This is a genomic window from Kitasatospora sp. NPDC059722 (genome assembly GCF_042733235.1).
In the GTDB taxonomy this organism is placed as follows: Bacteria; Actinomycetota; Actinomycetes; order Streptomycetales; family Streptomycetaceae; genus Kitasatospora.
The window spans coordinates 68399-123091 of the sequence record NZ_JBHWGD010000007.1 but is presented as its reverse complement, the minus strand read 5'-3'; the positions used below and the strand labels follow the sequence as shown (position 1 = coordinate 123091).

At 74.0% G+C, this 54693-nt stretch carries 56 protein-coding genes (1 of these 56 running past the window's edge); 29 read left to right on the top strand and 27 right to left on the bottom strand.

Annotation, left to right across the window (positions count from 1 at the left end; all coding sequences use genetic code 11):
- Nucleotides 1–652 carry the 3' portion of a hypothetical protein gene (locus tag ACFV4F_RS06605; RefSeq protein WP_380500655.1) on the top strand. The gene continues 191 nt to the left of window position 1, outside the view, so only the last 652 of its 843 coding nucleotides appear in the window; its start codon lies off the left edge, out of view; it ends in the stop codon at nt 650–652.
- On the opposite strand, the gene ACFV4F_RS06600 is transcribed toward ACFV4F_RS06605, so the two are convergent.
- Nucleotides 640–1593, bottom strand: coding sequence for an SDR family NAD(P)-dependent oxidoreductase (locus ACFV4F_RS06600; RefSeq protein ID WP_380500654.1), 954 nt, complete (start codon nt 1591–1593; stop codon nt 640–642). The two genes, ACFV4F_RS06605 and ACFV4F_RS06600, sit on opposite strands and share 13 nt — an antisense overlap.
- A gap of 32 nt (nt 1594–1625) precedes the next feature.
- Nucleotides 1626–2534: an SDR family NAD(P)-dependent oxidoreductase gene (locus tag ACFV4F_RS06595; RefSeq protein ID WP_380500653.1), complete on the bottom strand. Its 909-nt coding sequence runs from the start codon at nt 2532–2534 to the stop codon at nt 1626–1628.
- 71 nt (nt 2535–2605) lie between these two features.
- Between ACFV4F_RS06595 and ACFV4F_RS06590 the strand changes: the two genes are divergently transcribed.
- Complete coding sequence (locus tag ACFV4F_RS06590) at nt 2606–3535, top strand: LysR family transcriptional regulator (RefSeq protein WP_380437046.1); 930 nt, start codon at nt 2606–2608, stop codon at nt 3533–3535.
- A gap of 52 nt (nt 3536–3587) precedes the next feature.
- Here ACFV4F_RS06590 and ACFV4F_RS06585 read toward each other — a convergent pair whose 3' ends face one another.
- The 5 genes from ACFV4F_RS06585 to ACFV4F_RS06565 form a co-directional block, all read right to left on the bottom strand.
- Nucleotides 3588–4604, bottom strand: coding sequence for a bile acid:sodium symporter family protein (locus ACFV4F_RS06585; RefSeq protein WP_380500652.1), 1017 nt, complete (start codon nt 4602–4604; stop codon nt 3588–3590).
- The gene (locus tag ACFV4F_RS06580) at nt 4601–4942 is read right to left on the bottom strand and encodes a hypothetical protein (protein ID WP_380500651.1); all 342 of its coding nucleotides are present in this window, start codon (nt 4940–4942) and stop codon (nt 4601–4603) included. The genes ACFV4F_RS06585 and ACFV4F_RS06580 overlap by 4 nt, the downstream gene beginning before the upstream one ends.
- A complete protein-coding gene (locus ACFV4F_RS06575) occupies nt 4939–5823 on the bottom strand; it encodes an oxaloacetate decarboxylase (protein ID WP_380500650.1) in 885 nt (294 codons plus the stop codon). Before ACFV4F_RS06575 ends, ACFV4F_RS06580 begins: the two co-directional genes overlap by 4 nt.
- 253 nt (nt 5824–6076) lie before the next feature.
- Nucleotides 6077–6946: a class I SAM-dependent methyltransferase gene (locus ACFV4F_RS06570; RefSeq protein ID WP_380500649.1), complete on the bottom strand. Its 870-nt coding sequence runs from the start codon at nt 6944–6946 to the stop codon at nt 6077–6079.
- 224 nt (nt 6947–7170) lie between these two features.
- The gene (locus tag ACFV4F_RS06565; RefSeq protein ID WP_380500648.1) at nt 7171–7827 is read right to left on the bottom strand and encodes a PadR family transcriptional regulator; all 657 of its coding nucleotides are present in this window, start codon (nt 7825–7827) and stop codon (nt 7171–7173) included.
- A 99-nt stretch (nt 7828–7926) separates the two neighbouring features.
- Between ACFV4F_RS06565 and ACFV4F_RS06560 the strand changes: the two genes are divergently transcribed.
- Nucleotides 7927–9282, top strand: coding sequence for an MATE family efflux transporter (locus ACFV4F_RS06560; RefSeq protein ID WP_380500647.1), 1356 nt, complete (start codon nt 7927–7929; stop codon nt 9280–9282).
- A 33-nt stretch (nt 9283–9315) separates the two neighbouring features.
- Here ACFV4F_RS06560 and ACFV4F_RS06555 read toward each other — a convergent pair whose 3' ends face one another.
- Genes ACFV4F_RS06555 through ACFV4F_RS06530 form a run of 6 tightly spaced genes read right to left on the bottom strand, consistent with a single transcriptional unit; the run spans nt 9316 to nt 15252 of the window.
- Nucleotides 9316–9624, bottom strand: coding sequence for a phosphopantetheine-binding protein (locus ACFV4F_RS06555; RefSeq protein WP_380500646.1), 309 nt, complete (start codon nt 9622–9624; stop codon nt 9316–9318).
- A gap of 3 nt (nt 9625–9627) precedes the next feature.
- Nucleotides 9628–10548: an NAD(P)/FAD-dependent oxidoreductase gene (locus tag ACFV4F_RS06550; RefSeq protein WP_380437030.1), complete on the bottom strand. Its 921-nt coding sequence runs from the start codon at nt 10546–10548 to the stop codon at nt 9628–9630.
- A gap of 52 nt (nt 10549–10600) precedes the next feature.
- Nucleotides 10601–12241 (bottom strand): amino acid adenylation domain-containing protein, encoded by a 1641-nt coding sequence (locus tag ACFV4F_RS06545; protein ID WP_380500645.1) that lies wholly within the window; start codon nt 12239–12241, stop codon nt 10601–10603.
- Nucleotides 12238–12780, bottom strand: coding sequence for a GNAT family N-acetyltransferase (locus ACFV4F_RS06540; protein ID WP_380437026.1), 543 nt, complete (start codon nt 12778–12780; stop codon nt 12238–12240). Before ACFV4F_RS06540 ends, ACFV4F_RS06545 begins: the two co-directional genes overlap by 4 nt.
- Before the next feature lie 16 nt (nt 12781–12796).
- Nucleotides 12797–14428, bottom strand: a complete 1632-nt coding sequence (locus ACFV4F_RS06535) for an ABC-F family ATP-binding cassette domain-containing protein (protein ID WP_380500644.1) — start codon at nt 14426–14428, stop codon at nt 12797–12799.
- Nucleotides 14416–15252: a thioesterase domain-containing protein gene (locus ACFV4F_RS06530; protein WP_380437022.1), complete on the bottom strand. Its 837-nt coding sequence runs from the start codon at nt 15250–15252 to the stop codon at nt 14416–14418. The genes ACFV4F_RS06535 and ACFV4F_RS06530 overlap by 13 nt, the downstream gene beginning before the upstream one ends.
- A 358-nt stretch (nt 15253–15610) precedes the next feature.
- Between ACFV4F_RS06530 and ACFV4F_RS06525 the strand changes: the two genes are divergently transcribed.
- From ACFV4F_RS06525 to ACFV4F_RS06475, 11 genes are all read left to right on the top strand, one after another.
- Nucleotides 15611–16168 (top strand): nucleoside 2-deoxyribosyltransferase, encoded by a 558-nt coding sequence (locus ACFV4F_RS06525; protein ID WP_380437020.1) that lies wholly within the window; start codon nt 15611–15613, stop codon nt 16166–16168.
- Nucleotides 16155–17333, top strand: coding sequence for a hydroxymethylcytosylglucuronate/cytosylglucuronate synthase (locus ACFV4F_RS06520; protein WP_380500643.1), 1179 nt, complete (start codon nt 16155–16157; stop codon nt 17331–17333). Before ACFV4F_RS06525 ends, ACFV4F_RS06520 begins: the two co-directional genes overlap by 14 nt.
- A gap of 43 nt (nt 17334–17376) precedes the next feature.
- Complete coding sequence (locus ACFV4F_RS06515) at nt 17377–18564, top strand: DegT/DnrJ/EryC1/StrS family aminotransferase (RefSeq protein WP_380437016.1); 1188 nt, start codon at nt 17377–17379, stop codon at nt 18562–18564.
- Entirely contained in the window at nt 18561–19451 is an 891-nt protein-coding gene (locus ACFV4F_RS06510; protein ID WP_380500642.1) for a phosphotransferase family protein, read from the top strand. The genes ACFV4F_RS06515 and ACFV4F_RS06510 overlap by 4 nt, the downstream gene beginning before the upstream one ends.
- On the top strand, nt 19448–20482 hold the full coding sequence (blsE, locus tag ACFV4F_RS06505) for a cytosylglucuronate decarboxylase (protein ID WP_380500641.1): 1035 nt from the start codon (nt 19448–19450) through the stop codon (nt 20480–20482). Before ACFV4F_RS06510 ends, blsE begins: the two co-directional genes overlap by 4 nt.
- 5 nt (nt 20483–20487) lie before the next feature.
- Nucleotides 20488–21462: a hypothetical protein gene (locus ACFV4F_RS06500; protein WP_380500640.1), complete on the top strand. Its 975-nt coding sequence runs from the start codon at nt 20488–20490 to the stop codon at nt 21460–21462.
- On the top strand, nt 21459–22349 hold the full coding sequence (locus tag ACFV4F_RS06495) for a hypothetical protein (RefSeq protein ID WP_380437008.1): 891 nt from the start codon (nt 21459–21461) through the stop codon (nt 22347–22349). The genes ACFV4F_RS06500 and ACFV4F_RS06495 overlap by 4 nt, the downstream gene beginning before the upstream one ends.
- Entirely contained in the window at nt 22346–23560 is a 1215-nt protein-coding gene (locus ACFV4F_RS06490; RefSeq protein ID WP_380437006.1) for an MFS transporter, read from the top strand. The genes ACFV4F_RS06495 and ACFV4F_RS06490 overlap by 4 nt, the downstream gene beginning before the upstream one ends.
- Nucleotides 23557–24351, top strand: coding sequence for a hypothetical protein (locus ACFV4F_RS06485; protein ID WP_380500639.1), 795 nt, complete (start codon nt 23557–23559; stop codon nt 24349–24351). The genes ACFV4F_RS06490 and ACFV4F_RS06485 overlap by 4 nt, the downstream gene beginning before the upstream one ends.
- A gap of 88 nt (nt 24352–24439) precedes the next feature.
- Complete coding sequence (locus tag ACFV4F_RS06480) at nt 24440–25630, top strand: aminotransferase class I/II-fold pyridoxal phosphate-dependent enzyme (protein WP_380437002.1); 1191 nt, start codon at nt 24440–24442, stop codon at nt 25628–25630.
- Nucleotides 25627–26442, top strand: coding sequence for a dihydrodipicolinate synthase family protein (locus ACFV4F_RS06475; RefSeq protein WP_380500638.1), 816 nt, complete (start codon nt 25627–25629; stop codon nt 26440–26442). The genes ACFV4F_RS06480 and ACFV4F_RS06475 overlap by 4 nt, the downstream gene beginning before the upstream one ends.
- Here the strand turns inward: ACFV4F_RS06475 and ACFV4F_RS06470 are convergent.
- The 4 genes from ACFV4F_RS06470 to ACFV4F_RS06455 all read right to left on the bottom strand — a co-directional run bounded on the left by ACFV4F_RS06470 (nt 26417) and on the right by ACFV4F_RS06455 (nt 28183).
- Nucleotides 26417–27202 (bottom strand): aminoglycoside phosphotransferase family protein, encoded by a 786-nt coding sequence (locus tag ACFV4F_RS06470; protein ID WP_380500637.1) that lies wholly within the window; start codon nt 27200–27202, stop codon nt 26417–26419. The genes ACFV4F_RS06475 and ACFV4F_RS06470 overlap by 26 nt on opposite strands.
- 4 nt (nt 27203–27206) lie before the next feature.
- Nucleotides 27207–27527, bottom strand: coding sequence for a helix-turn-helix domain-containing protein (locus ACFV4F_RS06465; protein WP_380500636.1), 321 nt, complete (start codon nt 27525–27527; stop codon nt 27207–27209).
- Between the two features lie 159 nt (nt 27528–27686).
- Entirely contained in the window at nt 27687–27941 is a 255-nt protein-coding gene (locus ACFV4F_RS06460) for a hypothetical protein (RefSeq protein ID WP_380436994.1), read from the bottom strand.
- 35 nt (nt 27942–27976) lie between these two features.
- Nucleotides 27977–28183: a hypothetical protein gene (locus tag ACFV4F_RS06455; protein WP_380436992.1), complete on the bottom strand. Its 207-nt coding sequence runs from the start codon at nt 28181–28183 to the stop codon at nt 27977–27979.
- A gap of 513 nt (nt 28184–28696) precedes the next feature.
- Here ACFV4F_RS06455 and ACFV4F_RS06450 point away from each other — a divergent pair.
- Nucleotides 28697–29698: a helix-turn-helix transcriptional regulator gene (locus ACFV4F_RS06450; RefSeq protein ID WP_380436990.1), complete on the top strand. Its 1002-nt coding sequence runs from the start codon at nt 28697–28699 to the stop codon at nt 29696–29698.
- Nucleotides 29699–29725: 27 nt separating this feature from the next.
- On the opposite strand, the gene ACFV4F_RS06445 is transcribed toward ACFV4F_RS06450, so the two are convergent.
- The 4 genes from ACFV4F_RS06445 to ACFV4F_RS06430 form a co-directional block, all read right to left on the bottom strand.
- Nucleotides 29726–30685 (bottom strand): MASE1 domain-containing protein, encoded by a 960-nt coding sequence (locus ACFV4F_RS06445; RefSeq protein WP_380436988.1) that lies wholly within the window; start codon nt 30683–30685, stop codon nt 29726–29728.
- 125 nt (nt 30686–30810) lie between these two features.
- Nucleotides 30811–31626, bottom strand: coding sequence for a PP2C family protein-serine/threonine phosphatase (locus ACFV4F_RS06440; protein WP_380436986.1), 816 nt, complete (start codon nt 31624–31626; stop codon nt 30811–30813).
- 148 nt (nt 31627–31774) lie between these two features.
- Nucleotides 31775–33136: an MFS transporter gene (locus tag ACFV4F_RS06435; protein ID WP_380436984.1), complete on the bottom strand. Its 1362-nt coding sequence runs from the start codon at nt 33134–33136 to the stop codon at nt 31775–31777.
- Nucleotides 33133–33723 (bottom strand): TetR/AcrR family transcriptional regulator, encoded by a 591-nt coding sequence (locus tag ACFV4F_RS06430; RefSeq protein WP_380436982.1) that lies wholly within the window; start codon nt 33721–33723, stop codon nt 33133–33135. The genes ACFV4F_RS06435 and ACFV4F_RS06430 overlap by 4 nt, the downstream gene beginning before the upstream one ends.
- A gap of 74 nt (nt 33724–33797) precedes the next feature.
- Here ACFV4F_RS06430 and ACFV4F_RS06425 point away from each other — a divergent pair, with 74 nt between their 5' ends.
- Nucleotides 33798–33938 (top strand): hypothetical protein, encoded by a 141-nt coding sequence (locus ACFV4F_RS06425; RefSeq protein WP_380436980.1) that lies wholly within the window; start codon nt 33798–33800, stop codon nt 33936–33938.
- A gap of 58 nt (nt 33939–33996) precedes the next feature.
- Here ACFV4F_RS06425 and ACFV4F_RS06420 read toward each other — a convergent pair whose 3' ends face one another.
- A complete protein-coding gene (locus ACFV4F_RS06420; protein ID WP_380436978.1) occupies nt 33997–34173 on the bottom strand; it encodes an antitoxin in 177 nt (58 codons plus the stop codon).
- A gap of 256 nt (nt 34174–34429) precedes the next feature.
- Between ACFV4F_RS06420 and ACFV4F_RS06415 the strand changes: the two genes are divergently transcribed.
- From ACFV4F_RS06415 to ACFV4F_RS06395, 5 genes are all read left to right on the top strand, one after another.
- The gene (locus ACFV4F_RS06415) at nt 34430–35929 is read left to right on the top strand and encodes a M28 family peptidase (protein ID WP_380437155.1); all 1500 of its coding nucleotides are present in this window, start codon (nt 34430–34432) and stop codon (nt 35927–35929) included.
- A 112-nt stretch (nt 35930–36041) separates the two neighbouring features.
- On the top strand, nt 36042–37220 hold the full coding sequence (locus tag ACFV4F_RS06410; protein ID WP_380500635.1) for an alkene reductase: 1179 nt from the start codon (nt 36042–36044) through the stop codon (nt 37218–37220).
- A 228-nt stretch (nt 37221–37448) separates the two neighbouring features.
- Entirely contained in the window at nt 37449–38855 is a 1407-nt protein-coding gene (gene lpdA / locus ACFV4F_RS06405; protein WP_380436974.1) for a dihydrolipoyl dehydrogenase, read from the top strand.
- Nucleotides 38856–39181: 326 nt separating this feature from the next.
- The gene (locus ACFV4F_RS06400) at nt 39182–40348 is read left to right on the top strand and encodes an alanine--tRNA ligase-related protein (RefSeq protein ID WP_380436972.1); all 1167 of its coding nucleotides are present in this window, start codon (nt 39182–39184) and stop codon (nt 40346–40348) included.
- 162 nt (nt 40349–40510) lie between these two features.
- Complete coding sequence (locus ACFV4F_RS06395; protein ID WP_380436970.1) at nt 40511–42016, top strand: flavin-containing monooxygenase; 1506 nt, start codon at nt 40511–40513, stop codon at nt 42014–42016.
- A 34-nt stretch (nt 42017–42050) separates the two neighbouring features.
- On the opposite strand, the gene ACFV4F_RS06390 is transcribed toward ACFV4F_RS06395, so the two are convergent.
- A complete protein-coding gene (locus ACFV4F_RS06390; protein ID WP_380436968.1) occupies nt 42051–42902 on the bottom strand; it encodes a hypothetical protein in 852 nt (283 codons plus the stop codon).
- A gap of 73 nt (nt 42903–42975) precedes the next feature.
- Between ACFV4F_RS06390 and ACFV4F_RS06385 the strand changes: the two genes are divergently transcribed.
- Complete coding sequence (locus ACFV4F_RS06385) at nt 42976–43506, top strand: hypothetical protein (protein WP_380436966.1); 531 nt, start codon at nt 42976–42978, stop codon at nt 43504–43506.
- Between the two features lie 240 nt (nt 43507–43746).
- Nucleotides 43747–44646, top strand: a complete 900-nt coding sequence (locus ACFV4F_RS06380; RefSeq protein WP_380436964.1) for a LysR family transcriptional regulator — start codon at nt 43747–43749, stop codon at nt 44644–44646.
- Nucleotides 44647–44731: 85 nt separating this feature from the next.
- Here the strand turns inward: ACFV4F_RS06380 and ACFV4F_RS06375 are convergent, their stop codons facing one another.
- Nucleotides 44732–45526, bottom strand: a complete 795-nt coding sequence (locus tag ACFV4F_RS06375; RefSeq protein WP_380436962.1) for an alpha/beta fold hydrolase — start codon at nt 45524–45526, stop codon at nt 44732–44734.
- A gap of 143 nt (nt 45527–45669) precedes the next feature.
- Between ACFV4F_RS06375 and ACFV4F_RS06370 the strand changes: the two genes are divergently transcribed.
- Together ACFV4F_RS06370 and ACFV4F_RS06365 are read left to right on the top strand one after the other, a co-directional pair.
- The gene (locus ACFV4F_RS06370) at nt 45670–46125 is read left to right on the top strand and encodes a MarR family winged helix-turn-helix transcriptional regulator (protein ID WP_380436960.1); all 456 of its coding nucleotides are present in this window, start codon (nt 45670–45672) and stop codon (nt 46123–46125) included.
- Between the two features lie 117 nt (nt 46126–46242).
- Complete coding sequence (locus ACFV4F_RS06365) at nt 46243–46863, top strand: hypothetical protein (protein WP_380436958.1); 621 nt, start codon at nt 46243–46245, stop codon at nt 46861–46863.
- 45 nt (nt 46864–46908) lie between these two features.
- Here the strand turns inward: ACFV4F_RS06365 and ACFV4F_RS06360 are convergent, their stop codons facing one another.
- The 3 genes from ACFV4F_RS06360 to ACFV4F_RS06350 all read right to left on the bottom strand — a co-directional run bounded on the left by ACFV4F_RS06360 (nt 46909) and on the right by ACFV4F_RS06350 (nt 48555).
- Nucleotides 46909–47334 (bottom strand): NUDIX domain-containing protein, encoded by a 426-nt coding sequence (locus tag ACFV4F_RS06360; RefSeq protein WP_380436956.1) that lies wholly within the window; start codon nt 47332–47334, stop codon nt 46909–46911.
- Nucleotides 47335–47390: 56 nt separating this feature from the next.
- Nucleotides 47391–47861, bottom strand: a complete 471-nt coding sequence (cynS, locus tag ACFV4F_RS06355) for a cyanase (protein WP_380436955.1) — start codon at nt 47859–47861, stop codon at nt 47391–47393.
- A 109-nt stretch (nt 47862–47970) separates the two neighbouring features.
- Complete coding sequence (locus ACFV4F_RS06350) at nt 47971–48555, bottom strand: carbonic anhydrase (protein ID WP_380436954.1); 585 nt, start codon at nt 48553–48555, stop codon at nt 47971–47973.
- Nucleotides 48556–48749: 194 nt separating this feature from the next.
- Here ACFV4F_RS06350 and cynR point away from each other — a divergent pair, with 194 nt between their 5' ends.
- The 4 genes from cynR (at nt 48750) to ACFV4F_RS06330 (ending at nt 54577) form a co-directional block, all read left to right on the top strand.
- A complete protein-coding gene (gene cynR / locus ACFV4F_RS06345) occupies nt 48750–49661 on the top strand; it encodes a transcriptional regulator CynR (protein ID WP_380500634.1) in 912 nt (303 codons plus the stop codon).
- 98 nt (nt 49662–49759) lie between these two features.
- The gene (locus tag ACFV4F_RS06340) at nt 49760–51433 is read left to right on the top strand and encodes a multicopper oxidase family protein (protein ID WP_380500633.1); all 1674 of its coding nucleotides are present in this window, start codon (nt 49760–49762) and stop codon (nt 51431–51433) included.
- A 158-nt stretch (nt 51434–51591) separates the two neighbouring features.
- On the top strand, nt 51592–53256 hold the full coding sequence (locus ACFV4F_RS06335) for a serine hydrolase (protein ID WP_380500632.1): 1665 nt from the start codon (nt 51592–51594) through the stop codon (nt 53254–53256).
- Nucleotides 53257–53410: 154 nt separating this feature from the next.
- Nucleotides 53411–54577: a damage-control phosphatase ARMT1 family protein gene (locus tag ACFV4F_RS06330; RefSeq protein WP_380500631.1), complete on the top strand. Its 1167-nt coding sequence runs from the start codon at nt 53411–53413 to the stop codon at nt 54575–54577.
- Nucleotides 54578–54693 lie beyond the last annotated feature (116 nt).

Below are 54693 nucleotides of genomic sequence, written 5' to 3'. Positions count from 1 at the left end.
GTACTTCGCGCAGTACCCGGGCGGCGGCGGGATCACCCAGGAGGTGGAGATCAACCTCGTCGCCCACCCGGAGTTCGCCGAGGAACGCCTGCCCGAGCTGAACTACGGGCAGTACGCCCGGGGTTACGACCAGACCAAGCTGCTCGGCACCGCCCGGCTGCACGTGCTGTGCGACAACCCGCTGGCCATCGACGCCGGGCGTCTCCTCTACGCCGAGCCCAAGCGGGCGGGCTGGTTCGAGACGCTGATGCCCTCCCTCAACGCGCCCTCCGTGAACGAGCGTTGGTCCGTCTCCTGCCGCCGGGCCACCGTCGACGACGGCGGGCTCCAGCGCCACGAGGAGGAACTGCTGTCGCTGGAGGCGGACTTGGCCGGCCTCGCGTCCGAGCCGGTCAACAATACGCCGATCACCGGCTACGGCACCGACGACGAGGGGCGGCTGCTCGCCGGGCCGCTCAACGTCTACCAGCCGTACCGCTTCTTCGCCCTGGACGACCGCTCGGCCGACCGCGTCCGCCTCGACGTGGGCAACCCGGCCGAGGAGCCCGCCCGCGACCTCGCCCACCTCATCGCCGACGCGCCGGCGGCGGGCGTGTGGACCTACCAGTCCGCACCGGTCGCCGCCCACAACCGGCCGTACTACATCCGCTGACCCGCCCCTGCGGCGTCGTCGGCGAGCAGCTGCTCCGAAAGGTCCCACAGCCGCCGGGCGTTGTCCGCGTCGAGGGCGTAGCGGGCGACGCCCTGCAGCGGGGCGCCGCGGCGGTCCAGGACCTCGGCCTCGTTGCAGTCGGCGAAGTAGCGCCCGCCGACGCCCTCCAGGAGGGGTGAGACGGCGAGCAGGACGGAGGTGGCGGCGCCCTGCTCGACCGTCTTCAGGAGCTCGGGCGGGACGGAGCCGCTGCCGCGGCCCTCGGTGTGGCGCTGGAGGTTGGTGAAGATCGCGCCGGGCATGACGGCGTTGGCCGTGATGTTGTCGCCTGCCCAGCGGCGGTCGGCCTCCACGGAGAAGAGGACGTTCGCGGTCTTCGACTGGCCGTAGGCGAGCCAGGGGTCGTACGGACGGAAGGCGAAGTGGACGTCGTCCCACACCACCGGGGAGAGCTGGTGCCCGCTGGAGCTGACGGTGACGACGCGCGCGGCGCCGTCGGCGGCGAGTGCGCCGTGCAGGCCGGTGGTGAGGGCGTAGTGGCCGAGGTGGTTGGTGGCGAACTGCCACTCCCAGCCCTGCTCGGTGTACCGCTCGGGGCAGGCCATGACGCCCGCGTTGTTGACGAGGACGTGCAGCGGGCCCTGCCAGGCGGCGGTGAAGTCGCGGACGGAAGCGAGGTCGGCGAGGTCCAGGCGGGCGGCGTGCACTTCGCGGTTGCCGGTCGCGTCGGTGATGTCCTTGGCGACGCGCTCGCCCGCCGCGACGTCGCGGACGGCGAGGGTGACGGCGGCTCCCGTCCCAGCCAGCGCGCGGGCCGTCTCCGCGCCGAGGCCGGAGGAGGCGCCGGTGACGACGGCCCGGCGGCCGGTGAGGTCGACGCCCCGGGCGATCTCGCTGGTGGTGCTCGCGAAGCCGTACGGGGTGGTGATGGGGGTGCTCATGCGCTGAACTCCTCTGTCGAGGTGGTGGATTGTCACGAGGTCAGAAGGCGGTCCTGCTCGGTCGGCGGCGTGCCGCCGTGCCAGTCCAGGGCCCGGCCGAAGCGGATCAGCTCGCCGTACAGGGACGGGTCGACGGGCTCGGCGAGGGTGAGGTCGAGCACGGCCCGGGCCGCCTCGGCGGGGGACTGCGCCTGGCCGTAGTCGCTGAACCACGGCCGGGACGTGGCGGTGTCGACCATGCCGGGGCAGACGGCCGCGATCAGGATCCCGGCGGCGAGATCGTGTGCGTGTCGTTCGGCGGCGACCGCCCGGACCGCGGCGACCTGGGCCACCTTCGACGGCACGTTCAGCCAGCGGGGCCAGCCCTTCTCCTCGGCGGTGCCGTGGTGGACCGCGGCGCGCCACGACTCGACGGCGTACTCGACCTGGTCGAGGTTCGCGCCGTCGAACAGGTGCCGCAGCCGCGGGGCGAGGTGACCGAGGGTGCCCAGGCTGCTGGCCACCACGAGCAGCCGGCCGCCCGGGCGCAGGACCGGGCCGAAGGAGCGCAGGACGGCGTGGGTGGCGGAGTTGGAGACGTCGATGAACTCGTCGGCGCGCTCGGCCTGGGACTCGCCGGGCAGCAGGCGGGCGACGGCGTTGGAGATCACGATGTCGACGCCGCCGTGGCGGCCGTGCAGGTCGTCGGCGAGCCGGCCGATCGCCGCGGTGTCGGTCACATCCAGGACGCGGCCGTGCACCCGGGCGCGGCTGTCCGGGCGCCGGGCCACCTCGCGGGCGGCCTCGGTGACGCGGCCCTCGTCGCGCCCGGTGAGCAGCACCAGGTCGTCGGCGGTGAGGCGGGCCGCGAGGCCCTCGACGAGGGCGCGGCCCAGGCCCTGGTTGGCGCCGGTGACTAGGGCGACGCGGGGAGCGGTGGTGTTCACGCGTGCGGCGTTCATGCCTGCCACGGTAGGAAGGCTGTGACCATGACGCCAGCGAAAGAATTGCACACGTGATATGCGTGAACGTCATGGACTTCACGGACGTGTCGCTGACCGCGCTGCGGGTGTTCCGCACGGTGGCCGAGCAGGGCACCTTCACGGCGGCCGCGGCGTCGCTGGGCTACACCCAGTCGGCGGTGTCCCGGCAGATGGCCTCGATCGAACGGGCGGCGGGCGCCGAACTGCTGGAGCGGCGGCGGGACGGCGTCCGGCTGACGGCGGCCGGGCGGCTCGTCCTGCGCCGGGCGACGGTGGTGCTCGACGAGATCGACGCGGCCGCCCGGGAGCTGTCGGGCCTGCCGGAGGAGGGCGGCACCGTGCGGCTCGGGTGGGTCGCCACCGCCGGGACGACGCTGGTGCCGCAGGCGCTGGCCGCCCTGCGGCGCGGCGACCCGGGGGTGCACGTCGTCAGCCGTGAGGGCGGCACCCCGGCACTGGTCCGGGCGCTGCGGGCGGGCAGCATCGACCTCGCGCTGCTGTCGTCGGCGCCGCCGTTCCGCGCGCCGGACGCGGAGTCGCCGGCGCTGGTGGTGCAGACGCTCACGGAACGCCCGCTCTGCCTGGCCGTGCCGGCGAACCACCCGCTGGCGCGCGGTGCGTACGTCGACGCGGCCGACCTGCGCGGGCAGCGGTGGATCGCCGGATCGGCCTCCGGTGCGGACCGGCTCATGGGGGTGTGGCCGGGCCTGGACGAACGACCGGAGATCGTGCACACCGCCCGCGACTGGCTGGCGAAGCTGCACCTCGTGGCCGCGGGCTGCGGCCTGACCACCGTGTCCCCCGCGATGGCCGCCGCCGCGCCGCCGGGGGTACGCGTCCTGCCCGTTCGCGGCGGGCCGCAGGAACTGCGGCGCCTCCTGCTGGCCCGCCTCCCCGGCTGCCCGAGCGAGCCCCTCGTCCGCCTGGCCGCCGCCCTGCGGTCGGCCGCACTGGGCACCGGCGCCGTCCCGGAGCCGTGAGCGCGGGCAGGCCCGGCCACCGGAGCGGTACCACGCGGTGCCGCCCCGGCGCTCAGCCCCGCGCCGCCGACGTGGTCGGCTCCGGGGCACGGGGTGTCGGTGCCCGCTCCGGGGCGCGGGACCACCGGCCCGCCAGGATCGTGCCGACCACCAACTGGAGCTGGTGGTAGAGCATCAGCGGCAGCACCATCAGCCCGGCCTCGGAGCCGAACAGCACCGTGGCCATCGGGAGGCCGTTGGCCAGGCTCTTCTGCGAGCCGCACAGCACGGCCGCGACGACGGCCGGGCGGCCGAGCCCCAGGACGCGGGCGCCGAGCCGGGCGGCGGCCAGCGAGGCGGCGAGCAGGGCGAGCAGCACCGCGGTCAGGCCGAGCAGGGCGCCGGGCGTGGCGAGGTGCCAGATGCCCTGGGCCGTCGCCGCGCTGAAGGCCGTGTAGACGACGAGCAGGATCGAGCCGCGGTCGACCGGCGCCAGCACCCGTTTGTGCCGCCCGAGGAACCCGCCGATCCACGGCCGCAGCACCTGCCCGAGCACGAAGGGCGCGAGCAACTGGGCCGCGATGCGCAGCAGTCCGTCGGCCGAGAGCTCGGCGTGCGAGCCCAGCAGCCAGGCGGCGAGCAGCGGTGTCAGCACCAGCCCGGCCAGGCTGGAGTACGTGCCCGCGCAGATCGCCGCCGGGACGTCGCCCCGCGCCGCGCCGGTCAGCGCGACCGAGGACTGGACCGTCGACGGCACCAGGCACAGGAACAGCACGCCGGTGCGCAGTTGGTCGGTGAGCGGGACGGGCGTCAGTACGGCCGTGGCCAGCCCGAGCAGCGGGAACAGGACGAAGGTGCAGGCGAGCACCAGCCCGTGCAGCCGCGCGTGGCGCAGCCCGGCCAGGGTCTCGCGGGTGGACAGCCGCGCGCCGTACAGGAAGAAGAGCAGCGCCACCGCGACGTCACAGGCCACCGCGGCCGAGCGGGCCGCGGTGCCCGTCGCCGGGAACAGGGCGGCGAGCCCGACGGTGCCGGCCAGCGCCGCCATGTAGGGATCCACGCCACGCCGCCGCAGCCACTGCAGGCTCATCCATCACCTTCCTTCATTCCGGGCCCCACCAGCGCGCCCACTCCGTCGACCACCGCCCCGCCTCCCAGTGCCCCGCCGATCACCGACCCGCCGACCACCGCCCCGGCGCCGTCGTGGTCGCTGCCGGCCGAGCCGCCGCCCTGCTGGACGTTGGCCGTGCGGTCGACCTCCACCCAGGAGTCGGCGTGCGAGTTGTCGATGACCGTGATCAGCCCGCCCGCCGCCGCGGGCGGCGCACCGCCCGCGAGCAGCGCGCACGCCCCGGCGAGTCCGGCGGCGCCGGCCCGCCACCGGGCGGATGCCCGATGGCGGACCGGACCGGGTGACTCCGACGTCACGCCGTGACCTCCACGAGCCCCCGGGCGCGGGCGATGTTCCGCTCCAGCAGCTCGGTGGACTCCTGCACGCCCACCGGCCGGCTGTTCGCCGGGGCGGCCGGAAGCCGGCCGTCGTTGACCTTCAGCCCCGCGAGCGCCTCGTCCATCGCCCGGTGCGCGGCGAAGAGGCACGGCGTGCTGTAGATCGCGACGTCCACCCCGAGGTCGCCGAGCTCCGACAGCGACAGCCGGGGCGACTTGCCGCCCGCGATCTGGTTGAACAGCAGCGGCTTGTCGCCGACGACGCGGCGGATCCGCCGGATCCACTCCTCGCTGCGCACCCCGTCGACGAGGACGACGTCGGCGTCCGTCTCGGCCAGGGCGCGGGCGCGGCGCAGGATGTCCTGCTCCTCCGTGGCGTCGGTGCGGGCGACGACCACGAGGTCGGTGCGGTTCTCCAGGACGAGGTTCAGCTTCTCCAGGTACTCGTCGAGCGGCAGGACGAGCTTGCCGTCCGCGTGGCCGCAGCGGCGCGGGCGCTTCTGGTCCTCCAGGATCACGCCGGAGGCGCCGGTGCGTTCGAGCCGGCGCACGACGTGGCAGGCGACCTCGGGATCGACGTAGCCGTCGTCGATGTCGACCAGGAGGTGGTGCTGCGGGAAGGCGCCGCGCAGCCGTTCGACGAAGGAGAGCATGTCCGGCCAGGCGATGAAGCCGATGTCGGGCAGGCCGTAATAGGAGGCGGCGAACCCGAATCCGGAGACGAACATTCCGTCGTAGTGTTCGGCCGCGATCGACGCCGAGTACATGTCGTACACCCCGATGAGCGGCGTGGTGCCCGTCCGCGCGATGTCCTCGCGCAGGCGCTGACCGTATCCAGCCGCCGTGATTCCGTGGAACAAGGCCTTCTCCTCACTCACGATTCACTCACGATTCACCCGAGATTTTGCCTGGGCTTGGCTATCCCTAGACCAAATCGAGGCGCTCTCACTATGTGCTCTTTAACGTTCCTTGGGCAAACCTTTTAAGGTGATTCACTCGTGTGGGTGATGCAGAATCAGCCAATACGAAAATATGACCACGTAAGGTGGCGCACGCGAACGGGGCCGGACGCCGCTGCGTCCGGCCCCGTGGGGGCGCTTCCCCGTCCGGCCGTCAGACGGCGCGCACCGGCTGGACGGCGCGGCGCTCGCGCAGCGTCCGGAGCACGCGCCGGGTCGCGCGGGTGGCGACCGGGGGCAGGAGGTCCAGGGCGAGCCGGCGCGGCGTGGAGCGCTGGACCGGCGCCTTGACCTGGTAGTTGAGCCGCAGGACGCACGACCCGGCGATGGTGTCCTCGTCCACCGTGTAGCCCTCGGCCCGCCAGTCGCGGCCGAGCAGGACCTCGCGCGCGGCCGCCGCGTCGCCCCACGTCCCGTAGAACTTCATCGGGGTCAGCAGCACCGGCCGGAGCCCGCCCGTGAACACCGCCTCCCAGACCGCCGCGGAGACGCCGGGGGTGTGCTCGGAGCGGTAGTCGTCGAGGGCGACGAGGCCGTCGGCGGCGAGCGCCGCGCGGGCGACGGCGATGTCCCCGGCGACGTGCTCGTACAGGTGCGAGGCGTCGACGTGGACGAACCGGCAGCTGTCCGCCCGGATCCGGCCGTCGGCCAGCGCGGACGTGGGGGCCTGGACGATCTCCGGCAGGGCGTCGTGGAAGGCGAGGTAGTTGGCCTCGAACGCGCTGCGGGTGAGGGTCCTGCGGTAGGACATCGCCATCTCGGCGGCGTTGTCGGCGTCGCCCGCGTCGGAGTCGAACAGGTCGCAGACGGTGAGTCGTTCGCCGGGCCGGAGGTGGTCGCCGAGCAGGACCGCGCTGCGGCCGAGGTAGCTGCCGAGTTCGAGGATGTCGCCGGTGACCCCGGCCGCGCTCTGGGTGGCGAGCAGGTGCCCGAAGGCCGCCCGGTCGAGACTGAAGAACCAGCCGGGGATGTCGTCGCGCCGCAGCGGGGCGGATTGGACGGCAGCGGTCTCGCACGTGGTCACGGCGGCCTCCAGGGGAGCGGGCGGGGCCCGGTGGCGGGTTCACGCCGCACCGGTGCCCCGCGGGCCCGTCGGACGTGAGGCGGATCATCATAGCGACGGGTGGGCCCGGTGGGACCAGGTGTCGATCGGGGTAATTCCGCTTCCCCACCCTGCCGTTCGGTCCCGTTCGGTCCGGTTTCGGTGCTGTTTCTGTGCTGTTCGGCAGGGGGGCGGGACAGCGCGGCCTACGCCCCCGAAGCTCCGGGGTCCCCCGAAGCCCCTGTGCCTCCCGAAGTCCCCGAGCCCCCCGCGTCCCCGGCTCCGGCGGCTCCCGCCCCCGTCAGCTGCGCGATCGTCTCCGCGAGCCACGCCCGCTCCGCCGCCCCGGAGGCCCGGGCGACCAGCAGCATGCCCCGGCGGAACGGGTTCGGCTCGCGCTCGGCGGTGACCGGCCGGCCCTGCCCGTCGTAGAAGAAGCTGCTCGGCGCCTCCAGGAAGTCGAGCCTGCGGCGCAGCACGGCGGCCTGGCGGGCCGGGTCGGCCAGGTGGTGGAGGAAGGCGGCCAGGGCGAAGAAACGGATCTGGTCGGTGATCTCCGCCTGCTCCGGGTCGCCGAGCCGGCGCCGGAGTTCGGCCCGGCCGGCGGCGGTCAGCTCCAGCGTCTGGCGGGGGACGGCGCCGCTGCCCGGCTCGGTCCTGCGGTGCAGCAGGCCGGCCTTCTCCAGCCGGGTGATGGCGGGGTAGAGCGCGCCGTCGCTGACCGGCCGGACGTGTCCGGTGAGGCCGGTGATCCGGGACTTGAGCTCGTAGCCGTGCAGCGGCTGGTCGTAGAGGAACCCCAGGATCGCGAGCGTCAGCACGATGAAGCCCTTTCGTCGGAGTGCGCCCGGTGCGCGCGCCACTTTACCTCTTGTCGATGTGCCTCGGTCCGATGTATCTCTATTCGAGGCAGACGGGGGGTGGCTCAAGGGAGCGGCCGTGGCGCTGCCGGGAGAGGGAACATGCGCACACACCTGGCACGACTGGCCGCACTGGCCGGACCGGTCTACGCCGAACTCCTGTCCGGCGTCGTGGCCTCCGTCATCGGCGCCTACTGGGTGGCCGGGCTCGGCGGCGCGGCCGTCGCCGCCGTCACCCTCGCGGGCACCGTCGAGAACCTGCTGCTCGGTCTCGTCCTCGTGGTCGTCTCCGGTACGAGCCTGCGGCTCTCGCGCGCCCTCGGGGCCGGGGACGCCGCCGGGGCCGCCCGCACCACGCGCGCGGCGTGGCGGCTCTGCGCGCTGGTGACCGTCGCACTCGCCGTACCCGGCTTCCTGCTGCGCGAGCACCTCGCGGCAGGGTTCCTCGACGGCCCCGCGGCCGGGCTCGCCGCGGGCTACTTCGCCGTCGTGTTCCCGGCGTTCGGGCTGTTCTCCGGCCAGCGCGTCGCCGACGAACTGTTCAAGGGCGCCGGCGACACCCGCACCCCGATGCGGATCGCGCTGCTCTCCAACGCGCTGCTCCTCGCGCTCGACCCGCTGCTCGTCCTCGGCGCCGGACCCGTCCCGGGCCTCGGCGTGACGGGCGCCGCGCTCGCGCTCACCGCCTCCCGGGCGGTCGCGTTCGCCCTCACACTGCGGCTGCTGGCCAAGCGCCGGACGGGCGGGCCCGCCGGAGGAGCCGGCCCGGAGCTCGGCCCGGAGCTGCGGCGGATCGTCCGCGCCGGGGCACCGTTCGGCCTCGACTTCACCGCCCGGATGGCCGTCGGGACGGCCCAACTCGCGCTCGTCGCGGGCTTCGGCGTCGCCGCCGTGGCCGGGTACGGCGTCGGCTACCGCGTGCTGCTCGTCGTCACCATGGCGTTCTACGCGCTGCGCCAGGCCGCCGCGATCGGGGCCGCCCGTCTCGCCGGGGCCGGGGAGGAGGCCGAGCTCCGTCGATTCGCCCGCGCCACCGGCTGGTTCGCCGCCCTCCTGGGAGCGGTCGCAGCGGTGCTGTGCGCGGCGCTCGGCGGACCGGTGACCGGGCTGTTCACCGACGACCCGGCGGTGGCCGGGCAGTCCGCCGGCTTCCTGCACCTGGCGGCGCCCTACCTGCTGCCGTACGCCTTCGTCGTCGCGGTCGGCGGCGTGCACCAGGCCGTGGGCGCGGGGCGGGCGCTGGTCGTCTCCGTCGCGGCCGGTCTCGGCGCCCAACTCGGTTCCGCCACCGTGCTGTCGGGCCCGCTCGGCGTGAACGGCGTGTGGGCCGGGCTGACGGTGGGGGCGGTCGTGCAGCTCGCGCTCCTGGTGGCGCTCACCCGGCCCAAGCCGACCGGGCCGCCCGTCGGGTCGCCCGTCGAGCAGCCGGACGATGCTCGCGTCGCCACCGGCCGCTGAACGGACCCGCCGGGCGCCCACCGTGCCGCGGGCTCAGCTCCGCCGCATGTCGTGCGCCGAGGCCTCCCGCACCTCGTCGAGCAGCGCGTCCCGGACCGCGCCGTCGTCCTCGGCCAGGAGGCCGTGTACGGCGCGCGCGTAGTCGGACAGCCGCCGCTGCTCGAAGATCAGCATCATCCGTACCTTCTTGGTGAGGGCGCGTTTCACCTGGCCCGTGAGCTTCGCGGCCCGCATCGAGTCCCCGCCCAGGTCGAAGAAGTTGCTGGTGGGGTCCGGCCGCCTCCCCAGCACCTGCTCCCACAGCCCGGCCAGGATCTCCTCGACCGCCAGGACATCGGTCATCGGTCAGCCTCCACGCTTCGTCAGGTCGGTGGTGAACGCAAGGTCCTCGCAGATCATCCGTGCGGCGTTGATCCCGCTGCCGGCGGCACCCGTCCACATGAAGTACGGCGAGCCCTCGACGTTGCCCGCGCTGTACACCAGTGGGTCGGAGGTGAGGCCGTACAGCGTGGTCTCGGGGAACCCTTGGTCGGTCAGGTCGAGCCCGAGTGCCTCGGGCAGACGGCGCCGCGCCCGCGCCACGTCGGCGAGCAGCAGCGTGTCGGCGGTCAGCGCGGTGCCGGACGCCGTCTTGAGTTCGAGCGCGTCGGACGGCAGCACCCGCGCGTGGGCGACCGTGTCGACGAGGACGGTCACGCCGCGTTCGGCGAGCAGGCCGGCGAGGGCGGTCCGGGCCAGGGCGGGGTCCGAGACCACCACGGTCAGCTCGCGCGCGTACTGGACGGTGAGCGCGGCCAGTTTGAGCGCCTCCGCGTTGTGCCCCACACAGACGTAGGCACCGTCGTCCCGTTCGTGGGTGTGGCAGTAGGGGCAGTCGAAGGCCGACCGGCCCCAGACCCCGTCGGGCAGCCAGGACGGCAACTCGTCCGCGCGGCCGGTGGCCAGCAGCAGCCGCCTTCCCCTGACCGGCCCGCTGAGGGCGCCCTCGACGATGACGTGGTCGTCCCGGGTGCTTGCCGTGACGACCTCTTCCCACCGGATCCCGACGCCGTACTCCTGCGCGTCGCCCTCCATCCGCGCGTAGACCTCGGCAGGTGTCGCCCCGTCGGCGAACGGCACGTTGTGCACGGTCGTCGCGGAGGAGTTGCGCCGGTCGGGCAGGGACAGCACCAGGACGCTGCGCTTCGCGCGGCCCAGCATGATCGCGGCCGAGAGACCGGCCGGGCCGGCGCCCACGATCACCACGTCGTACAACCTGTCGTCCATCGGTCCTCCAAGCTTGACGTTTCGTTCGCCCTCCGGGGCGGAGGGCCGTGGCTCAGCCCTCGAAAGCAGCGCCGGCACCGTCCGTGAAGGCCTGCCGCAGCGCGGCGCGGTCGACCTTCCCGGTGCTGCCGAGCGGCAGCGAACCGGTGACCAGGACCCGGGCGGGGCACATGTACGGGGGCAGCCGCTGCGCGAGGTGGGCGCGGACGGTCGCCGTGTCCAGCGTTTCGGCGCTCCGCAGCGCGAGCGCGATGAACGGGTCGCGCGGGTCTCCCGCGGCGACGGCCAGCGCCTCCTCGACACCGGGAACGTGACGGGCCGCCTGCTCGACCTCGCCGAGCTCGATGCGGTAACCCCGGACCTTCACCTGGGAATCGAGCCGACCGAGGAACTCGATCCAGCCCTGGGACGTCCAGCGCGCGCGGTCGCCGGTCCGATACATCCGCCACCCCCGGTCGTCCTCGTCCCACGGGTCGGGGAGGAACCGCCGCGCGCTGAGCTCGGGGTCGTTGATGTAGCCCTGCGCGACGCAGGCGCCGGAGATGAACAACTCGCCCGGCTCGCCGATGTCGCACGGGCTCAGGTCCTCGCGCAGGACGTAGTAGCGGGAGTTCTGCATCGGCCTGCCGTAGGGGATGCTGTCCCAGCCCTGATCCACCTCGTGGACGACGAAGTCGTTGGACCACACACAGGCTTCGGTGGCTCCGCCGAGGGCCACCAGGGTCGCGCCCGGGAACTCGGCCCGGACGACCGCGGGCGTGGTGAGCGGGATCCAGTCGCCGCTGAGGAAGACGCGGCGCAGCGCCCGGCGCCGGCCGTACGAGGACTCGTCGAGGAAGTACGACACCGTGGTGAACAGTGCGGGTGCCGAGTTCCACAGCGTCACGCCGTGCGCCACCAGGGCCGCGGCGATCCGCTCGGGATCGGCCAGTTCCTCCGCGGTCAGCAGCAGGATGCTGGCCCCGGCCGCCGGTGCGCCGAAGACGTCGTAGACGGACAGGTCGAAGCCGAACGAGGCGACCTGGAGCAGGATGTCGTCGGGCCCCACCCCATTGCGGCGGTTGAACCACTCGATCAGGTTGACGACGCTGGAGTGGCGGACCGCGACCGCCTTCGGCAGCCCCGTCGACCCGGAGGTGAAGATCGTGTACGCGAGGTCTGCGGGCTCCGCCCCGGCCGGAGCCGCCGGGGCCGGGCGGTCCGTCGGCACCGGTCCCGGCTGCTCCTGCGTCACGGTGATCGTCAGGTCGCGCCCGACGGCGCGGCGCAGCCGTTCGGCGTCCGCCAGGTGCCCGGCGGTCGCGACGAGGTGCCGCGCACCGATCGACTCGATGACGTCCGCCGTGCGGCGCACCGGCCACCTGGGGTCGAGCGGGACGTAGAACGCGCCGGCCCGGACGGTCGCGTGCATGGCGACGACGGCCTCCGGCACGTGGTCGGCGAGCAGCGCGACGGGGGTCCGCGGTCGGACGCCCGCCCCGGCGAGTGCCAGGGCCATGCGCCGGCTCGCCTCCGCGAGCCGGCGGTGGGTGAGGGCGACACCGGCGGTCGTGCGGACGGCGGGCGCGTCGGGGTGCGCGGCGGCGGCCGCGTCCAGCAGGTCGGGCAGGACCGCGTCGGCCGCGAACTCCCGGTCCGTGGCGTTCCAGCGGCGGATCAGCGGATGGTGGTGGGGCCGGGCCGTGGTGCTCATCCGGCCTCGCCCCGCCCGGCTGCGGGCGCGGGCGAGCGCCGGGTCTCCGGTATGAGGTAGCAGGAGCCCCGGAGCCGGACCCGCGGGTCACGGGGATGCCGGCGCTGGAGGCCGGTGGCCCGGAACCCGAAGCGCTCCAGCACCGCCAGGGCCCGGTCGTTCGTCGCGACCGTCCAGGCGCCGACCGACTCGCACCCCTGCTCCGCAGCCCATGCCACCGTCTCCGCGATGAGCAGGCGCGCGACACCGTGTGCGCGCGCCGTGGGCCGCACCCACAGACTGTGGCCCTCGGCGGCCGCCGGTTCCCCGTCGAGCAGTTGGACGCCGGCGAGTCCCACCGGTTCCGAGCCGGCGAAGGCGACGGCCTTCATGCCGAGACCGGCGTCCAGCAGGTCTCGCCACTCCTCCTCTCCCAGCTCCTGCAGTCCCTCCGGGGAGGGGCCGAAGACGTCCGTGTCGGAGGTCAGCGCGGCGGTCCGCACGGCGCGCCAGACTTCCCAGTCGTCCGGCACCACGCGGCGTACGGTGATCAGGTCCATGTGATACTCCCTCAGGTCAGCGCTGCCGCACGACGCGGCGCTCGTCCCACACGGGTGTGTCCGTCTCGGCCACGCGGCCGTCGGCACGGAAGACCAGGAACCGGTCGAAGGACTTCGCGAACCACCGGTCGTGGGTGACCGCGACGACCGTTCCCTCGAACCCGGCCAGCGCCTCCTGGAGCGCCTCGGCCGACGCGAGGTCGAGGTTGTCCGTCGGCTCGTCGAGCAGCAGCAGCGTCGCGCCCGAGAGTTCGAGCAGGAGCACCTGGAACCGCGCCTGCTGGCCGCCGGACAGCGTTTCGAAGCTCCGCTCGCCCGCCGCCGCGAGGCCGTAGCGGCCCAGCGCCGCCATCGCCGTGCGGAGATCGACGCCGGCGCGCCCGTCCTCGCCGCGTGCCAGGACGTCCACGAGGGTGCGCCCGGACCACGCCGGGTGCCGGTGGGTCTGTGCGAAGAGCCCGGGTACCACCCGCGCGCCGAGCCGGCAGTCGCCGGAGTGCTCCACCGATGTGGGCGCGTCCTGGACGGACTCGGCGAGCAGCCGCAGGAAGTGGCTCTTCCCCGAGCCGTTCGAGCCGAGCACGCAGACCCGCTCGCCGAAGGACACCTCCAGGTCGAACGGCTTCATCAGGCCGGTGAGTTCGAGCCGTTCGCAGTGGATCGCCCGCACCCCGGTGCGGGCGCCCCGCAGCCGCAGCGCCAGCTTCTGCCGCCGGGGCAGTTCGGCGGGCGGGCCGGCCTTCTCGAACTTCTCCAGCCTGGTCTGCGCCGCGTGGTAGCGCGAGGTCATGGCGTCGCTGACCGCCGACTGCTGCTGAAGCCTGCGGACGAGGCCCTTCAGCTTCTGGTGCTCCTCGCCCCACCGCCGGTGCAGCTCGGCGATCCGCTCCCACCGGGCCTCGCGCGCGGTGTGCCACGTGGCGAACGTGCCGCCGTGCGTCCAGGCCGTCCCGGCCTCCATCGTCACGATGTGCGTGGCGGCCTCGGTGAGCAGTTCCCGGTCGTGGCTCACCAGCAGCACGGCCTTGTCGGTCTGCGCCAGCTGCTCTTCGAGCCAGAGCTTGCCCGGAACGTCGAGGTAGTTGTCGGGTTCGTCCAGCACGAGGACCTGCTCGGGGCCCCGGAGCAGGGCCTCCAGGACGAGCCGCTTCTGCTCGCCGCCGGACAGTGTGGTGACGGCGCGGGCCGCGGCCCGGTCGATGGGGAGGCCGAGCGCCGTCGTCGTGGCCTTGTCCCACCGGACTTCGAGGTCGTAGCCGCCGGCGTCGCCCCACGCCGTCAGCGCCTCGGCGTAGGCGAGCTGCGCCCGTTCGTCCCCGCTGTCCGCCGGCTCGGCCCGGTCCAGCCGCGCCGCGGCCCGCCGCAGCGCGGCCGGCGCGGCGGCCAGCAGGAGGTCCCGTACCGTGCTGTCGTCCCGCACCGACCCGATGAACTGGGGCATCACGCCGAGTCCGCCCTGCACCTGGATGCCGCCCTTGGTGGCGGCGAGATCCCCGGCCAGGATGCGCAGCACCGTCGTTTTCCCGGCTCCGTTGGCACCGATCAGCGCGACGACGTCGCCGCCGGAGACCCGGAACGACACGTCGGAGAACAGCGTCCTGCCGTCCGGCAGGGTGTAGGAGAGCCCGTGCGCGGCTAGATGGCCCATGACCGGCCGTCCATCGCCTCGTGTAGCAGGGACGCCAGGTGCCGGGACTCGAAGAGGAAGTCGTGGTCGCCCGAGAAGTTGTGGACCCGGGCCGGCGCGGCGAACCTGTCCTCGGACTCGAGGGCCACGTGCAGCAGGTCCGCGTCGCTCACGAAGACGTCGATGGTGACGTCGAGCCCCGGCTTGGTGTAGGCGAGCATGGCGCGCATGTTGGCCACCCAGACCTCCACCCGCCAGTCGAGCTCGCGCACGCCGTCACCGGGGCGCATCCGTCCGAGCTCGCGCAGGATGCGGACGAGCTCCTCCTTCCCGGCGTCGGTGGAAACGTCGAGCCCGCCCGGGTCGCGCCCGGACTCCCGGCAGACGTCCAGCAGGTCGTCCAGGCGGTACCGCCGCAGCGCGTCGTCGTCGTGGTCGCGCGCCGAGTGGTCGCGCACGGCCGGATCGAGGATGCCCACGAACGCGACGTCCTCGCCCCGCGCCCGCAGTTGGGCGGCCATCTCGTAGGCGATGTCGCCGCCGAGGCAGTACCCGGCCAGGTAGTACGGCCCTTCGGGCTGCACCGACCGCGCCGCGCGCAGGTAGTGGGCGGCCAGTCCGGAGAAGGTGCGCAGCGGCGCGCACTCGCCGTCCATGCCGGGTGCGCGCAGCCCGTACACCGGCCGGTCGAGGTCGGCCATGTCGAAGAGGTCGAGCATGAAGCCGACCTCGCCGTTGATGGGGTGCACGCAGAACACCGGCTCGCGGCCGCCTTCTCCGATGAGCGGGACGAGCGGCGCCCCCCGGTCGCCGGACGGGTGTGCTGCGGGATTCTGACTCGCCATCTGTTCATTCCCATCCACTGGAACCGGCCGCGTCGGACACCGGCCCGTCGTCACGGGAGACTCCAGCACGGCCGTTGCCCCCGGGCCGAGCGCGGGCGCGGCCTTGGTTGACGCAGGCCCGCTCCCACCTGGCTCCGCGCCCCGCAAGCCGAACCATCGGCGACCGTTGACCCGCCGCGACCGGGCCCGGGGGCGGGGCCGGCGCGGGTCAACGATCCGCCATGGTTCGGTCGGAGGGCGGAGGGGCGAGGTGGGGCGGGGTCCGGGTCCACCAACGGGAGGTCCCCGGTTGTCCGGGCGCGGCCGCGGATGGCGTCATCGATTCCGCGCTGTCCATTCCGAACGACGGAGATCCTCGGTGCCCAACATCTTCCTGGCCGGCCCCTACACGCAGTGGATGGACTGGTCCACGGGGCGGCTCCAACCCGACAAGGCCGAACTGCTGGAGCGATTGCGCACCCACTTCATGGAGCACGGGCACGCGGTCTTCAACGCCCATCACAACGAGTCGTGGGGTGCGGGCTGGCTGCTTCCGGAGGTCTGCACGCCGGCCGACCTCGTCGCGATGCGGCACGCCGACCTGGTGTGCGCGATCCTCGGCGACCCGCCGTCGCCGGGGGTCCTGGTCGAACTCGGCTGGGCGTCGGCCCTGCGGGTGCCGGTCCTGCTGCTGTCGAACCAGGAGCGCCTACCCGCCCTGATCGCCGGGCTGGGGTCGGTGACGCCCACGAGCATCCGGCCCCTGCCCGAGCGCTGGAGCGGCGATGAACTGGGGGCCCTGCTCAAGGAGTCGGACCGGCTGCTGGCGAGTGCTCCGGCCGTGGCGTGGACCGGCGAGGTGAGCGGCTACCCGAAGACGTCGGGCCCGTACGGCTACGAGCGGCCCTCGGGAAGCGGCAGCGGTGTCCGCCGCTGACCGGCGGCCGCGGCTCCTCGTCGTCGGCGTGGACTTCGGGTGGGGCAGCGCGGGGAAGCTCTCCAGCATCCTCGGAGCGCTGGCGGCCGTCATGCCCGCCGATGTCGTCGGGATCGGGACCCGCCTCGGCCGGCCGGTGCTGGGCGACGGCCTGATCGGGTCCTGGGCGGAGTGCGACATCGACGACGCCGCCGACGTCCGCCGCGTGGTCGCCGAGGTCGCTCCGGACGCGGCGCTCGTCGTGCTGCACCCGCAGGCGGCGAGCGCGCTGGAGGCGGCGGGGTGCCCGGTCGTCTACGTGGACAGCCTCCCTTTCCTGTGGACGCCGCACGACGCCGTCCCGGTCGGGGCGAGCCTCTACTGCGCGCAGCGGACGCTGCCGCTGCCGGGGCCGGCCGCGGAGGTGATGGCCTCGGTGGCCAACCTCCGGTGGGTGGAGCCCATCGTCGGCTCGGCGGCCCGCCGGGACGGGCGGCTCCACGGCCGGGGCGAGGGCCGGCGCGGGGCCGCGGTGATCAACGTCGGAGGCCTGCACTCGCCCTTCTCCCGCCCGGGGGACACCAGTTACCTCGATCTCGTGCTGCCGGCCGCACTCGCGGCGCTGGATGCGGAGGGCCTGACGGACGTCGTCGTCACCGGGAACGTCCGGGCCCTGCCGGCGTCGCTCCCGGACGGACTGCCGAGGCCGGCCGTCGGGCCGCTGCCGCACGACGGGTTCCGCGCGCTGCTCGGGTCGGCGCAGACCGTCCTGACCTCGCCGGGCCTCACCACGATCCTGGAGCTCGCGTCGCTCGATCGGACGGCCGTGCTCCTGCCGCCGCAGAACCTCAGCCAGGTGCTGAACTCCGAACTGGTCGCCACCCGGTGCGATCCGGCGTTCGTGGCCGGCTGGCCGGAGTGGGTGCTCGCGCGCGACTCGGTCGGCCGGTGGCACGAACACGGCGAGGAGCACGCGGTCGAGCGCATCCACGCGCGCATCGCCGAGGTCGCCGCCTCGCCCTCGGAGCGGGCGAGGGCGCACGAGGAGATCACCGAGGGGTTGATCAAGGCGATCGCCGCGAACTCCGCGCCGGACAAGGACTTCTCCGCGCTCACCCCCGTCCGCGACGGGGCCGACCAGGTGGCCGAGGCGATCGTGGCGATCGCCGGCCGTTCGCCGAGGTGACCCCCCACCAGTACCGCCGGACCACGAAAGGAACACCGTCACCATGCGCACGCCCGATGAACTCCGCGCCGATCGCCGTCTCGCCGTCAACGGCGGCACACCCTGCTTCGACCAGCTTCCGTACGAGGACACCGGGATCACGCCGGCCGCCGCGGAAACCGTGGCCGACATCGTGCGCAGCCGGCGCACGGTCTTCTGGGGCGGCGGCCCGCACAGCAAGCGCCTGGAGCGGGAGTTCGCGGCGCACACCGGCCGCCGCAAGGCGTTCTTCCACAACTCGGGCACCGCGGCCCTGCAGACCGCGTTGTTCGCGCTGGGCGTGGGGCCGGGCGACGCCGTGGCGCTCAGCGACTCGGGCTTCGTGGCGAGCCTCAACGTGATCCACCACCTTGGGGCGAGGCCGGTGTTCCTGCCGACGGACCCGGACACCCTGCTGTGCGTGGACGACGTCGCCCGATGGGTGGAGGGGCATGACATCCACACGTCGCTGATCACACACTTCCTCGGCAACGTCGCGGACGTGGAGGCGATCCACCGCACCGCGGGAAGCCGGTTTCTCGTGGAGGACGGCGGACAGGCGCATGGCGCGACGCTGCGCGGCCGGCCGGTCGGCTCGCTCGGCGACATCGGGTCCTTCGCAGGCAGCCACAAGAAGCTCGTGACCGCGGGGCAGGGCGGACTGAACGTCTACGACGACGAACAGATCGACTGGCGCATGCGCACCTACGCGCACCACGGGAAGAGCGGCAACTTCGAGGGGGTCTTCCCCGGGTACAACTTCCGCGGCGGCGAGATCGAGGCGGCCCTCGGCCTGGCCGCGCTGCACGAGCTGGACGAGCGGGTCGCCGCGCGCAACCGCACCGCCGAGGTCCTCACGGGCGTCCTCGCCGAGGCCGGCATCCGGACCGCCCGGCTCGCCGCCGGACTCGACGCCACCCCCTCGTGGTTCGACGTCGCGGTCGTCCTGGACGAGGAGTGGGACGGTCACCGCGACTGGCTGGTGGACGCCCTCACCGCCGAGGGCATCCCCGGCTGGGGGTACCCGGCGCTCATCGCGATGCCGTGGGTGGAGCCGTGGATGCGCGGACGCGGTTGGTGGGGCGAGCGCGAGCAGCACCTCGCGGAGGTGGAAATCGCGCTGTGGAACCGGGTGCTGGTCCTCGGCACGCAGATGTCGCCCGAGGACGCCAAGCGCGTCGCCTCGGCGACGGCGGACCTCCTCACCCGATGAGCGCGCCCGGTCCGGGCCGGCCGCCGGCCGGTCCCGCCGCGCAGGCGGCCGCCGTGCTCGCGGCGCTGGAACCGGGCGGCTCGTTCGACACCCGCGGCGGCGGCAACTGCCTCGTCCTCCTCGGCGCCGAGCACGTGGTCCGGGTCGGGCTCAGCTTCGCGCTGCGCATCTGCGCGGAGCAGCGCGTGTGGACGGAGGCCCGCAGAGTGGGGGCTCCCGCCCCGCAGGCGCGCGCCTCGGGGGTGCTGGAGGGCGGTCTCCCGTACCAGGTCTATCGCCGCGTCGACGGGCGGGCGCCGCGCTCGGAGGCCGAGTGGGCGCGAGTGGGCGAGGTCGCCGCCCGGCTGCACACACGTGCGGATCCGGGGCCGTTCGACACCGGCGATCACCCGTTGCCGCGCAGACGGGACCGCTACGGCACCGCGCTGGAGCACGTCCGGTCCGCCATGGTTCCGGCCGCGGCCGCGGAGCTCGTCCGGGCCGCGGAACGGGACGCGCGGCGTTCCGAAGGCGCCCGGGTGGCGCTGCACGGCGACCTGCGGGAGGACAACCTCCTCGTCTCCGGCCGAGAGCTGGTGGCCGTGCTCGACTGGTCCGACGCCGCCCTGGGGTCACCGGAGGCCGAGTGGGCGGCCGTCCCGCCGGCGCGGTGGGCGGCCTTCGGCCGCGGCTACCGCAGCGCCGGCGGCCGCGCCCCCGACCTCCGGCTGGCCGCCGGCCACGCGCTGGCCCGAGCCGCGGCCCTGGAGCACACGGGCGTGCTCGGGCGCGGGGCGACGGCCGGCCTCTGGGAGCAGCTCCGCCCCCACTGCGCACGGGCCGGAGCCGTGACGGTTCCCCACCCACCCACCCAAGCACCCGTACCGAGGGAAGGCACGCCGACATGAACGAGGCACCCCGCACGCCGGCTCCCGCCGCGCCGTCCGCACCCGGCGGCCGGCCCCGATACCTGTTCATCCGGGTCCTGGAGGCGTGCAACGCGGACTGCTTCATGTGCGAGTTCGCGCGCTCGCGCGACGGCTACCGCTTCTCCGCCGCCGACATGCGCGACACCGTGGCACAGGCCTGGCCGTTGGGCGTCCGCGTCGTCCGCTTCACCGGCGGCGAGCCGCTGCTGCACCAGGACGTCACGGAGCTGGTGCGGATCGGCGCCCACGCCGGGATGGCGATGTCGATCATTACCAACGGGCACCGGCTGCCCCGCCTGGCAGGGCCGCTGGCCGAGGCGGGACTGGCGCAGATCATCGTGAGCCTGGACGGTGCGGGACCGCGGACGCACGACGTCTACCGCGGCACACCGGGACTGTTCGAGTCCGCGGTGGAGGGCCTGCGCCGGTGCAGGGAACTGGGCGTCCTGCCACGGGTGAACACCGTGGTCGGCCCCCACAACTACGCCCAGATGCCGCAGCTGCAACGCCTCCTCGAAGACATCGGGGTCGAGCAGTGGGAGCTGTCCGCGATCAAGCTGGACCGCACCGTTCGCTACCCCGACCCCGACGACGTGACGGCCCGCTGCGAACCGCTGTACGACGGGTCGAGGCCGGGCGCGCTGCGCCCGCTCGGCCGGCGCTTCTACGGCGACACGGACGCCGAGCGCTCGGCGTACTTCGACGGGGGCGTCACGCCCAGGGCCGAGGGACCGGCCTGCCACGTCACCGACGACGTCGTCTACCTCGACCCCAAGCAGGGCCGGCAGTTCGCCTGCAGCTGCCTGCCGCACCGCGACCCCGACGAGCGGGGCTCGGGCCGTGCAACCGACGCGTCCGGGCGGATCTGGTTGGACCAGCCGAGCTTCCGCACCCACCGCGCGCACTTCCGGGCCGCGGGACCGCTCTCCTGCACGGGGTGCTCGACCACGGCCGCGGGCTACAGCGACGACATCGCCCGCCTCGGAACCGCAGCGAACTGGAGCTACTGAGACCGATGGACACGACCGAAGTGGTCCGCTGGATCACGCAATGGCTCGCGGCGGCGGAGATCGACGCGGGTCCGCACTCCCCGATCCTGGGCGAGGTCGACTCGCTCCGCATCGCCGGCCTGCTGGCCGCCGCCGAAGCCCGGTGGGACGTCGACGTCTCGGCCGGTTTCGCGCCCGGGGCACTGGCTGACGTGACGACGCTGGCCACGCACCTGTGCGCCCCGCGGCCGGGCTCGCCGCGCCGCTGGTTCGCCTCCGGCGCGCCGGGGGAGCAGCGCCCCGCGCTGCCGCGGGACGGCCTGCTCACGACCTCGGTGTCCGGCGAGCACCTCGTCGGACTGCCCGTCGCCCCCACGGACTTCGCGGGCCCGCTGGGCTCCGCGCTCGCCGTCGGCGACGAGGCCGTCGCGGTGCAGCGCTTCGCCGACGGCCTCCATGCGGCGCTGGCCGGCCTCGGCGTCGTACCGGTCTGGTACCCGATCCTCACCGACTCGGCCGTCGGCGCGGACCACCCGCAGAACGTCGACAGCGCGTTCCCGTCCGGCCGCCTCCCGCACGCCGCGTGCCTCCAGTTCGTCGACGGCATCGGTGAGCGGCCCGACGGGCTCTACGCCGGTGTGGGCTATGCGTTCCGCCGCGAACCGGCGCGGCGCTGGGAGCCGGCCGGCCGGCTGGAGGCGTACCGGGTGTTCGAGATCGTCGGCTGCGCCGGGGTCGACCGCGTCGAGGAGCTCGCGCGGGCCGTCGTCGACCGGGTCGCAGGCCTGCTCGCCGCGACGGTGCCGGGGCAGTGGTGCGCGGCGTCCGACGGGTTCACCGACGGTATGCGGCGCAAGCTCGAATGGATGACGGGTGACCGGCCGGTGGCCGTCGCCTCGTTCAACGACCACGGCACGTCGTTCACGGGCGAGGCCGGCCGCGCCACCTTCTGCGTGGGCGTGGGGCTGGACCGGCTGTTGTCCCTGGGGGTGTGGCGATGACGGCGCTCGGGGCGGAGCACTGGGGACAGGGCGCCGTGCGCGCGGCCGGGGCCGGTGAGGGCGAGCCGCGCGGATGGGCGTCGGCGGGACTGCGCCCGGTCGCCGGCCCGGTGCCGGCACCGGTCGCCGGCCTCGTGGTCGCGCTCGCGGCCGACTCCTGGCCGCAGAACGTCGGTTCGGTGGTCTGCCACCCGTGCCTCGGCCGGTCGGCGGGCGACCCGGCGGCGCTGCCCGTCTCGGTCGTGTGGGAGGCCGCACTCGGTTGGATCGCGGCGAAGGCGTTCGGCGTGCCCGCCCGCATCGGCCTCTGCGTCGCCGAGGAGGCGCTGCAACATCCGGCGCGCGCGGAGGAGTTCCACGCGCTGGGCGACCGGCTGGCGCCCGTGCTCGACGACACCGCCGCGGCCCTGGGGGTGCGCTGCGTCACCTCCGTCCACCACGAACGGCCCGACGAGGTCCTGCCATTGCCCGATTCCGAGCTCTACGGCCTCTTCACCCCGTTCCACGAAGGCATGTACCCGCTCGGCTTCCCCAACTCCGACGACGTGCTGGACGCGTTCCGCATGTACTGCTCGCGCTACGCCGATGCCCAGCGGAAGGAGCCCGGCGCGCTCGTGTTCGAAGGGGTGCACCTGAGCCGCTCGGTCCTGCTCGGCTCGGGCGCGGCACGGCGCTACGTAGCGGCGGCACCGCTGCCCGATCCCTCCGGGTGGCCGCGGCTGGCCCAGGACGCTCCCGCGGACGAGCGGATCACGATCCGCGGCTGGGAGCGGCTACCGGTCGACTGGTGGCCGGAGCAGGCCTGCCGGGACGCGCTGGGGACCGGGTTCCGCGAGCTGGCGGGCGCGGTGGCCGGCCGGCTGTTCGGCGACCGGGGTGCGCGGTGACGGCGATCTCACCGGCCGGGCGGCGCGCCCTCTGGGCGTACCGGTTCTTCATGGGCACCTCGAACGCGCAGTTCACCCGGGGCGTCTTCATCGTCTACCTGGTGGCGCACGGCCGTTCGCTGTTCGAGATGGGACTGCTGGAAGCGTGCTTCCACGCCTCCCGGCTGATCGCGGACGTGCCGCTCGGCTCCCTCGCCGACCGGCTGGGCCGCCGCGCCGTCATCACCGCGGGGCTCCTGGCCGGCGCGGCCGGCGCCGCGCTGATGCTCGCGACACCGCTGTGGCTGCTGGTCGTCTCCTTCGCCTTGCAAGGGCTCGGCTGGGCGGGCCAGCGGGGTGCGGACAGCGCGCTGCTGTACGAACTCCTGGACGACCTGGGCCGCAGCGAGCTCTTCGCACGGGAGACCGGACGCGCCATGGGGCTCGGCTTCGCCGTCCTCGCACTGACCACCTTCGTCGGCGGCGCGATGTACGAACACCTGTACTGGCTCCCGTTCGTCGCGCACGCGCTCGCCGTGGCCGGGGCGAGCTGGTTCGTGTGGAGGGTGCCCGAGTCGCCCCAGCCCGTGGACCGGCGGGCGACCATGGCGGGGACCATCGTCGCCGGATGGCGCGTGCTGCGCCGGCGGCGCCACCTCCTCAACGCCCTGCTGTTCGGCGCCCTCGTCAACGCGGGCGTCACGGCGGTGAGCATCTTCAGCCAGGACTTCTTCGCCGGGCTGGGGCTGAAACCCACCGCGGTGAGCCTCGTCATCGGCTTCATCACCCTGGTGGCCGCCGGAGTGTCCGCCGTCGCCCACCGGCTGACCGCGCTCGGCATGACCCGGGCGATGCTCATCGCCGCGGTGCTGTTCGCCTCCGGGCTGCTGGGGATGTACTCCGCGCGGCCGTGGTTCGCGATCGTCGGCTACTACTGCGTCTTCCTCACCATCGATCTGATCTACCCGCTGCTGAGCCAGGTAGTGAACGACGCCACCGACAACGCGGTGCGCTCCACGGTGCTCTCGTTCGGCGGCCTCATCGGCGGCCTCGCGACCACCGTGTCCTTCGTCGTCACCGGCAGCGTCGTCGCCTCCTTCGGCTACACCTGGGTCTTCGCGGGCCTCCTCGTGCTCAGCCTGCCGTTGTTCGGGATCCTCCTGCGGAGCCGGCCCGGCGCCGGACCCGCGGTCGGGGCCCGCACGCCCGTCACATCGGGGGACCAGCTGTGATCTCGTTGTTCCTGGAACCCGGGCGCGACCTGGGGGACCTCCTCGTCGCAGCCGCGGTCCTCGCCCACCTCGACGTCCCGGTCGCGCCCCCGCCGGGCGAGGCCCCGCTGCCGGGTTGGCTCGGCGCGGCGGGCCCGGCCGGGGACGACCGGCCCCGGGCCGCGCTCGCCGTGGGCGGTCCGGGCGCCGCCGCTACCGCGCTGGCATCCGGGCTGCCGCTGGTCGCGGTCCTCGCCGACCCCGACCTGGGCGCCGCGCTCGCGGCCGAGTGCGGCGGGCGCGTCGTGGTCTGCACGCCGGCCGCCCCCCGGATCACCTCAAGTGCCGCATCCGGCCGGGGCGTCAAGACGGTCGGCCCCTTCCTGCCGTACCGGCGCACCGCCGCCAGGGGGAGCGGCGTGGTCCTGATCGCCGACGCCCTCGGCCCGGCGCAGGAGACGCTGCTCGCACACGCACAGGAGACCGGCGTCGCCGTCGGGACCGTGCACCCCTGGCGCGACGACGTCCTGCGGGCCATCGCCGGAGCCGCGGTCGTCTGCGGGCCGGACGGCACCGAGCTGCGCGATGCGGCCTCGCTCTGGGGCCGGTTCGCCGTCCTGGCGCCGGGCACCGGCCCCTCCGACGCGGACCCCGCGGGGCTCCCGCCCGCCGAACGGCGGTTCCTCACCCGTCTCGCGGCCGAACCCGCGGTCGCGGTGGCGGCCCCCGGCGGGGAGCAGGCCCGGCACTGGCCCGGTGGCGGTCCCCGGGTGGCCCGGCAGCTGCGCCAGGCGCTTCTGGCCCCGTTCTGACCGCCGGCCCCGCCCCGCCCGTGCGGCCCGCCCGCCCAGGCCCGCCACCTTCCGCCTGTCCGTCCGACCGACCCGAGAAACGAGAGTCGTGATCACCTACAGCCGCCCACTCGACGCCCTGGCCAGCGGGCCCGCGGACCTGACGCAGCACGAGATCGAAGCGCTGGCGACCCGGCACAACCTGGCCGACGCGCACACCCACCAGCACCAGTCGGCGAGCCAGCGCGAGATCGTCGGTAGGCTGCCCGACCTCTGGTACGAGGCCGAGCGCGGCACGCAGGCGGAGTTCGAGCGGCGGTTCACCGAGGCGTTCTTCCGGCTGCACGGGCAGGCGTCCGCGCTGCACGGCAAGCCGCCCCTGCTCTCCTACGCCGCCTCGGTCTCCACCCTCGTCGTCGCGATGTACCTGCGGGAGCGGCAGGCGACGGTCACACTGGTCGAGCCCTGCTTCGACAACCTCCACGACGTGCTGAGGAACTCGGGGGTCACGGCCCGTCCGATCGCCGAGCGCACCCTGCACGACGTCCAGCACATCTACGACAACCTCAAGGAGTCCGTGCGCGGCGACGCGCTGTTCCTCGTCGACCCGAACAACCCGACCGGCTTCAGCCTGCTCAAGCACGGCCGCTCGGGGTTCGCCGAGGTGGCGCGGTTCTGCCGGGACCACGGCAAGCTGCTGGTCATCGACCTGTGCTTCGCCGCGTTCGCCTTCTGCGGCGACACCCCGTACGGCCGCTTCGACCTCTACGAGCTCCTGCGGGACTCCGGCGTCAGCTATGTCACCATCGAGGACACCGGCAAGACCTGGCCGGTCCAGGACGCCAAGTGCGCCATGCTGGTGACCAGCGACGACGTCTACGAGGACGTCAGGAAGCTGCACACCAGCGTGCTGCTCAACGTGTCGCCCTTCATCCTCAACCTGCTCACCGCCTACGCCGAGGATTCGGCCCGCGACGGCTTCGCGTCGGTCGCCACCGTCTTGGAGACCAACCGCCGGCTGGCGCGCGACGTCCTGGCGGGAACGGTCCTGGAACTCCAGGAACCGGTGGTGCCGGTGAGCGTCGCCTGGTTCAGGATCGCCTCCGACCGGCTCACCGCCACGGAACTGCAGCACCTGCTGCGCGAGGAGGACGTCTACGTACTGCCTGGCACGTACTTCCACTGGCACGCGCCCAGGGCGGGCGACGGGTTCATCCGCATAGCGCTCGCCCGGGACCCGGGCATGTTCGCCGACTCGGTGAAGCGGCTGGCCACGGCGCTGGAGAGGATCGGCCGATGACCCGCCCCGTGACCGGCCCGCCGGCCCGACCGGTGGTCAGCGGCGGGCTGGTCCTGCCGCTCGTCACTCCGGTGGGCCCGGACGGCGCCGTCTCCGAGCCGTGCGTGCGGGCCCTGATCGGCGCCGCGCGCTCCGGCGTGGCAGCACTCATGCCGGCCATCAGCTGCGGGGAGGGCTGGCGGCTGTCCGCGGAGCAGTGGCGCGCCATGGTGGAATTCACCGTGCGCCACGCGGACGGACTTCCGTGCCTCGTCGGAGCGCAGGTCGCCACTGCGGCCGAGGCCGTCGAACGGGCCGCGGTGGCGGCGGACTTGGGCGCGGACGCCGTGGTGGTCGCGCCGCCGATGGGCGGGCCCGCCTCGCCGGAGGCGGTCTACGGCCACTTCGCGACCGTCGCCGCCGCGTCCGAGCTGCCGGTGTTCGTCTACAACGAGTCCGCGGTGTCCGGCAACCGGATCGACCGGGAGACTCTCATCAGGATCCTCCGGCTCGACCGCGTCGTCGGGATGAAGGAGTCGAGTCGCTCCCCGGAGACGACCCGCGCACTGGTGCGGGAGGCCGCGGACACGCCCGTGTTCCAGGGCTGGGAGGACCTCATGCTGGACACCCCGGGGGCCGCGGGTCTGGTGGCACCGCTGGCCCACCTGGACGCCGGGCTGTGCGGGGCACTGCTGCGCGACCGCTCCCCGGCCCGCCAGGCAGCCGTCACGGCGGCCTGTCACCGCTACGGGCTCTTCGGGGACGACTACGTCCTCCGGGTGAAGGCCGAACTGTTCCGAAGAGGGGTCATCGCGCATCCGGGGCCGGTGTGAGGGAACTCAGGTTCTCGCGCAGCCAGGCCCGTTCGGCGGCCATCGACGCGACGTCCCCGCGGTCCAGGAAGGTGCGCCAGGGCTCGACGCCGCGCCCGCCCCAGTGCTCGATCCGGCCCGACTCCCGCTCCTGCAACGCGGCCACCCCGGCGAGCACCTGCGCCGGATCGGCGCCGTAGCCGGCGCACAGGAGCTCCAGCCGGCGGCGCAGCGGGGCGCCGCCGCCGAAGCCGGCCGCGTGCTCCTGCTGCGCACCTCGCAACGGCACCGAGTGCCAAGCCAGTTGGGCGAGGTCGTCGATCGCCGAACCCGGCTCGGCGAAGTCCCAGTCGATGAACCCGACCAGCTCCGCGCCGCGCCAGACCGAGTTCCACGGACCGAGGTCTCCGTGCCGCACGACCTGGCCGGGCCGCCACCGGACGTCCGGGGCGAACCATTCGGCGTCCCGGGGCGGCCTGAACTCGGCCACGGCGGAGTGGAATTCGCGCAGCCACCGGGCCAGCGCCGTGACGCCCTCGTCGCCGCGCAGGACCGCGGGCCAGGGCCGCATCGCGACCTCTCCGTCGAGCAGGGAGAGCACTTCGCACCCGGATTCGTCGATGCCCAGCACCCGCGGGGCCCGGGTGAAGCCGACGTCGTGCAGGTGGCCCAGCAGTGCGTGGACCAGCGGCGTCCACCTGCCGCAGGGGCGCCGGATGGTGTCGCCCACCCGGCGCACGGTGGTAACGCTGCCGCTGGCCTGCGCGCCGTCCTCGATCATGTGGTCAGCCTACGGTGAACTTGCCCGCCAGGCGCTGGTGGTGACGCATCGACGTCAGTTCCCGCAGTTGCAGGTAGGAGTCGCCCAGCGCGCTCTTGAGCATGCTGATCTCCTTCAGGAGCTGTAGCTCGCGGGTGTTCTGCTGGCCGTGGCCGGCGTCGAGGCCCTCGCGGCCGGCCTCGATGAAGCGGCGCTTCCAGCTGCTGATCGCCTGGTCGGAGACCCCGGCCTGCCGGGCCGCTTCGGCGGCGGTGACCTGACCGGAGAGGATCGACAGAACGATCGAGGCCTTCTCCTCGGACGGCAGTGCGGGTGGACGTGGCACTGGCGTGCTCCCATTCTTCGACTGGATCTCGTGGGGGAATTCCATGACCGGGAAGGGGCTTCGGGGCGGGCTGTCGCGCCATGTCCGTCAGGGTTCGATGCGGATCGATGTGCTGACCATCCGTCAGGATTCATCGTGGATCGACCTGCTGAATGTCCATCAGGGTTCGGTGCGGATCCATCCGCACAGCTCTGGTCGGGACAGGGCCCGGTCGACCGCCTCCTCGGCGGTGCCGGCGGCCGGAGCCTCGGGTGCGGAGAGCGTCAGCGTGGCGGCGGTCGGCGTCACCCCGGTCAGGGTGGCGGTCCAGGGGGCCGGCAAGAGGGAGATCAGGCGTACCGCAGCGGTCTCCGGCGCTGCTGCCGGCAGGGCCTGGGCGGTCGCCACGATCCGTACGTGCTGTTCGTAGGGCACGGGGGCCTCCAGGTCGAGTCGGATGGCGGCCCGGCTCAGCCCCAGTCGTGGACGTCGGGGGTGGCGGCGCCGGCCGGGGCGCCGCCGGTCACCGCAGCGGCGGGCTGCACCTGCTGCCCGGCCTGCGCGGCGCCCACGCCCACGAGTGCGATCAGTGCCGCGCCGAGCGCCGAACAGGCGTACAGGGGAAAGGACTTGCGGAGCCGGACGGAGGTGGCCGGGCTGGATTCGGTGCGGATCATGGACTGCATCTCCCTTTGATCCCTTGAGAAGGGCGAGGACTCCTGGTGCCTCGCACGAACAACTCTGACGACCGAGTGGAGACAGATCGAGCCTCGGGATGCGCAAGTTACTGCAAGCCGGTGTGCCGCATCCTGCAGGGGGCGGCCGCGGGCACCCGTACTGGATGACTGACTCCTGGGGCACCATCGCCGACTGGTATGCGGAACTCCTGCGGGCCGGTTCCGCTCTGAATGACTTCACACCGACCAGTCGACCATGCGCGCCGACCGCCTACGACTGCTAACTCCTTGGAATCGATCATCTAGTCTGTCGGGGTGCTCCTTCTCGTCAGGCGTCGCCACGTGGACCTGCTCCGCGTCACGAGCATGTCCTGTCGGCGCTTCGGCTGACCTTCGTTCCCGGCATCCGTTCCGCCGCCGGACAGGGCAGCTTTCCGGTTCGAACGATCTCGACGACTATTGGACTGGACCTTTGCGGTCCGTGGCGCGGTAAGCACCGACACGGGGGTGGGCATGCGACAGCGGCACCTGACGTTCCTGGGGGTCGCCCCGGACGACGAGGAGGCGTACCGGCTCCTCCTGCGCCGTGGCGAGACCACCCACGAGGAGCTCGCGGGTCACTTCGACACGGCCGACGGGGACCTCGGCGGGCGGCTGACCGGCCTCGGCCTGGCCCGGGAGACCGGGGACGGCGTGCTGCACCCGGTGTCGCCGGCGAAGGCCGTGGAGCACCTGGTGGAGTACGCGGTGGGCCTGCTGCGGTCCCGGCTGGAGGAGGAGGTCACCACCAGCCGCACGGTCGACGTGTTGATCGCCGAGCGGGGGGTGCAGGCGGCGGAGCGGCGCTCGGCCGGCCCCGATGCCTCGATCCGGCGTCTGGAGGGCATGGCGGAGGTGCGGGAGGTCATCGACGAACTCACCTTCTTCACCTGGACGGAGAGCCTCACGACGCACCCCGGCGGTGTGCTGAGCGCGGACACCATCGCGCACGCGCGCCCGCTGGACGAGCGGATCCTGCGCCGGGGCGTCCACATGCGAACGCTCCTGGGCGCGGCGGCCCTGGACGACCGGCCCACGATGGCCTACGCCCGCGAGCTGACCGCCCAGGGGGCGCAGATCCGTATCTCGCGCCAGCCGCTGGAGCGGCTCATCGTCTGCGACCGGGTCGCCGCCCTCACCCCCATCGACCCCGCCCACACGGCCAAGGGCGCCATCCTCGTCCGTGAGACGGGACTCGTCGCCGCGCTCGCCTCGCTCTTCGAACGCATGTGGGGCGCGGCGGAGGAACTCCCGCCCGAGGGGCCCGGCACCGGGCCGTCCGTCGGAGGCGTCAGCGAGCTGGAGCGGAGGATCCTCCAGACGCTGTACACGGCGGACAAGGACGAGAGCGGGGCGCGTGACCTCGGGATCGCGGTTCGGACCTACCGCAAGTACGTGGCCTCGCTGATGCGCCGGCTGGAGGCCGCCAACCGGTTCCAGGCGGCCCTCCTCGCCCGCGAGCGAGGCTGGATATGAGCCCCGGTGTCCCCGCCACACGGGTGTCTACCGGCCGCCGTCGTCGGGGGGCAGCCACTGGCTGGTGTCCGCCTCGCCCGGGGCCAGCCGGTTCACCACCTCGGCGAGTTCGACGCAGGCCTGCTCGATGCGGCGGTAGGTGTTGCGCTGCTCGGCGATGATCGCGGACAGCAGCAGGCCCGTCAGCGCCGCGCACGCGTTGAGGGCCTGGAGCACCACCATGTCGGCGACGAGTCCGTGGCGGGCGAACGGTCCGCTGCGGTCGGTGGCCGCGACGATCGCGAGCACCGAGATCAGGAGCACGCAGGGCGCCGCGCCGATCAGCCGGAAGCGCAGGGCCGCCCAGATCAGGAAGGGGAAGACCAGGAAGAGCAGGTTCACCGTGGTCGAGGTGGCGATCAGGGTGGCGGCGGCGGTTCCGGCCAGCAGCAGGACCGGCTCCACCCAGTCGAACGGGCCTGGATCGGCGGGCGGCCGGGCGGTGCGCAGCGCCAGCAGCAGCGGGGTGACCACCAGGACGCCCATCGCGTCGCCGGTCCACCAGGCCGACCAGGTGGACCAGAAACCGTCCGCCGGCAGCGAGCCGTTCAGGACCAGCACGGTGGTGCCGATGGTGGAGCTGACCAGCATGCCGGCGAACGCGCCGAGGAAGACGAGGGCCACCCCGTCGCGGAGCCGGTCCAGCTCGATCCGGAAGCCGACCCGGCGCAGCATGAGGTACGCGGCGACCGGCGCGAGCGTGTTGCCGGCGACGATGCCGAGCGAGCTCCAGTGCGCCGGCCCGATGGTGACGACCACCAGGTAGGCGCCCAGCGCGACGGCCGGCCAGATGCCGAGCCCGAGGAGCAGCAGGCAGGTGAGCGCGATCCCGGTCGGCGGCCACAGCGGGGTGACCTTGGCCCCGGCGATCACCACCTGGCGCAGCAGGCCGAGCCGGCCGGCGGCGAGGTAGACGGTGGTGACCGCGAGCAGTCGTATGGCGGTCACCGCCAGGTCACGGGGGGAACGGGGGCGGAACGGCGTAGTCAGCGGCACGGCAGCATCTCACTACGCCCGGTCGGCGATGCGGCGTGTGACACGCGTGGCCTGCCCCGGGGCCCGGCCGGGAGCCGCTAGCGGTCGTGGCGCAGGACCAGGACGGCGGCGTCGTCGGCGTGTCCGGTGAGGTCGGCCACCCGGAGCACGGCGGCTGCCAGTTCGTCCGGGTCGGCCCCGACCCGCTCCCGCAGGACGGCCGCGACCTCGTCCAGCCCGGCCTCGATGGGGAACGCGGGGCCCTCGACCACGCCGTCGGTGACCAGCGCCATGACCCCGCTCCCGGTGAGCCTGTGGTGCGTCACGGGGTACGTCGCGCCGGGCAGGACGCCCAGCGGGGGCCCGCCCTCGTCGGCGCAGTGGCCCCAGCGGCCGTCGCGGTTGGCCCACACGGGCGGGACGTGGCCGGCGCGGGCGTGCGACAGGTCCCCGGTGACCGGGTCGTAGCGCAGGAAGCTGCAGGTGGCGAAGCGGCGGCTGTCCAGGGATATCAGCAGGTCGTTGGCCCGGGCGAGGACCTCGCCGGGGTCGGCGGCGGTGGCCGCCACCGCGCGCAGGCCGACCCGGACCTGGCCCATGAGCGCCGCCGCCTCCACGTCGTGGCCCTGGACGTCGCCGAGCGAGAAGGCCAGGGAGCCGTCGGGCAGGGGGAAGCCGTCGTACCAGTCCCCGCCGACGCTCAGGCCGTGCCGGGCCGGCGCGTACCGGGCCGCGGCCCGCAGCTCCGGCCGCTGCGGCAGGGCGGCCGGCAGCAGCTCCCGCTGGAGCGCCTCGGCCAGCTCCACCTGGGCCCGCTGGAGCTCGGCGTGCGCCAGGGCGCGCGCCGTGAGTCCTTCGAGCTGGGTCAGCAGGGCGTCGGCGCTCGGATGGCTGGCGGGGCGGCGTCGGCTCATCGGCCCTCCGGCCGTCGGGGCGGTGGTGGTCAGGGCCAGCCTATGTCGGCCGAACGGGTGAGGGCCGGTCGAGCGCGGTGCCCCGGGCGAGCGCTCGGCGCGGCCCGGGCAGGCGCACGGGCGGTTCGACGGGGCTCGTCGAGGCCGCTCAGCGCCCCTCCGGCACGACCGCGCCCCGTTCTGCGCCGGGGATGCGGGTGGCCAGCAGCGCGCCGCCCGTGGCGACGGCGGCCAGGGCGAGGCCCGCGGGGCCGAGCGCCGTGCCGACGGCGGCGGGTCCGGCGACGGTGGCCGCCAGCGCCACCCCGAGGGCGGGGCCGACGTTCATGGCGGTCTGCTGGAGGCCGCCCGCGACCCCGGCCCGGGAGGCGGCCGTGCCGCGCACGACGATGGCCGTGGCGGTGGCCATCACCGCGCCGAACCCGGCGCCGAGCAGGAGGAAGCCGGCCCCCGTCCCGACCGGCCCGGAGGACCGGTCGAGCCGGGAGATCAGCAATACGCCCAGGGCGACCAGCAGCATGCCCGACACGACGGTCTCCCTGGCACCGTGACGGTTCGCCAGCCAGGTGGAGGCGGGCGCCGCGAGCACTATCGTCACGGCGAGCGGCAGCGCCCGCAGTGCACTCTGCAACGGGTCGAGGGCGAGGACGTCCTGCAGGAAGTAGGTGGCGAGGAAGAGCGTCCCGGAGAGCGCCGCCGACGCCGCGAGCAGGGCGCCCAGCACGGGCGTCACCCCGGCGGAGCGCAGTACGGCCGGGGGCAGCAGCGGACGGGCGGTGCGCCGCTCGTGCCGGGCGAACGCGAGGCCGAGGACGGTGGCGGCGGCCAGGCCGAGCGTGCTGCCCCGGGAGGGCAGGCCGACCAGGGACTGGACGAGGCAGCCGAGGGTGAGCGCGAGCAGTGCCGCGCCCGGCAGGTCGAGCCCGCCGGTGTCCCCGCCGCGCACGGGCCCCGGCATCGGGACGGCGAGGGCGAGCAGTCCGGCGGCAGCGGCGGGCAGGAGGGTGAGGAAGAAGACCGCCCGCCAGCCGAGGTGTGCGGTGAGCGCGCCGCCGAGGAGCGGTCCGACGGCGGCCGCGAGCCCGATCGCGCTGGTGCGCAGGGCGATCGGCCCGGCGAGCCGCTCGCCGGGGAAGACCGCGCGCAGCATGCCGAGGGTCGCGGGTTGCAGCAGGGCCCCCGCGACGCCCTGCGCGACCCTGAGGGCGATCACCCAGCCGATGCCCGGCGCCAGGCCGATCCCGGCCGAGGCGGCGGCGAAGCCCGCCACTCCGGCGCCGAACACGCGCCGGTGCCCGTACCGGTCGCCCAGGCGGCCCGCGAAGACCAGCAGGGCGGCGACGGCGACGAGGTAGCCGGTGCTGGTCCACTGGACGGCCGCGGCGGTGGTGTGGAGGTCGCGCTGGAGGCTGGGCTGGACGACGGACAGCACGGTGCCGTCCAGGGCCACGACGACGGCGCCGGTGATGCTCGCGGCGAGCGTCAGCCGCTCGCGCCGGGCGGCGCTCACCGCTGTGCCGGGGCGCCGAGGTGGGCGTCGACGATCGCCGTCAGGACCGGCTCCACGTCGTCGTCGCCGGTGAGCAGCCGCAGGCTGCCCCAGGCGCGCAGCTGGGCGAGGCCGTGCAGGTTCGCGAGCAGGGCGACGGCCGTGGTGCCGCTGTCGCGCTCGGGGCGGGCCTCGCCGACCAGGCGGGCGAAGGTGCGGAAGAGCGGCAGCGAGGTCGAGCGGAGGTCGGCCCCGCTGCCCTCCAGCAGGTCGTGGCGGAACATCAGCTCGAACATGCCGGGGTTGGCGGCGGCGAAGCGCAGGTGGGCGCGGGCGAGCCCGGTGAGCCGGTCGCGGGGCGGGAGGCCGTCGGTGGCGGCGAGGGTGTCGGCCGCGGCGAGGGTGTCGGTGAGCTTGCCGAAGCCGTGCCGGGCGATGGCGGCGAGCAGTTCGCGGTGGGTGGGGAAGTAGCGGCGCGGCGCGCCGTGCGAGACGCCGGCCCGGCGGGCGATCTCGCGCAGGCCGAGCGCCTGGACGCCGTCCCGGGCCAGCAGTTCGACTCCGGCGGCCACCAGGCGGGTGCGGAGGTCCTTCTCCTCTTCGGTCATGGACACTGTCTACCAGGGCCGAGTAGACAGTGTCTACTCGCCATGGCGCAGCGCCGGGCGGCACAATCGGCGGCATGGACGAAGGCGGAGAGGCGGCCTGCTGGCTGGACCGGGTCTGCCCGGAGTGCGGACGGCTGCGCGAGCGGGCCGGGGCCGAACCGTGCGAGAACTGCGGCGCGGTGCCGGAGCCCGAGGGGGTCGCCGGACACGACTGAGCCCCGGCGCGGCACGGCGGCCGGACCGGGGCGTCAGCTTCAGGGGACAGCGGCGGGCCTACTGCGGCGGCTGGTCGCGGAACTGTTCCTTGAGCTTGTCCTGGGCGGTGTCCACCTGGCTGCCGTACTTGCCCTCGGTGCGTTCGTCGAAGGCGTCGCCCGCCTTGTCGACGCCCTTCTCGGCCTGGTCCTCGTGGCCCTTGAGCAGGCTCTTGAGCTTATCCATCATGGACATGGTCACACTCCTGGAAGAGAGTCCCCCACCTCTCCAGCATCACCGAGCGGTGACCGGTCCGCATCCCGTCGCGCCGCGGCGCCCTCCCCCCGGACGGACGCGGCGGTCTTGGCAGGCCTGGTGACGGTCATGTCAAATCGGAGTCCACGGACCGTCGGAAGGACCCGCCTTGACGCTGCGCACCCGCCGCCCGCGCACCCGCCGCCCGCGCACCCGCCGTACGAGAACCCCGCTCGCCCACCCCGCCGGAGCCGCGGTGACGGCGACCGCCCTGGCCGTGCCGCTGCTGCTCGCCGGGGCCGGCACCGCGGGCGCCGACCCGGACCCGGCCCGCCGGGGTGCGCAGCTCGCGGCCCGGCTGGTCGACCGGAGCACCGCCGACGACGCCCTCGACACGCTCCGGGCCCTCCAGCGGATCGCCGACCGCAACGGCGGCACCAGGGCAGCCGGCTCGCCGGGCCACGAGGAGTCCGCCCGCTACGTCTACGAGCAGGCCCGCCGGGCCGGGCTCAAGGTCTCGCGGCAGGAGTTCTCCTACACGTTCTTCGAGGCGCGGACCCAGCGCCTCGACGTCGTGTCACCACAGGCCGAGCAGGTGCCGGTGATCGCCATGACGTACTCGCCGAGCGGCCCGGAGGCGGGCGTGAAGGGCGAGTTGGCGGTCGTGCCGGTCGGCCCGGCCACCGGCTGCGCGGCCGCCGACTACCCGGAGGGGGAGTTCACCGGCCGGATCGCGCTGATCCGGCGCGGGGGCTGCGGCTTCGCCGTCAAGCAGGCCGCGGCGGCAGCGGCGGGCGCGGCCGGCGCGATCGTCTACAACAGCGCGGACGGCGACCTGAACGGGACGCTCGGCGAGCCGAACGCGGTGCGGATCCCCGTCGGCGGCGTCTCGAAGGCGGCGGGGGAGGCGCTGGCGGCGAAGGCGGCGGCCGGACCGGTCGAAGTGAGCCTGGACATCCGCACGTTCACGGAGCCGCGCACCACGTGGAACGTCCTCGCCGAGACCCGCGGCGGCGACGAGAACAACACCGTCTTCGTCGGCGCCCACCTCGACTCCGTCCCGGCCGGCCCGGGTGTCAACGACAACGGCTCCGGCTCGGCGGGCATCCTGGAGGTCGCCCGCAACCTCGGTGTCCGGCCGGTGCGGAACAAGGTCAAGTTCGCCTGGTGGTCCGCCGAGGAGTTCGGGCTCAAGGGGTCGGAGGCGTACGTCAAGTCGCTGGCGGAGGCGGACCGGAAGAAGATCCGGCTCTACCTCAACTTCGACATGATCGCCTCCCCGAACCACGCCCAGTTCGTCTACGACGGCTCCGGCAGCACCGGCGGCGGCGCCGGTCCCGCGGGCTCGGCGCAGATCCAGCGGCACATCTCCGACTTCCTCGACCGCCGCGGCGTGCCGCACGAGCCGGTGGCCTTCAACGGGCGTTCCGACTACGGCCCGTTCATCGACGCGGGCATCCCGGCGGGCGGCACCGACACCGGCGCCGAGGTCGTCAAGTCGGCAGCGCAGCAGGCCCGTTACGGCGGCACGGCGGGCGTCGCCTTCGATCCCTGCTACCACAAAGCCTGCGACGGCCTGGACAACCTCGACCGGGACGCGTTCGACACGAACATCGCCGTGATCGCCCACGCCGTCGGCACGTTCGCGTGGGACCTCGGCGAACTCGACCGGCCCGCGACCGTGTCGCCCCAGGCGAGCGGCGGCGGCGCCGGGGGCGGCCTCGGCGAGGACCACGCCCACGAGGTGGCGGCCTGACGACCGGGTGGGCCCGCTGCCGTCCTCGGGCGGCGGGCCCACCCGGCCGTCAGCCCGGCCCCCGGCCACCGCACTTGAAGCTGACACCGGTGTGAGCTTCTACGGTTCCGGCATGACGACGAAGACGGCGAAGACGACGAAGACGGCGCACAAGAACGCTACGAACACGGCGAACACGACGGCGACGAACGCGAACACGGCGAACACCCGCACCCCCGGCCTCTTCCAGCCCGCCGACCTCGGCCCGCTGCACCTCCCCAACCGCCTCGTGATGGCCCCGATGACCCGCACCCGGGCCGGCGCCGACGGCGTCCCACAGCCGATCATGGCCACCTACTACGCCCAGCGCGCCACCGCCGGACTGATCATCGCCGAGGCCGCCACCCCGAACCGGGTCGGCCGCACCTACGCCGACATCCCGGCCATCCACGCCGACGAGCACGTCACCGGCTGGCGCACGGTGACCGACGCCGTGGCCGCGGCGGGCGGACGGATGTTCCTCCAGCTCCAGCACGGCGGCCGGATCGGCCACCCCGAGAACAGCGGACTGCACCCCGTCGCCCCCTCGCCGGTCGCGCTGCCCGAGACGATCCACACCCCGGGCGGCCACCGCGAGTCCGTCGTCCCGCGCGAGCTGACCGCCGACGAGATCGGCCGGACGGTCGCCGACTTCGCCGCCGCCGCCCGCAGGGCCGTCGAGGCCGGGTTCGCCGGCGTCGAGGTGCACGGCGCCAACGGCTACCTGCTGCACCAGTTCCTCGCCCGGAACACCAATCGCCGCACCGACGGCTACGGCGGCCCGGTGGCGAACCGGATCCGCTTCGTCGTCGAGGTGGTCCGCGCCGTAGCCGCCGAGATCGGCCCGGAGCGCGTCGGCCTGCGGGTGTCGCCCGGCTTCACCGGCCAGGGCATGGCGGAGGGCGACACCGCAGCGATCTACCGCGCCCTGACCGGCGAACTCGCCGGTGACGGCCTCGCCTACCTGCACGTCGTCTTCGCCGACCCCGAGGACGCCGTCTTCCAGGAGCTCCGCAAGGCCTGGCCCGGCACCCTCATCGCCAACCCCGTGCTCGGCTGGGGGCAGCCGCTGCCCGAGGACGGCGGCCTGGCCGCCGCCGGGCGCCTGCTCGCGGCCGGTGCCGACCTGATCTCCTTCGGCCGCGGCTTCCTCGCCAACCCCGACCTGGTCGAGCGCCTGCGCACCGGAGCGCCGCTCAACCCCCTGCGCGACGGCCTGATGTACACGGGCGGCGCCGAGGGGTACACCGACTACCCGGCGCTCGCCGGGTGACCCGCCGGCGGCGGGCCCGGCGTCGAACGCGCGAACCCGTCCGCCGGCCCACCCCGGTGACCTGCGACATCGATCACGGAGGCGGACACCACTGACAATTGCGCCCCCGGACGGGTACGGTGCCGCGCGGAGCGTGCCCGCCGAGACCCGGTGGGTGCGCCGGGCCCGGTCCTGCCACCATGGGACCGAGATCAGGACCACCGTGACACCCTCGGAGGAGTCAGCACCATGAGCACGCACTACGACGTCGTCGTCCTCGGCGCGGGCCCCGGCGGTTACACCGCCGCCGTCCGCTCCGCCCAGCTGGGCCTGAAGACCGCGATCATCGAGGCCAAGTACTGGGGCGGCGTCTGCCTCAACGTCGGCTGCATCCCCTCCAAGGCCCTGCTGCGCAACGCCGAGCTGGCGCACATCTTCACCAAGGAGGCCAAGACCTTCGGCATCAAGGTCGAGGGCCAGGTCAGCTTCGACTTCGGCGAGGCCTTCCGCCGCAGCCGCGCCGTCGCCGACGGCCGGGTCAAGGGCGTCCACTACCTGATGAAGAAGAACGGCATCACCGAGTACGACGGCTGGGGCACGTTCGTCGACGACCACACCCTCCAGGTCGCGCTCAGCGGCGGCGGCTTCGACGTCGTCACGTTCGACCACTGCATCATCGCGGCCGGCGCCACCACCCGCCTCCTGCCCGGCACCAGCCTGAGCGAGCGCGTGGTCACCTACGAGGAGCAGATCCTCACCGAGCAGCTGCCCGAGAGCATCATCATCGCGGGCGCCGGCGCGATCGGCGTCGAGTTCGCCTACGTGCTGCACAACTACGGCGTGAAGGTCACCATCGTCGAGTTCCTGGACCGCGTGGTGCCGCTGGAGGACGTCGAGGTCTCCACCGAACTCGCCAAGCAGTACCGCAAGCTGGGCATCGAGGTGCTGACCTCGACCCGCGTCGAGTCGATCGACGACAGCGACCCGAACGCCAAGGTGCGCGTCACCGTCACCAAGGACGGGCAGCAGCAGGTGCTGGAGGCCGACAAGGTGCTCCAGGCGATCGGCTTCGCGCCGCGCGTCAACGGCTACGGCCTGGAGAACGCCGGCGTCAAGCTCACCGACCGCGGCGCCATCGCGGTCGACGGCCGCGGCCGCACCAGCGCCGGGCACATCTTCGCGATCGGCGACGTGACCGCCAAGCTGATGCTGGCCCACGCCGCCGAGACGATGGCCGTGATCGCCGCCGAGACCATCGGCGGGGCGGAGACCATGGAGGTCGACTTCGCCATGATCCCGCGCGCCACCTACTGCCAGCCGCAGATCGCCTCCTTCGGCTACACCGAGGCCCAGGCCCGCGAGCTCGGCTACGACGTCAAGGTCGCCAAGTTCCCCTTCACCGCCAACGGCAAGGCGCACGGTCTCGGCCACCCGATCGGCTTCGTCAAGGTGATCTGCGACGACACCCACGGCGAACTGCTCGGCGCCCACCTGATCGGCCCCGAGGTCACCGAGCTGCTCCCCGAGCTGACGCTCGCCCAGCAGTGGGACCTCACCGTCCACGAGGTCGCCCGCAACGTCCACGCGCACCCGACGCTCGGCGAGGCCGTCAAGGAGGCCATCCACGGCCTGGCCGGCCACATGATCAACATGTGACGTCCGCCGCGTGAGGACGGCTCCCGGGGTCCGAAGGCAGCCTCGGGAGCCGTCGTGCGGGTGAGCGGCGTGCGCACGGAAAACGGTTGGCACGCGGTGTGCCCGGGGCGTTAACCTCGGTGGCATGGACGTCATGGACCGAAGCACCACCGCAGCCGCGCGAGCGACCAGCTCGCCGGTTGCCGCCGCCTGACGTACCCCCTCCCCCCGGCGACCGGAAACGGTCCGCCGGTGGTGCCTTCGAGGTGTTCCCTCCTCGGTTCCGACGATCGCGTGGACTCGTTGTCCGGTGCCTCCGCCCGGCCCGCACGCGAAGGAGCCACCCCATGAACACCGACCAGCTCGTCCGTACCTTCATCGAGTACTACGAGGACCGCGGCCACCACCGCATCACCGGCTCGACCCTGCTGCCCCCGCCCGGAGACCCGGTGCTGTTCACCACCTCCGGCATGCACCCCCTCACGCCCCACCTGGAAGGGCGCCCGCACCCGCTCGGCCGGCGCCTGGTCAACGTGCAGCGCTGCCTGCGCACCACGGACCTCGACGAGGTCGGCGACCGCACCCACCTGACCGTCTTCGAGATGCTCGGCACCTGGTCCCTCGGCGACTACGAGGGCCCGCAGAGCCTCGACTGGGGCTACGGGCTGCTCACCGACGGCCTCGGCGTCGACCCCGGCCTGCTCCACGTCACCGTCTTCGGCGGCGACGACCGGGTCGGCCCCGACACCGGCTCGCTGGAGCTCTGGCAGGACCGCGGCGTCCCGGTCGAGCTCACCGTCGAGGACAACTGGTGGTCCAACGGCCCGACCGGGCCCTGCGGCCCCGACTCCGAGATCTTCCTGTGGACCGGCGACACCCCGCCGCGGTCGACGCCCACGCAGGACGACCGCTGGGTCGAGGTGTGGAACCACGTCATGATGCGCCACCGCCGCCTCGACGACGGCTCGCTCGTCCCGCTCCCGCAGCGCAACGTCGACACCGGCCTCGGCCTGGAACGGCTCTCCTCGCTGCTCCAGGGCCGCGGGTCGGTCTTCGAGTGCGACGTCTTCGACCCCTGGCGCCGCCTCCTGCCGACCCTCTGGGAGCTCGACGAGCCGTCCCTTCGCCTCGTCTCCGACCACCTCCGCTCGGGCATCGTCGTCATCGGCGACGGCGTCCGCCCGTCCAACACCGGCCGCGGCTACGTCCTGCGCCGCCTGCTGCGCCGGGTGCTCACCGTGCTGCGCCGCGACGACCCGCAGCGCGGACTCGGCGACCTGCCGGACGAGTTGATCCGCCACACCCTGGACCGCTTCCGCCAGGACGTGGACCCGGACGTCGTCCGCCGGACCCTCCTCGACGAGGAGCACCGCTTCGGCCGGCTCCTGGACCGCGGCCGGCAGGTGCTCTCCCGCCCCCGCTTCCGCGGCCCGCTCACCGAGGACGACCTCCACTACCTCCACGACACCCACGGCCTGCCCCGCGAGCTCGTCCTGGACCTCCGGCCGCGGTGACCCGGCCGGGACGGTGGATCCCCGTGCCGGGCGGCGGGGATCCATCGTCCCGGCGCCCGGCGGGTGGCGGGCGGCCACGGAGGCGGGGTGGAACGTTTCGGCGTCCTCGGGAGATGCTCGTCACCGACATGTCCCGAGCACTGCGACGGCCAGGAGGCACGAGTGACGACCAGGACCACCAGCGAGGCGCCCGGCACGGACGTCGACGTGCTGATCATCGGTGCCGGCATCTCGGGCATCGGCGCCGCCTGCCACCTCAAGGCGCGCCGCCCCGGCACGTCCTTCGCCGTCCTGGAGGCGCACGACGCGATCGGCGGCACGTGGCGCCAGTTCCGCTACCCCGGGATCCGGTCCGACTCGGACATGCCGACCTTCGGGTTCGGCTTCCGGCCGTGGACGAGCCGGAAGTTCCTCGCGGACGGCGACAGCATCCTGGACTACCTGCGGGAGACCGTCACCCGGTTCGGGATCGCCGGGCGGATCCGCTTCGGACACCGGGTGACCGGCGCGGAGTTCTCGTCGGAGACGGGACGCTGGACGGTCACCGCCGAGACGGCCGGGAGCGCGGCGCCGGTGACGCTCACCGCCCGCTTCCTCTTCCTCGGCACCGGGTACTTCGACCACGAGGCGGGCTACGCACCGGAGTTCACCGGCCTCGACGACTTCGAGGGCCGGGTCGTCCACCCGCAGCACTGGCCGCAGGACCTCGACCACGAGGGCAAGCGCGTCGTCGTGATCGGCAGCGGCGCCACCGCCGTCACGCTCGTCCCGGCGCTGGCCGTCCGCGCCGGGCACGTCACGATGCTCCAGCGCTCGCCCGGCTACGTGCTCTCGGCCCGGGCCGAGGACGGCATCGCCGCCGTGCTGCTGCGGCTGCTCGGCCCCCGGCTCGCCCACCGGATCGTGCGCCGCAAGAACATCCTGCTCGGCCGCGGCCTCTACCGGGCCTGCATGCGCGCGCCGAAGCTGATGCGCCGCGTGCTGATCGCCGACGTCCGCCGCCGGCTGCCGAAGGACTTCGACGTCGACACGCACTTCACGCCGCGCTACGACCCGTGGGAGCAGCGGCTGTGCATCGTGCCCGACGGCGACCTGTTCAAGGCGATCTCGGCCCGGCGGGCCTCGGTGGTCACCGACCGGATCGAGCGGTTCACCAGGACGGGCGTCCTGCTCGCCTCCGGCCGGGAGCTCGCCGCCGACCTCGTGGTGACGGCCACCGGGCTGACCCTGTCGCCGTTCGGCAAGGTGCGGCTGAGCGTCGACGGGCGGCCGGTCGACCCGGCGGACACGACGGTCTACAAGGCGATGATGCTCTCCGGCGTGCCCAACCTCGCGTTCGCCTTCGGCTACACCAACCTCTCCTGGACGCTCAAGGTCGACCTCGTCTGCCGGCACTTCTGCCGCCTGCTCGACCACATGGACGCCCACGGGCACGGCATCGTCGAACCCGTCCTGGACGATCCGCTCGTGGAGCGCGTGCCGTTCCTGGACCTGAGCTCCGGCTACGTCCAGCGCGGGATCGCGGCCTTCCCGCGGGCGGGCACGCGCGGGCCGTGGACGGTCGAGATGGCGTACGAGAAGGACGTCGAGCGGCTGGTCGAGGGGCCGGTGACGGACCGGGCGCTGCGGTTCACGGCCGTCAAGTCGCCCTCGGCGGAGGCCCGCTGAGCCAGGGCGTGTCCAACGGGTCGAAGGACACGCCCTACGCGGACCAGTCGGGCGCGTCCGCCGCGGCGAGCGCGTCCCACGCGGGCGCGCCGCCGGGGAGGGGCCAGGCGACGGTGGGCGCGCTCTCCAGCTCGGCCCGGGCGGCGGCCTCGCCGAGCGCGTGCAGCGCGGCCCGGCGGGCGCGGTCGCCGTGGCGTTCGAGGCGCGGCACGCGCGCCGCGGCCTCGTCGGCCCGGCGGGTGCGCCGCGCCGGGTCCAGGCCGCGGGTGAGCACCACGTACGGCGGGCGGACGCCCTCGGCGCGGGCGGCCAGCAGCCGGTCGTGGCCGTCGAGGAGGACGTAGCCGTCCAGGGCGCTGACCCGCCAGAGCAGGACGGGGGCGAGGGTCCCGTCGCGGACGTGCTTGCGGTGTGCCCTGACCCTGGCGTCGGCCGGGTCGCCCGGCGGGCGCAGCGGGACGACGCCGTTCCAGCCGGGGCAGTCCCAACCGACGTGGGCGGCGGGCCAGTCGGTGACGAGTTCCGCGGGGCGGGCGTCCGGCGGCAGGTCCCCGCTGCGCAGGAGCCACCGGCCGGCGTGCAGGGGCCCGTGCGCCGCCCGTTCGAGGTGGTCGGCGAACTGGTGCAGCCAGTCGGGCCGCCGGCGCATGCAGGCCGAGCTGATGGGCGGGACCGGCGACCGGTACCGGCCGGTCCGGTGCACCGCGACGCCCCAGTGGCCGGGCTCGATCCGGCCGAGGAGCAGCGTCGTGACGCCCTGCCGGAGCACCAGTCGGCCGCCGTCGGCGCACTCGACCCGCAACCCTGGCTCACGCGGCCCGGCGGCGTCGAGCGAGAGCGCGGGGCGGTGGGTGTCGTACGAGAGGTCGTTTCGTCGCGCGCGCATGGCGGCGCTCACCCTACTACCGGTGACGGGTTGTCCGTTGGCGCGGAGGGAAGCGAAACTGGGGCCCGTGGACATGGGGATCTCAGGTTTCAGCCCGACCTTTCTCGTCGGGATCGACGCGGTTCGGCAGCGGCACGCCGCCCGCCTGGCGGGGCTCGTCGGGCGGCGGCTGACGGGGTTCGCCGTGGTGCGCTTCGCCGAGGACGGGGACTGGTTCGCCGACTGCCCGGTGGTGCTGGACTTCGACGGCGCCCGGGTGGAGATCTGCCACTCGAAGCTCCACGACCTCTCGATCGGCTGGGACACGATCGACACGTCCGCGGCCGTCTCGGGGTGGGAGCAGTCCGAGTTCACGCCGCAGTGGTCCCACCGGGACGACCGCCTCGAACCGTTCGTCGGCCGGGAACTGCGCGGCGTCGCGCTCGTCGAACGGCGACCGCCGTCGGGGCGCTGCTACCTGGACGTCGGCACGGTCGGGGTGGAATTCGACTTCGGCGACGGTCACGAGGCGCGCCGCCTGCGGATCGTCAACGGCCTCGACGAGAACGGGATCGAGCTCGGGGAACCGGAGCCGGGCTCCGTCCGGCACGAGCTCGGCGGCTGAGCCGGCCGGGCGGGGTCAGGGCGCGCTCCCGCTCGGTCCGGTGGCCGTCCCGCTGCCGTCCGTTCGGTGCGCCAGGTCGGGGGCGTCCGGTCTCCCGGGCCCCGCATCGCACCGAACCCGAGCGATCGGCTTTCGGTGCTCCCCCGATGAGAACGACCTGGCGCACTCCGCCAACTCTGGATTCGATCACCGCGAAGCACAAGTGAATCCCTGTGGACCACACCTCGTAGCATCACTGAGATGTTGAACCTCGAACGCCTGCGGGTGCTGCACGCGGTGGCGACGACCGGATCCGTCGTGGGCGCCGCACGGCTCCTGCACGTCACCACCTCGGCCGTCTCGCAGCAGATGGCACGGCTCGAACAGGAGACCGGCACTGACCTGGCGGAACGTCAAGGCCGAGGCATCCGCCTGACCGAGGCCGGTACCCTCCTCGCCGGGCAGGCCGCGGAACTCCTCGAACAGGCCGAGCGCATCATGGCGACGATGGCGCAGCACCGCGGAACGGTGGCCGGCAGCCTCACGATCGCCGCCTTTCCCACCGCCGCCCGCGCGCTGCTCCCGCCCGCTCTGCGGGCCCTGCGGTCGCGGTACCCGGAGCTGACGGTGTCGGCGCGGGAACAGGAGCCCTGCGAAGCCGTCCCGGCGGTGCGGCGCGGACTGCTCGACCTGGCCGTGGGCGAGGACTGGACCGACGATCCGCGGTCCTTGCCCCAGGGGCTGGACCGCCGCGCTCTCCTCGACGACACCTACGACGTCGCCCTGCCCCCGGAGCACCGGCTCGTCGGCCGCCGGGCGCTGAGCCTGGACGACCTCGCCGATGAGGACTGGATCACCTCGAGAGACGGGCAGCTGTGCCACGAATGGCTGGTGCGCAGCCTCGGGAGGGCCCGTATCGCCCACACCGCCTCGGAGCACGCGACGCAGATGGCGCTGGTGGCGGCTGGACTCGGCATCGCCATCATCCCGCACCTCGGACGTGAGCCGATCACCGCTCCGGTGCGGTTCGTGCCCGTGGCGGATGCCCCGCGGCGCCGGGTCTTCGCCGTGTGGCGGTCCACGTCGGCCGCGCGTCCCGCCATCGGCGCCGTGGTCGATGCCCTGGTCGAAGCCTGCTCGGCCGTCCAAGGGCGACCGTAGAAGGCCCCCGCCGATCCGGTGCCGCCGGGCTCGGGGCCGCCACCGGTGCGGCCGCTGCCGCCTCGGCCGCGTGCGGCCGGCGGACCTACCGCGCCGGCTCCAGTGCCTGGCGGCGGTCCACGTAGTCGGCGAGGAGGGTGAAGAGCAGGGCCGGGTCCTCGAACGGGAGGCCGTGTCCGCCGGGGAGCTCGACGTATTCGGCTCCCTCGACGGCGGCGGCCAACTCGCGCTGGTGGTGGGTCGGGACGATCCGGTCGTCCGCGCTCGCCACCACGAGGGTGGGGGCGGTGACGCGGCCCGCCGCCTCGCGCAGGTCGACGCGGGAGTCCAGGTCGATCTGGCCGAGCACGCGGTCGTCGAGCATGGCCGTGAAGCCGGCGGCCATCTCGGCGAACTGCTCCTCGTCGAGGGCGCCGAGCAGGCCGGGCCCCATCGCGGCGAGGATCAACTCGCGGGCCAGGAGGCCCGGGTCGGTGCGCAGCAGGCGCGCCCACAGGTCGAACATGAACGCCTCGCGCGGCGTCGTCCGGAGCCAGCCGGCGTGCAGGGCGAGCGAGGTGACGGCCCCGGGGTGCCGGGCGGCTACGGCCGTGGCGACGACGGCGCCGATCGAGTGGCCGGCCAGGTGGAAGCGGTCGAGGCCGGCCGCGCGGGCGGTGGCGGCGACCCGGTCGGCGAGGTCGTCCAGGTCGAGCGGTGCGGGGTCCGTGGCGGTGGCGCCCGCGCCGGGCAGGTTCGGGGCGACGACGGTGTACCGGTCGCGCAGGAGGTCGATGAGACCGCCCCAGTTGGAGGTGGCGTCGGCGCCGGTGCCGTGGATCAGGACGAGGCCCGGTCCGGACCCGGCGACGACGTGGTCGAGCGGTGCGCGGCTGGACATGGGGTGCCTCCGGGAGTGGCGGGGAGTGGGAATAGCAGAGACCTTACATGTAACAGAGCCCTGATAGTCAACAGGGCTCTTATGAATATCAGGGGTCTGTCATGAGCCAGGGTGCGATGAGCCGGTGGCGTAGGATCGCCCCCATGGAGATGCCGCTCACCGAACGCCTCGGCCTGCACATCAAGCGGGTCGAACAGGAGCTGATGGCGGCCAAGCACGCGGCGCTCCGGCCCCTCGGGCTGACGGTGCCGCAGTACGTCGCGCTCTACACGCTCGACGAGCACCCGGGCCTGTCCGCCGCCGCGCTCGCCCGCGCCTGCCTGGTCACGCCGCAAACCATCGCCACCGTGCTCGCCAACCTCGAAGCCAAGGCCCTGATCACCCGGCGGCCGCACCCCTGGCACCGCAAGGTGACGGAGCTGCGCCTCACCGAGGAGGGAAAGGCCCTGCTGGTGCGCGCCGACGCGGAGGCCGTCGCCATCGAACGCCGGATCGCCGACGGCTTCAGCGCCGAGGAACGCGCCCTGCTCGTCGACCTCCTGGCCCGCGCGTCGAACCGCCTGAGCGCCGAGCCGTCGCCGGCGGCGCCCGGCGACTGACCCGGTGGCCGGCCCGGCGCCCGGCGACTCGCCCCGCCGTCAGGGCCCTTCGCATGCGGCGCAGTCCGGGGCGGCGCCCGGCTGTACGATGCGCGCCGAGCGAGTGGAGGAGCCGGGGTGTACTGGGCCGGACTGTTGTTGTGCGTCCTGCTGGGCGGGGAGATCGGCGCGATCGTGGCGGGCATCGCCGCCGACGACGTCGGGACGACCGTCACGCTGACGGTGGTCGGCGCGAACCTGGTGCCGTGGACGGCGTTGGGGGCCATCGCCCTGCTCGTCGCCGGCTCCCGGCGGCGCGCGGCGGCGGGCACGGAGCCGCCCCGGCTGGAGCCGGCGATGGCGCGGATCGAGGCGTCCCGGGCGACCGGCGAGGGCCCGGACATCCCGCTGCGCCTGGACCTGACGGTCGCGCCGACGGGCGGCCGCGCGTACCGGGCCGACGCGACGGTGGTCGTGAACCTGATGGACCTGGACGACTTCCGGGTCGGGCGCACCGTCGTGGTGGACCACGATCCGGCGCGGCCGTGGGACGTCCGGGTGCGCCGGCGGCCGGGGGCGGAGTTCGCCGGGCGGGTCGCGCTCACCAAGATCGACACCGCGCCGCCGGAGACCCGGCAGAGCGCACCGCGGGTGTCCGCCGCCGCGGGCGGCCGGGGCGCCCGGGCGGCGCGCTTCGGGCTGATGGCGACCGGGGTGGGGGCGCTGCTCTCGCTGGTGCCGTTCCACGGCCTCTACTGATCCACTGCCGGGGGCGTGGCCGGCCGTTCGCGGCCGACCGGTCGCTTACCAGCGCAGGAGCAGGCCGGTGGCGGCGAGGTGGTCGAGTACCTGCCGGGCGGCGGGGCTGGCGCGCGGGTGGTCGCCGTGGGTGAGGTGGGCGATCTCGGCGATCTCACCGTGCGGTGCGGGGACGCCGGTGTGGTCGGCGGTGTAGCAGGCGGTGCGGACGACGGTTCCGGCGGGCTTGCCGTCCGCCGGGGCCCGCGTGATCAGCAGCGGCGCGACGGTCGCCGGGTCGAGGGCGACGCCGAGTTCCTCGCGGACCTCCCGGACGAGGGCCTGTTCGTCGGTCTCGCCGGGCTCGGGTTTGCCGCCGGGCAGGTAGTACAGCTCGCGGCCCCGGGTGCGGGCGGCGAGGAGACGGCCGTCCTCGACCCGGATCCAGGCGACCTTGTCGATGACCGTGTTCGTACGCGGGCCGAAGTCCATGGCGGGTTCCTCAGGAAGAAGGGGAGCGGGCCCGGTCGGGCCCGCCCCCATCAGGGTCAGAACGGCTTGGTCGGCAGGTACTTGCCGTCCAGGGTGATGACGGCGCGCTCGCCGCCCTCGGGGTCGGCGACCTTCTTCACGTCGAGCTTGAAGTTGATCGCGGAGATGATGCCGTCGCCGAACTCCTCGTGGACCAGGGCCTTCAGGGTGGTGCCGTAGACCTGGAGCATCTCGTAGAAGCGGTAGATCGTCGGGTCGGTGGGGACGGTGCCGGGGATCGAGCCGCGGGTCGGGATGGTCTGGAGGAGCATCACCGCGTCCTCGTCCAGGCCCAGCAGCTCGGCGACGGCCTTCGCGGAGGACTCCGGCAGGGCGTGCTGGCCGAGGACGGCGGCGGTGGTGAAGGCGACCGACAGGCCGGAGACGTCGGCGATCTGCTGCCAGGAGAGGTCCTTGCGGGTCTTGGCGTCGACGGCGGCGACGGCGAGGGCCTGGCGGGCGGTCGGGTCGAACTGGGCGTGCACCACGGGTGGTTCCTTTCGGTGGGCGCCGCTCACGCGCGTCGTGCGCGCGGTGCGGGCGGGATCATGGGGGCCGGGAGGCGCCGAACGGGGCCGCCCGGAAGTGGAGTCGGCGTCAGGCGGCGAGCGGGGCGGTGGCCCGGAGTTCCTCGACGCGGCCGGTGGCGATGTCGAAGACCCAGCCCCGCAGGGTGATCCGGCCCCCGGCCAGGGCGCGGGCCACCGACGGGTGGGTGGCGAGGTTCGCCAGCTGGGCGAGCACGTTCTGCCGGACCAGGGCCGGCACGTCCTCGGTGGTGGCGGTGCGGGCCACCGAGGCGTCGGCGAGCCGCAGCCAGTCGGCGACGGCCGGCGCACCGCTCAGGTCGTGGCCGTGGGCGAGCGCCGTCATGGCACCGCACGCGGAGTGGCCGCAGACGACGACCTCCCGCACGCCCAGCGCGGCGACGGCGTACTCGATGCTCGCCGCGACGCCGTCGGCGCCGGGGGTGTAGGCGGGCACGAGGTTGCCGGCGGTGCGGATGACGAACAGCTCGCCGGGCTCGCACCCGGTGATCAGCTCGGGGACGACGCGGGCGTCGGAGCAGCCGATGAACAGCGTGTGAGGTGCGTGGTGGGCGGCCAGGTGGGCGAAGAGCTCCTTCTTGGCCGGGAAGACGTCCCGCTGGAACTGCGCGAGGCCCTCGGTGAGGTCGGGCATGAGGTCACTCCCTTTCATGGCGGCCGGGCATTCATGACGGCCGGGCTTTCGTGCGGCCGGGGCTTTCGTGTGGCCGGGCCTTCGCAGCGGCCCGGCCCGTCGGGCCTTGGTGAGATCCACCATGCATGACCTGTACCTATAGTGTCCAAGACGCATGAACCATGGTTTCCATCGATGCTGTCTATAGTTGCTCCATGGCCCTGGAACTGCGCCACCTGCGCTACCTGCTCGCCGTGGCCGACCACGGCAACTTCACCCGTGCCGCCGAAGAGCTGCACATCTCCCAGCCGACGCTGTCCCAGCAGGTCAAACAGCTCGAACGGACCCTCGGCACGCAACTGCTGGACCGCACCGGCCGCACCGTGCGCCTCACCGACGCCGGCGAGGCGTACGCCCACCACGCGCGCGGCGCACTGCGGGACCTCGCCGCCGCCGAGCGGGCCGTCCACGACGTGCAGGACCTCTCGCGCGGCCGGCTGCGGCTCGCCGTCACCCCGACGTTCACCGCCTACCTCGTCGGCCCGCTCGTTGCCGAGCTCCACATCCGCCACCCCGGCATCGCCCTGACCGTGCGGGAGGCGACCCAGGACCGCATCGAAACCGGCTTGCTGGCCGACGAGTTCGACCTCGGCATCGCCTTCGAGGGCCCCCACCCGGCGGGCCTCACCGCCACCGCGCTGTTCACCGAGACGCTCACCTTGGTCACCGGCCCGCACCACCCCGCCGCCGACCCGGCCGGCCGGCCGCTGCCGGTCCGGGAGCTCGCCGATCGGCAACTCGCCCTGCTCAGCGCGGATTTCGCCACGCGTGGCCACATCGACGGGTACTTCGCGCGGCACCGCATCAGCCCGCGCATCGCCGTCGAGGCCGACTCCATCCAGGCGCTCACCGAGGTCGTGCAGCGCACGCCGCTCGCGACCGTTCTGCCCGACGCCGTCACCCACGACCACCCCCGCCTCGCCCCCGTCCCGCTCGACCCGGCCCTCCCGACCCGCGCCGTCGCCCTCCTGCGGCGCACCGACGCCTACGAGAGCGCCGCCGCCCGGGCCTTCACCCGCCTCACCCACGACCTCGTCCGCATGCGCGGCTACCCGCCCGTCGCCTGAGCCGCCCGGGCCGCCTGAGCCGCCCGGGCCGCCCGAGTACCGCCCACTGCGGTGTGCCTCCGGACCGCCCCTGTGTGGTTGATCTAGATTGCCCCGCTATGAGCGAAAAAGAGGGAATCGCCCGCCGGTCGGTGCTCAAGGCCGTCCCCGCGGCCGCCGTCCTCGTGGCGGCGTCTGACGGGCTCTTCGCCGGCCGGAGCACGGCGGCACCCCCGGCCGCCCCGCCGGTCGATCCGCCGCTCGCCCCGCCGCCGGGGGAGTTCCCCCAGCCGGTCGTGTGGGCCTCGCAGCCGGTGCCCGGCTCGTCCGCACGGGTCGTCGAGCGCACCCTCGACGTGCGCTTCACGGACGTCGCCGTCCCGGGCTGCGGCCGGGTCACCACGCGCACCTACAACGGGACGATCCCGGGCCCGACCCTGCGCGTGCGCGGCGGCGACACCCTGCGGCTGACGCAGGTCAACGGCCTGCCGCCGAACCCGGCCCACACCGGCGACCACAACCGGCCGCACGACTTCAACAGTTTCAACCTGCACACCCACGGACTGCACGTCTCCCCGTCCGGCGACGCCGACAACGTCCACCGGGCGTTCGCGCCGCGCACCGCCGACGAGGTCGCCGCCGGCGCCCCGGAGCCGCGCTACGTGACGACCGTCGACGTCCCGCCGGACCACCCGGCCGGCACCCACTGGTACCACCCCCACCTGCACGGGGCCACGTCCGTGCAGATCGTCGGCGGCATGGCCGGGGTCCTCGTCGTCGAGGGCGACGTCGACGAGGTGCCGGAGATCGCGGCGGCGGCCGACATCGTCGTGTGCGTCAACGAACTCCGGCTCAAGGACGGCCGGGTGCCCGACTTCACGTCGGGCGGCGCGCTCGCGGCCGTGCCCGCCACCTACACCGTCAACGGCGCCGTCAACCCCACCCTCACGCTGCGCCCGGGCGAGGTGCAGCGCTGGCGACTCGTCGCCGCCACCGCCTTCGGGGCATTGTCGCTCCAAGTCACGTGTGGCGAATCGAAATTGACGCTGCATCAGATCGCTCAGGATGGTGTGACCTTCCCCGCCGTCGTCGCCTCCGACACCGTGACCCTCGCCATGGGCAACCGCGCCGACGTCCTCGTCCAGGGCTGCGAGCCCGGCACGTACGAACTGCGCGCCGCCGGAGTGTCCGCTCCCCTGATGACGGTCGAGGTGGCGGGCCCGCCCGTCGAGCCGCCGATGGCCCTGCCGACCGCGCTTCCGCCCGGCAAGCCCTTCCTCGACGAGCGCGACGTCGCCAACCCGGACGCGGACCGCGAAGTCGTGTTCCACGTCGACCCGGGCGTCTTCGCGGCCCCGTTCCCCAACGCCTTCCGCTGCCTGGGCACCCACCCGACCCCCGCGGCCGACCCCGCCGGCGATGCCGTCCGCGACCCGGCCTACGGCCTCTTCGACCCGCGGCACGTCAACCACACGCTGAAACTCGGCACCGTCGAGCGGTGGACGGTCCGCACCGACGAGACCAACCCCGCCTTCAACCACCCCTTCCACCTGCACACCAACCACGTCCTCGTCACCCACCGCAACGGCACGCGGCTCGACCCGCCGGTCTGGCACGACACCGTCGGCCTGGCCGGCGGCAAACCCGGCGACCGCGTCACCTTCCTCGTCCGGTACGAGGACTTCACCGGCCGCACGGTCGCCCACTGTCACCAGCTCCAGCACGAGGACCTCGGCATGATGCAGATCGTCGAGTACGTCGAGGACGTCGAGGACGTCGAGGACGTCGAGTAGGCGGGTCGGCGGCATCCGCGCCACCGGACGGGTGGATTGCGGGGGCGGCGGCGCACTGCGGCGGCCGCGCCGGGTATGGGCCGTCGACTACTCGGCGCCGTGCGGCGGACGGCGGCGCCGCCGGATCCCGGGCACGGCCCGGACGAGGGAGGACCTTCATGCATCGTCACGCCGCAGCCCGGCGGACCGTCCCCGGGCCAGGCCGGACCGCCGCCCGGCCGGGGCTGCGCACCGCGGCCCCGCTGCTGGCCACCGCGCTGCTCGCCGGGTGCACGTCCGCGGCCGGCACCGGTCCCGAGGCCGCCCCCACCCCGAGCGCCTCGTCCGCCCCGGCCACCGCGCCGCCCGCGCAGCAGGCGCCCCAGCTGACCGATCAGCAGGTGTCCTCCGCCGTGGACAAGATCGACGGCTACGTGCAGGACGCCATGGCGAAGACGGGCGTCCCGGGCGTGTCGCTGGCCGTCGTCTACAAGGACAAGGTCATCCACGCGAAGGGCTTCGGGGTCCGCCAGCTCGGCCGGCCGGAGCCGGTCGACCCGGACACGGTGTTCCAGCTCGCCTCGGTCTCCAAGCCGATCTCCTCGACCGTGGTCGCCGGCGTGGTCGGCCAGAAGGCGGTGCGGTGGGACGACCCGGTCACGAAGTACGACCCGGGCTTCGCGCTGGCCGACCCGTGGGTGAGCAGCCACGTGACGATCGCCGACTTCTTCTCGCACCGCAGCGGCCTGCCGGACCACGCCGGAGACCTGCTGGAGGACCTCGGCTACCCGCGCGACTACATCCTCCAGCACCTGCGCGACCAGCCGCTCTCGCCGTTCCGCGCGAGCTACGCCTACACCAACTACGGCCTGACCGAGGCGGCCGTGGCCGTGGCCAAGGCCAAGGGGGTGGCCTGGGAGGACCTGGCGGCGGACGTCCTCTACAAGCCGCTGGGGATGAACTCCACCAGCTCCCTGCGCTCCGCCTACGACAGCGCGGCGAACAAGGCGACGCCGCACGTCAAGACGGCCGGCGGCTGGCAGGTCAGCACCACCGAGAACGCGGACCCGCAGTCGCCGGCCGGCGGTGTGAGCTCCACCGTCGACGACCTCACCCGGTGGATGCGGATGCAGCTCGCGGACGGCACCTTCGAGGGCAAGCAGATCGTCGACCCGGCGGGTCTGAACGAGACCCGGGTGCCGCAGATCGTGAGCGCCCCGCCGAGGTCCCCGGCGGGCAACGCCGGCTTCTACGGCCTCGGCTGGAACGTCACCTACGACACCCTGGGCCGGCTCCGGCTGAACCACTCCGGCGGCTTCGACCTGGGCGCGGCCACCGTGGTGACCCTGCTGCCGACCGAGCAGCTCGGGATCGTCGTCCTGACCAACGGCCAGCCGATCGGCGTCCCGGAGGCGGTGGCCGAGGAGTTCTTCGACCTCGCCCAGTACGGGCGGGAGACGGTCGACTGGCTCGGCCTGTTCGGCAAGCTCCTGCCGGGCCTCTCGGCGCCCGCCTCCTCGCCGACCGACTACGCGAAGCCGCCGGCCGGCGCCACCCCGGCGAAGCCGAACGCGGCCTACACGGGGACGTACGCCAACGGCTACTACGGGCCGATGACGGTGAGCGAGCAGGGCGGCGGGCTGGTGATGAGCCTCGGACCGGACAACCAGCAGTTCCCGCTCCAGCACTACAACGGCGACGTCTTCAGCTACCAGAGCAAGGGCGAGAACGCCGTCGGCCTCACCGGCCTGACCTTCACCATCGGCGCCGACGGTCGGGCCTCGACCGCGGTGGTCGAGCAGTTCAGCCACGAGGGCCTCGGGACCTTCACCCGCAGCGGCTGACCTCAGGGCGAGGGGCAGAGGGGTTGGGGGCCGTGCCCGTCCACGCAGACGGCCGAGGTCGGGAGGATCTCCGCGGTTCCATTGGTCCGCGACCGCCGCCGGCCCGCTGCTACCGTCGCCGGGTCGCGCCCGCATCGAGGAGACGAGCCCCAGCGTGTCGAACGCACCCGTGATCCGCAGCGACGTCCCGGGGTCCTTCGCCCGGGGCGTCTTCCACGAGCGCCACCCCGAACTCGTCCGGCGCCTGCTCGCGGCCCTGCCCTACGGGCCGGGGGAGCGGGCGGCGGTCGAGCGGCTGCTCGTGGAGAGCACGACCGGGGTGCTGGAGCCGCTGGGGGACGGTGCGCCGGACGCCGCCCGCTGGGAGGAGTGGGGCGCGGGGCTGTGGGGCACGCCGTGGGAGGAGGCGCCGTTCCTCTGGGCGGAGAGCTACTTCTACCGGCGGCTGCTCGACGCCACCGGGTACTTCAGGCCCGGGGCGTGGCAGGGCGTCGATCCGTTCGCGCCGTTCAAGGGCGCGGAGCTGGCCGGGCCGGCGGTGGACGACGAACTCGCCGCTCTCGGCGGGCTCGACGGCCTCCCGGCGGCCCGACGGGCGGAGGCCCTGCTGTCGTCCGCGCTGTGGGGCAACCGGGCGGACCTGAGCTTCCAGCTCACCGCGGGGACCGGCGGGCCGGGCGCGTCCGACCTCGTCGCCGACGACAGCGCGGAGCTGTGGGCCGCGCTGGAGCGCACGCCGGGCGGGCGGGTCTGCGTCGTCGCGGACAACGCCGGCCGGGAACTGCTGCCGGACCTCGTCCTGATCGACCACCTCCTGGCCGCCGGGCGGGCCGCACAGGTCGTCCTGCACGTGAAGCCGCAGCCGTACTTCGTCTCGGACGCCACGCCGGCCGACGTCCTCGCCGCGCTGCAACGCCTGTGCACGGCACCGGAGCCGGCCGCCTCGGCGGTGGGCGAGCGGCTGTGGGAGGCGATGGCCGGCGGCACGCTCGCGGTCCGCACGCACCCGTTCTCCTGCGCGCCGCTGCCGTACGCCGACATGCCCGAGGACCTCCGGGCGGAGTTCGCCGGGGCGGCCCTGACGATCCTCAAGGGCGACCTCAACTACCGCCGCCTGGTGGGCGACCGCCGCTGGCCGCCGACCACCCGCTTCGCCGAGACGGCCGGGTACTTCCCGTCCCCCGTCGCAGCCCTGCGGACGCTGAAGTCGGACGTGATCGTCGGCCTCGACGCCCCCACCGTCGCGCGGCTCGACGGCACGGGGACGGCTTGGCGGACGAGCGGTCGCCACGCCGTCGTCCAGGTGCACGGGAACGGGTAGGTGCACGGGAACGGGTAGGCGCGCCCCCTGACGCGGCCACCCCGGGCCGGGGGGGCGGCGCCCGGGGGGGGCGGGTGGAAGCGGGCCCCCCCCCGCCGGCCGCCCCGCGCGGCCCC

Excerpts from the sequence above, each read along its gene's own strand:
- ACFV4F_RS06515 (WP_380437016.1), top strand. The coding sequence starts at position 17,377 with ATGCGCACGCCCGATGAACTCCGCGCCGATCGCCGTCTCGCCGTCAAC.
- ACFV4F_RS06590 (WP_380437046.1), top strand. The coding sequence starts at position 2,606 with ATGGACTTCACGGACGTGTCGCTGACCGCGCTGCGGGTGTTCCGCACG.
- lpdA (WP_380436974.1), top strand. The coding sequence starts at position 37,449 with ATGAGCACGCACTACGACGTCGTCGTCCTCGGCGCGGGCCCCGGCGGT.
- ACFV4F_RS06410 (WP_380500635.1), top strand. The coding sequence starts at position 36,042 with ATGACGACGAAGACGGCGAAGACGACGAAGACGGCGCACAAGAACGCT.
- ACFV4F_RS06475 (WP_380500638.1), top strand. The coding sequence starts at position 25,627 with ATGACCCGCCCCGTGACCGGCCCGCCGGCCCGACCGGTGGTCAGCGGC.
- ACFV4F_RS06420 (WP_380436978.1), bottom strand. The coding sequence starts at position 34,173 with ATGTCCATGATGGATAAGCTCAAGAGCCTGCTCAAGGGCCACGAGGAC.
- ACFV4F_RS06390 (WP_380436968.1), bottom strand. The coding sequence starts at position 42,902 with ATGCGCGCGCGACGAAACGACCTCTCGTACGACACCCACCGCCCCGCG.
- ACFV4F_RS06455 (WP_380436992.1), bottom strand. The coding sequence starts at position 28,183 with ATGATCCGCACCGAATCCAGCCCGGCCACCTCCGTCCGGCTCCGCAAG.
- ACFV4F_RS06555 (WP_380500646.1), bottom strand. The coding sequence starts at position 9,624 with ATGACCGATGTCCTGGCGGTCGAGGAGATCCTGGCCGGGCTGTGGGAG.
- ACFV4F_RS06425 (WP_380436980.1), top strand. The coding sequence starts at position 33,798 with ATGGACGAAGGCGGAGAGGCGGCCTGCTGGCTGGACCGGGTCTGCCCG.
- ACFV4F_RS06335 (WP_380500632.1), top strand. The coding sequence starts at position 51,592 with ATGCATCGTCACGCCGCAGCCCGGCGGACCGTCCCCGGGCCAGGCCGG.
- ACFV4F_RS06530 (WP_380437022.1), bottom strand. The coding sequence starts at position 15,252 with ATGGCGAGTCAGAATCCCGCAGCACACCCGTCCGGCGACCGGGGGGCG.
- ACFV4F_RS06360 (WP_380436956.1), bottom strand. The coding sequence starts at position 47,334 with ATGGACTTCGGCCCGCGTACGAACACGGTCATCGACAAGGTCGCCTGG.
- cynR (WP_380500634.1), top strand. The coding sequence starts at position 48,750 with ATGGCCCTGGAACTGCGCCACCTGCGCTACCTGCTCGCCGTGGCCGAC.
- ACFV4F_RS06535 (WP_380500644.1), bottom strand. The coding sequence starts at position 14,428 with ATGGGCCATCTAGCCGCGCACGGGCTCTCCTACACCCTGCCGGACGGC.
- ACFV4F_RS06380 (WP_380436964.1), top strand. The coding sequence starts at position 43,747 with ATGTTGAACCTCGAACGCCTGCGGGTGCTGCACGCGGTGGCGACGACC.
- ACFV4F_RS06400 (WP_380436972.1), top strand. The coding sequence starts at position 39,182 with ATGAACACCGACCAGCTCGTCCGTACCTTCATCGAGTACTACGAGGAC.
- ACFV4F_RS06450 (WP_380436990.1), top strand. The coding sequence starts at position 28,697 with ATGCGACAGCGGCACCTGACGTTCCTGGGGGTCGCCCCGGACGACGAG.
- ACFV4F_RS06545 (WP_380500645.1), bottom strand. The coding sequence starts at position 12,241 with ATGAGCACCACGGCCCGGCCCCACCACCATCCGCTGATCCGCCGCTGG.
- ACFV4F_RS06340 (WP_380500633.1), top strand. The coding sequence starts at position 49,760 with ATGAGCGAAAAAGAGGGAATCGCCCGCCGGTCGGTGCTCAAGGCCGTC.
- ACFV4F_RS06375 (WP_380436962.1), bottom strand. The coding sequence starts at position 45,526 with ATGTCCAGCCGCGCACCGCTCGACCACGTCGTCGCCGGGTCCGGACCG.
- ACFV4F_RS06600 (WP_380500654.1), bottom strand. The coding sequence starts at position 1,593 with ATGAGCACCCCCATCACCACCCCGTACGGCTTCGCGAGCACCACCAGC.
- ACFV4F_RS06385 (WP_380436966.1), top strand. The coding sequence starts at position 42,976 with ATGGGGATCTCAGGTTTCAGCCCGACCTTTCTCGTCGGGATCGACGCG.
- ACFV4F_RS06540 (WP_380437026.1), bottom strand. The coding sequence starts at position 12,780 with ATGGACCTGATCACCGTACGCCGCGTGGTGCCGGACGACTGGGAAGTC.
- ACFV4F_RS06595 (WP_380500653.1), bottom strand. The coding sequence starts at position 2,534 with ATGAACGCCGCACGCGTGAACACCACCGCTCCCCGCGTCGCCCTAGTC.
- ACFV4F_RS06430 (WP_380436982.1), bottom strand. The coding sequence starts at position 33,723 with ATGACCGAAGAGGAGAAGGACCTCCGCACCCGCCTGGTGGCCGCCGGA.
- blsE (WP_380500641.1), top strand. The coding sequence starts at position 19,448 with ATGAACGAGGCACCCCGCACGCCGGCTCCCGCCGCGCCGTCCGCACCC.
- ACFV4F_RS06370 (WP_380436960.1), top strand. The coding sequence starts at position 45,670 with ATGGAGATGCCGCTCACCGAACGCCTCGGCCTGCACATCAAGCGGGTC.
- ACFV4F_RS06500 (WP_380500640.1), top strand. The coding sequence starts at position 20,488 with ATGGACACGACCGAAGTGGTCCGCTGGATCACGCAATGGCTCGCGGCG.
- ACFV4F_RS06350 (WP_380436954.1), bottom strand. The coding sequence starts at position 48,555 with ATGCCCGACCTCACCGAGGGCCTCGCGCAGTTCCAGCGGGACGTCTTC.
- ACFV4F_RS06560 (WP_380500647.1), top strand. The coding sequence starts at position 7,927 with ATGCGCACACACCTGGCACGACTGGCCGCACTGGCCGGACCGGTCTAC.
- ACFV4F_RS06510 (WP_380500642.1), top strand. The coding sequence starts at position 18,561 with ATGAGCGCGCCCGGTCCGGGCCGGCCGCCGGCCGGTCCCGCCGCGCAG.
- ACFV4F_RS06470 (WP_380500637.1), bottom strand. The coding sequence starts at position 27,202 with ATGATCGAGGACGGCGCGCAGGCCAGCGGCAGCGTTACCACCGTGCGC.
- ACFV4F_RS06550 (WP_380437030.1), bottom strand. The coding sequence starts at position 10,548 with ATGGACGACAGGTTGTACGACGTGGTGATCGTGGGCGCCGGCCCGGCC.
- ACFV4F_RS06440 (WP_380436986.1), bottom strand. The coding sequence starts at position 31,626 with ATGAGCCGACGCCGCCCCGCCAGCCATCCGAGCGCCGACGCCCTGCTG.
- ACFV4F_RS06585 (WP_380500652.1), bottom strand. The coding sequence starts at position 4,604 with ATGAGCCTGCAGTGGCTGCGGCGGCGTGGCGTGGATCCCTACATGGCG.
- ACFV4F_RS06495 (WP_380437008.1), top strand. The coding sequence starts at position 21,459 with ATGACGGCGCTCGGGGCGGAGCACTGGGGACAGGGCGCCGTGCGCGCG.